Source organism: Streptomyces mabaensis, from assembly GCF_053763515.1.
The window spans coordinates 114199-170837 of sequence record NZ_JBSOPZ010000005.1; the positions used below are offsets into that span (position 1 = coordinate 114199).

Genomic DNA, 56639 nt, shown 5'->3' on the forward strand with positions numbered 1-56639 from the left:
TGGGAGGCGCGGCGGGATGTCCCAGCCGAAGACGTCCGGGCTGTGTGGGGCGGGCCGGGGGGCGGTGATCGCGTCGGCGGCGTCGGCGAGCCACTGCCCGTAGGGGCGGCGGTCGGTGAGCACCGACAGCGTCTCCCGCAGCGACCAGCGGTTCTGGGCCCGGTAGCCGCGGATGCTGCGCAGTGCGGTGAGCGGGCGGCTGGTCAGCAGGTCGCGGTGGTGGGCGGGGTGTCCCCACAGGACGTGGTCGCCGCCCATGCCGGTCAGGTGCAGCCGTGAGCCGCCGGCCAGGAGGCCGTCGTGGCCGACGAGTTGACGCGGCTGGTCGAGGATGGTGGGCAGGGGTTCGTCGACGGGACCGCGCACGTCGAGCAGGCCGCTGTAGAAGAGCGGGATCTCGTCGATGTCGAGCAGGACGTGGTCGAGGCCGTCGATTTCGGCGGCGGCGAGCCGCGCCCACCGCACGTCGTCGTCGCCCGGGTCCCGGCTCGGCATGGTGAGCGCGGGCAGCGGCCCGCCGCTCGCCCGGACGGCGAGCGCGCAGACGGTGGTGGAGTCCAGCCCGCCGGACAGGTCGGCGCTGACGGCGCCGGCCGCGTCCACCCGGATCCGTACCGCCTCGTCGAGCGCGCGCCGGAGCGCCTCGGCGCCCCCGGCGAGCGGTACGTGCGTGCGGGGCGGCTCCCACCAGCGGGCCGTCCGGGTGGGGGTGCGGCCGAAGCGGAGGAGTTCACCGGGGACGACCGCGTGGACGCCGCGCCAGAGCGGGACGTCGCCCAGCGGGTGCGGGACAAAGTCCAGCAGGCGCAGAGCGAGGACGTCCTCGTCGACGGGCGCGTCGAGCATCCGGGCCAGGATGTCGGCGCGGTTGGCGGCGACGGTGAGCCCGTCGGAGGCGGCGTGGAAGAGGCGGCGCAGCCCGGCGGCCGTGCCACGGGCGTGGATCTCGCCGTGGGCCTCGACGACGACGTGGAAGTCACCGGGCAGCCGGGCGGTCAGCCGGTCGAGCGCGTCGATCTCGCGCACCCCGGCGAGGTGCGCCTCGAGTTCGGCGGCGCCGACCGGGGTGTGCCCAAGGAGCGCCACGAAGAGCCCGTGGCTGTTGCGGGCGTGGACAGAGCCGGCCCAGTCGCCCACGATGAACGGGTTTCCGGACGGGTGCGTGAGGGTCCGAGCCGGGCGTGCCTCCAGGCGGGAGGCCACAGCGAGGGCGGCCTCACAGTCCGGAAACAGCGCGAACCAACCCTCGCCGTGGCCTGTCATCGGACTACCAGCCCAGAGGCAGGCGGACCTTGGGCTCGTGCGGCCCGCGCTTCAGGAAGCCGGTGTCCTTGCGGAAGTCGCCGGCCTTGGACAGCGCCGGAACCTCGTAGACCTTCTTGGCCATGGTTCTGATCCCTTTCTCTCGCTGGGTTTCTGGCGAGACGGCCCCGTTCCCGGGTTGCGGTGACCGCCCACGAAGATCCTCGGCCGCGGGCCTCCGGCCGCTCAAGGCGCGGCCGGCGCCCAACACGCTCCGTGGCCCGGCCCGTCGGGGTGGTCCGGGCTCCCCCGGCGGGGTCGCCACCTTGGAGGAGGGGCGCTCCGCTCAGCCGGATCCGGTGGGCCGCGGGCGGTGGATCAGCATGGTCTTCTTGGGTTGTTGCTTACTCTCCGCATGAGCTTCCTTGGCACCAGCCCGGCCGGCGGTCCGGGGCGCCCGCTGTCCGCGCCGCGCGGTGCGCCCGTGCCGGGCGGCCACCCTGGGCATCCGCTCGATGGCGGAGATGATCGCGGCGCGCGGGATGCCCGAGACGTCGGCGAGGTTGACGACCCGCTGGAGCTGGTCGGAGATGTCGTCGAGGTCCATCGGCTGCGTGCCGTGGAGCACGACCGCGGCGCGCCCCCGGCCGAAGTCGATGAGGCCTTCGCTGCGCAGCAGCCGCAGCGCCCGCAGGATGGTGTTCTTGTTGGCTCCGTACTCCCGGCCGAGCTGGTCCGCCGGGGGGAGGTACTCCCCCTGGGCGTACAGACCGGCGGCGATGTCCATCCTGAGTTTCGCCCGGATCCGGGCGTAGAGCGGCTCTGCGCCGGCGCTCGCATGGACGCGGATGTGGGCCGTTCCCGGCACTGATGACATTCCGTGGATCCCCCTTCTGCTCACGTTGTGCTCAGGCTCGCGCGCCATGCCGTCGGCTCGCCGGCACAGGGGATCGGCCCAGCGTCGAGGCAGCGCGACGGGCGGCTCCCGGGGTGGTCGGGGCGGGAGCCGAAGGCTGCCACCGCCGTTCCACTGGTCCGGCATCGACTCACGTCGATTCTTCGGTGATTGGATCTTTCACGTCGGTCGACGGCCGGTGCAGCGGTACCGTAGCCCGTAGCTTGACGGTCTTCAACCAGCTCGGCCAGAATGGGCGTTGCGTGCATTCACCTCAGTGGAAAAACGCATCGATACGCGTACCGGATTCCGCGTCGGATCTCGTACCGGAGTTCGCGCGGGAGCCCCGCACCAGGCCCGAAGGGGTGGACGCCGTGCCGGAGAACGCCGATCACAGCTTCGCCGACAAGCTGAACCGACTCTTCAAGACCGTCCGGCCCGACCCCGCTCACGAGTACAGCAACGAGCAAGTGGCGTCGGCCATCCGGGACACCGGCGTCTCCATCTCGCAGTCCTACATCTGGCAGTTGCGCAAGAGCCGCAAGACCAATCCGACGCTCCGGCATCTCCAGGCGCTGGCCGCCTTCTTCGGTGTGCCCACGGCCTATTTCGTGGACGATGAGGCGGGCGCACGCATCGAAAAGCAGCTCTCGGCGCTCGCCTCCGAGCAGGCGCGGCTGCACGAGGCCTCCCAGGGCAGTGACGTGAAGCTGATGGCCATGCGGGCGGGCCAGTTGTCGCAGGAGCACCGCAAGCAGGTGATGGACCTGCTGGACGTCGTCTACCGCCTGGAGCAGGCCGAACGCGGCGGCGCTCCTGGGGATGATGGCCGAAATCGCCCTGGATCATGACGGTGTGACCCCGTTGGATGACAGGCCAGGACGCGGGATATCCACCAGCGGAGTTGGTCCTTGAACGAACGACGGTTACGCAAGCGATGTCGCTCCATCCTCCGGGAGCTGGGCATCACACCTCCCCTGCACGTACCCGACCTGTGCCGGCTCCTCGGCGAGCACCGCGGGCGGCCGATCCGGCTGATCCCGTACTCCCTGCCCGTCCCCGGCCCTTACGGTCTGTGGATCGCCGGCGCCCACGCGGACTACATCTTCTTCCAGAAGGAAACCAGCCAGGCACACCAGGACCACATCGTCCTGCACGAGGTCGGCCACATCCTCGCGGACCACACGGGCGACCAGTCGGACGACGCCGTGTGGCAGGAGCTGCTGCCCGATCTGTCGGCCGAGGCGATCAACCGGGCGCTGCGGCGCACGTCGTACGTGGAGGAGCGGGAGCGCGAGGCCGAGCTCGTCGCCACCATCATCCTCGAATGGGCCTCGGTCCTCGACCGGGTCACGCCCCGTGCCCCCGGTGACGCCTCGGCGCTCCGGGTTCACACTGCGCTGGCCGACCGGCAGGGGTGGCTCTGACCGTGCTCTCCGTGGTGCTCGCCGTCGTCCTGTACGGTTCGCTGCTCTGGACGGGTAGGCAGGGCCTGCGCGACCCGTCCGACCGCATGCTCCGCGCGGTGTTCCTCTGTCTGCTGTGCGCGGGCCTCTCCTTCCCCTTCGGCGTCCCGGCCGGAGCCCGGCTCATGGACGGCCTGACCGCGGACGGCGCCGCGAAGCTGGCGCAGAACCTCTGTCTGCTGGGCACGGTCCACTTCCTCGGCTGCTTCTTCATCCACGCGGCGTCGGACCCCGCGACCGCCACCGCGCGGGTGCGGCGACAGACGGTGCCGCTCGCCGCGACCGCGGCCGTCGTCACGCTGGCGATGGTGCTGACGCCCGGCGTCGAGCGGAGCCACACGTACGCCACCGCCGACATGCGGGAGCCGGGCGTCGCCGTCTTCTACCTCATGGCCGGCGCCTACCTGACGTACGCCCTGGCCACCGCACTGGTGTGGACCGTGCGGTACGCCCGGCTGGCGCGCCGGCCCTTGGTGACCGGGCTGTGGATGCTGACGGCCGCGCTGGCCGGCATGGTGCTCGCCTCGGCGGTCCGCGAGGCCGCGACGCTCGTACGCCTCCTCGGCGGGGAGGTGCCGCACCCCGTGATCGTCGGGGCGAAGCTCGTCCTCGACCTGGCGATCCCGCTGTTCGTTGCGGGCGTGGTCTGCCCCGGCCTTGTGACGCGGTGGGCGAGCATCCGGCTGTGGTGGCACCACGGCCGCGTGTATCGCGGACTCGCCCCGCTGTGGACGGAGTTGCATGCCGCGTTCCCGGAGGACGCGCTCGAACGCACCCGGCCCGACCGCTGGTGGGACGTGCTGACCCCGCGCAGCGTGCACCGCCGCTACTACCGGCGCGTCATCGAGTGCCGGGACGGCCTGGTCCGGATCAGCCCCCATCTGGCGCTGGTGGCGGACACCGAGGTGCCCCTGGAGCCGGAGGTCGCGGCGCTCCATCTGCGGACGGCGCTGCGGGCGTACGCGGCGGGAGAGGAGGCGCCGTCGCAGGCGGTGCCGGTGGCGCTGCCCGACGGGGACGGGGACGGCGGACTGGAAGACGACGTACGGCAATTGACACGGATGTCCGAGGCCCTGACGGCTTCGCGCGCGTGAGGAACGGAGCACCGATGGAGACGGAAGCGCTGATCTCGGCCGGGCGCGTGGTAATCGGGCCGCACGAGCGGCGGCTGTCCGACGGAGCGGTCCTGGTCCGCGACGGCGTGATCATGGACGTCGGCCCGCGCGAAGAGGTGGAGGCCCGCGCCCCCGTCGGCGTCGCACGCCACGACCACCCGAACGGCACGCTGCTGCCGGGACTCGTCGACGCGCACGTCCACCTCGCGCTGGACGCGGGCCCCGACCCGGTTACCGCGCTGCGGGAGGCCGACGACGCCACGGTGAGCAAGGGAATGGCCGACCGGGCGCGCGCCCTGCTGGACTCCGGAGTCACCACCGTGCGCGACCTGGGTGACCGCAACGGCCTGGTGGTACGGCTGCGCGACAGCATCACGGCCGGCCGGCTGCCCGGCCCCCGGATCCTGGCCGCCGGCACGCCCGTCACGGGCCCCGGCGGCCACTGCTGGTTCCTGGGCGGCGAGGTCTCGGGAGCGGAAGCCATCCGCGACCTGGTGCGTCAGAACGCGGCCCTGGGCGTCGATGTCATCAAGGTGATGGCGACAGGCGGGGGCATCACCAAGGACGGTCCGCCGATCTGGTCCGCGCAGTTCACGGCGGAGGAGCTGCACGTCGTGGTGGCCGAGGCGGCCCAAGCCGGCCTCCCGGTGGCGGCCCACGCGCACGGCACCGACGGCATCCGGGCCGCGGTCGAGGCGGGGGTGACCACGATCGAGCACTGCACCTGGATCGACCAGGACGGCTTCCGGCTGATCGACGACGTGGTCGACGAGATCGCGGCCAAGGGCATCCACGTCTGCCCGGCCGCCAGCCCGGACTGGCGAGGCTTCGCTCAGCGCTTCGGCGCCGAACGCGCCGAGACGATGTTCGGCGGGCTGCGCAGCATGCGGGAGCGGGGGGTCAGCCTGATCACGGGCACGGACGCCGGGGTGAGCCGCGCGGTCTTCGACGACTTCGTCTCCAGCCTGGAGTTCTTCGGCCACCTGGGCTGCACACCACCGGAGATCGTGGACCTGGCCACCCAGCGCACGGCCGAGGCCCTCGGCCTCACCGACACCGGAACCCTCTCCCCGGGACACCGCGCGGACCTGCTGGTCGTCCGGGGCGACCCTCTGCGGGACCTCCAGGCTCTACGCGACGTACGCCTGGTGATGGCGGCGGGCCGGGTGCACCGGTGACGCCTGACCACAGGTCAGCGATGGTTCGGTCGTTGTCACCACGCGTTCAGACCCCGGTGTTGCGGTCCCCTCAAGTGCGATAGCTGATCGTTCCCGAATGAGTAGTTGTGCGGGTCCTTGTGGTCGACGATCTTGGTCGGCAGAGTGTCCGGGGTGCGTGCTGATCTTGTTCCTGACGACCTGCGGGAGCGGGTGGCCCCGCTACTGCCGCCTGCGGACGACAACTGGACCGAATCACGTCGACCCCATTGGGGCCGATCCCGCTGATTGGCGCAGGGAACAGGCAGCCACGGGCCCTACAGCTGAGCCACTTGGCCGCGTCGAACCCCACCCGCCCGATGTGATGGGCCTTCAGAACGAGCGTCAAGAACGTGACGAGGGTGCGGCCACGGCTTGCGCTGCCGTCGCGCCCGATGAATCCCCAGTCAGGCGCGCTTGCCCGACCAGCCCCGCTTCACATGCTGGACACCCGAAAACAGGTCCGACCGGCCCGCCCAGAACCTCAAAATGCAGGGAACGAGCAGGTCAGAGGCCTTTTGCGGCAGGCTCCAGGATCGCCACGCACTCCACGTGGTGGGTCATCGGGAAGAGGTCGAACGCGCGCAGCGTGCGGGGCTTGTAGCCGCCCTCTCGGAAGTACGCCAGGTCCCGGGCCAGCGCCGCCGGGTCGCAGGCCACGTACGCGATCCGGCGCGCGCCCAGGCTCGCCAGGTGCTTCACCGTCTGCTTGCCGGCGCCGGCCCGCGGCGGGTCGAGGACGATCAGGTCGGCCTCGGTGATCTTGGTGCGGGGCAGGACCTGCTCGACCTTGCCGTGCTCGATGCGTACCCGCTCCAGGTCCTGGAGGTTGTGCCGGGCGTCCTCCACGGCGCGCTTGGTGGACTCGATCCCGAGCACCGCGCCCGTGTCCCCGACGCGCTCCGCGATCGCGCCCGCGAACAGGCCCACACCGCAGTACAGGTCGAGCGCCATCTCGCCCTTGCGCGGCATCAGCCCCTGCATCACGGCTTGGACCAGCACGTCGGCGGCCTGCGGGTGCACCTGCCAGAAGCCGCCCATGCCCACGCGGTACGTACGGCCGTCGGCGCGCTCGCGTACGAACGGGCGCCCGTGCACGCGGTGCACGCCCCCGTCGCGCTCCTCCACCCGCAGGACGGAGACCGGCTTGTCCAGCTCGACCAGGGGCAGCCGGCCGCCGGGCTGCGGCGTGAGGATGACCTGCCGGTCGCCCGAACCGGTGGCGGCGATCGCCTCGACCGAGGCGAGCTGCGGCCACTCGCGCTTCTCGACGCCCAGTTCCGAGACGCCCGTCGCGGCGATCATGCAGTGCTCGATGGGCTCGACATCGTGCGAGCGGTGCTTGCGCAGCCCGGCGCGCCCGTCGGCGTCGATCGCGTACTGCACGCGGGTGCGCCAGGCCGGCACCACACCGGCGGGCAGCTTGTCACCCGGCGCCGGCACGACCGTGCCGTCCCAGCCGGCCTCCTCGGGCGTGAGGCCCGCCAGGCGCTTCAGCTGCTCGGCGATCACCTCGCCCTTGAGCCGGCGCTGGGCGCCGGGCTTGGCGTGCTGCCAGTCGCAGCCGCCGCACCTGCCCGGTCCGGCGTACGGACAGGGCGCCTCGACGCGGTCCTTGGACGCTTCCAGGACGGTGACGGCGTCGGCGCGCAGGAACCGGGAGTCCTCCTCGCCCTCGGTCACGCGGGCGAGGACCTTCTCACCGGGCAGGGTGTGCCGTACGAACAGCACGCGGCCCTCTTCGGTACGGGCGATGCAGTGGCCGCCGTGCGCGACGGGGCCGACCTCGACCTCGTACTCCTGCCCCACCAGTGAAGCCTTGGGTTCTGTCTGCATGGTGGGGTGACTCCAGAGGTTTCAGGGGACCGCAAAGCGACGGCCGGACAACGACCCACCAGTCTACGTGGGCGATGTCCGGCCGTTCACCACAAGCAGGTACGCAGGCCTCAGCTCTTGCCGCTCGGCTCCTTGGGCCGCTGGTCCACCGGCCCGCGGCGCACCGACCCGGGAGCGTTCCACTCCTGGCGCTTCTTGGCCCGCTTCTTCGCCAGCTCCGAGGACTCCAGCTGGTACGGCACCGAGGTCACCATCACGCCCGGGGTGAACAGCAGCCGGCCCTTGAGCCGCAGCGCGCTCTGGTTGTGCAGCAGGTGCTCGTACCAGCGGCCGACCACGTACTCCGGGATGTAGACACTGACCGCGTCGCGCGGGTTCTCGCTGCGCAGGCCCTTCACGTACTCCACGACCGGCCGCGTGACCTCGCGGTACGGCGAGTCGAGGATCTTCAGCGGCACATTGATGGCGCGCCGCTCCCACTCGGCCTTGAGGGCCTTGGTCTCGGCCGGATCGACCATGATGCTGAGCGCTTCCAGCGTGTCGGAGCGGGTCAGCTTGGCGAACGCGAGCGCGCGCAGCGTCGGCTTGTGGACCTTGGAGACCAGGACGATGGAGTGGACGCGGGAGGGGCGCACGCTGTCGTCGGACGGGCCCTCGGCGGCGGCGATCTCCTCGGCCACCCGGTCGTAGTGCTTACGGATCGCGGTCATCGTCCCGTAGAAGATCACCATGCCCAGCAGGGCGACCCAGGCACCGTGCGTGAACTTGGTGGCCAGGACGACCACGAGCACCAGGCCGGTGAAGAAGGCGCCGAAGGTGTTGATCGCGCGGGAGCGGATCATGCGGCGGCGTGCGGCCGGGTCCCGCTCGGTCTTCAGGTGCCGGTTCCAGTGCCGGACCATGCCGGTCTGGCTGAGCGTGAAGGACACGAAGACGCCGACGATGTAGAGCTGGATCAGCTTGGTCGAGTCGGCCTCGTACAGCCAGACCAGCAGGATGGCCGCGCCGGCGAGCAGCACGATGCCGTTGGAGAAGGCCAGCCGGTCGCCGCGGGTGTGCAGCTGGCGCGGCAGGTAGCGGTCCTGCGCCAGGATCGAGCCGAGCAGCGGGAAGCCGTTGTACGCGGTGTTGGCGGCCAGGAAGAGGACCAGCGCGGTGGCGGCGGCGAGCAGCACGAAGAAGAACGTTCCCTCGCCGAAGACGGCAGCTGCGACCTGCGAGATCACCGGGTCCTGGACGTATTCGCTGCCAACCGGGACGCCGTTCTGCAGCAGGTCGTGGGCGGGCTTCTCGGCCATCTTCACATCGGTGGCCATGGCCAGGCCGATGATGCCGCAGAACATGGTCGTCGCGAGGGCGCCCATGAGGAGCAGGGTGGTGGCGGCGTTCTTGCTCTTCGGCTTGCGGAACGCGGGGACACCGTTGCTGATCGCCTCCACGCCGGTGAGCGCCGCACAGCCGGAGGAGAAGGCCCGCAGCAGCAGGAAGACCAGCGCGATGCCGGCCAGCCCCTGCTCCTCGGCCTTGATGGTGAAGTCGGCGGTCGGGGCCTTCATGGTGTCGTCGAGGACCAGGCCCCGGAAGGCGCCCCAGGCGACCATGGTGAAGACAGCGACCACGAAGACGTAGGTGGGGATGGCGAAGAGCTTGCCCGACTCCTTCACGCCGCGCAGGTTCATCAGCGTCAGGAGAACGATGATCCCGATGGCGCAGAGGACCTTGTGCTCCACGACGAAGTGGATGGCGGAGCCCAGGTTCTCGACTCCCGACGAGATCGACACGGCGACCGTGAGGACGTAGTCGACGAGCAGCGCACTGGCGACGGTCAGGCCGGACTTGGGCCCGAGGTTGGTGTTGGCGACCTCGTAGTCGCCGCCGCCGCTCGGGTAGGCGTGCACGTTCTGCCGGTACGAAGCCACCACGGTGAACATCAGCACCACGACCGCCGCCGCGATCCACGGGCTGAAGTGGTAGGCCGACACACCCGCGATGGAGAGCACGAGGAGGACTTCCCCGGGCGCGTACGCGACGGAGGAGAGCGGGTCGGACGCGAAGACGGGGAGCGCGACACGCTTGGGAAGGAGGGTTTCTCCCAGGCGGTCGCTGCGCAGCGCCCGGCCGATCAGGATCCGTTTGGGCACGTCGGTCAGTTTGGACACGGAGAGGATCGTATGCGTTCGATATGAACGGCGCCCACCCACCACCCCCGCCCCCGCGGAATCTCGCGCTCGTACCGCACGCTCGTACCGCACCTCCACACCACAGGGGCTGCCGGGCGCGACCGCGCGTGTGTAGCTTGGGCGACGGTCTGAGACCCTGTTAAACCTGACACGACTTGGGCCAGAACTGTTGACAGCCGGAAGGACGGGCGTGCACATCGTCATCATGGGCTGCGGAAGAGTGGGATCCGCTCTCGCGCAGACCCTGGAGCAGCAGGGCCACACGGTCGCTGTCGTCGACCAGGACCCCACCGCCTTCCGCCGGCTGGGCTCGGGCTTCGGCGGCCGCCGCGTCACCGGCGTCGGCTTCGACCAGGACACGCTGCGTGAGGCCGGCATCGAGGACGCCGGGGCGTTCGCCGCCGTGAGCAGCGGCGACAACTCCAACATCATCGCGGCCCGGGTGGCCCGCGAGATGTTCGGCGTCGAGAACGTCGCGGCCCGGATCTACGATCCCCGTCGCGCCGAGGTCTACCAGCGCCTCGGCATCCCGACCGTCGCCACCGTCCGCTGGACGGCCGACCAGATGCTGCGCCGGCTGCTGCCGGCGGGCGCCGAGCCGCTGTGGCGCGACCCGAGCGGCGGCGTCCAGCTCGCCGAGGTGCACACCGCCCCCGCCTGGATCGGCCACAAGGTCAGCAAGATCCAGGACGAGACGGGCGTACGCGTCGCGTTCCTCACCCGGCTGGGCGAGGCGATTCTGCCCACGTCCCAGACGGTGCTGCAGGAGGGCGACCTGGTGCACGTCATGATGCGCACCGACGAGATCGAGAAGGTCGAGGCGGCGTTCGCCGAAGGGCCCGAGGAGGCACACGCATGAGGGTCGCGATCGCCGGGGCCGGTGCGGTGGGCCGTTCCATCGCGGGTGAACTGCTGGAGAACGGGCACGAGGTTCTCCTCATCGACAAGGCGCCGACCGCCATCTCGGTGGAGCGGGTGCCGCAGGCCGAGTGGCTGCTGGCCGACGCCTGTGAGATCACCTCGCTGGACGAGGCCGCGCTGCAGCGCTGCAATGTCGTGATCGCGGCGACCGGCGACGACAAGGTGAACCTGGTCGTCTCGCTGCTCGCCAAGACGGAGTACGGGGTGCCGCGGGTCGTGGCCCGGGTCAACAACCCCAAGAACGAGTGGCTGTTCAACGAGTCCTGGGGCGTCGATGTCGCGGTCTCCACGCCGCGCCTGATGTCGGCCCTGGTCGAGGAGGCGGTGAGCGTCGGTGATCTCGTACGGCTGCTGCGCTTCAGCCACGGCGACGCGAACCTCGTCGAGCTGACCCTGCCGCCGGAGTCGACATTGGCCGGCACTCAGATCGGCGATGTGGCCTGGCCGGAGGACACCTCGCTGGTCACGATCATCCGCGGCAGCCGGGTGCTCACGCCGCACGGCGAGGAGACCCTGGAGCCGGGTGACGAGCTGCTGTTCGTGGCCGCGCAGGCGCGCGAGGAGCAGCTGGAGGACCTGCTGTCGGCGCGCCACGCCGACTCGTCCGGCTGACGGCGGTACGCACACAGGTCGCAGCGCACCACGCGAGCACGCGAAGGGCCCGGGAAACCGAAACGGTTTCCCGGGCCCTTCGGCGTTCGGTGGCCGCCCGGACTCAGCGCCCGGACTCGGCGCCCGGATTCAGACCTCGCCGCGCTGCGCCGCCGCCTTGCGCTCCTTCTCGGCCCGCTCCTGCGCCTCCATCTCCGCGAAGACGTCGATGGGCGGCGGCGCCTTGGCCAGGAAGACCCAGGTGAGGTAGACCGCCAGCAGGAACGGCGGGATCTTCAGCGTCACGAGCACCCAGCCCAGCTGCTCGGTGTCCGCCCACCAGTAGAGCGGGAAGAGGATCGCGCACTTGGCGAGCAGGATCAGGCCCCAGGCCCAGCTGGCCTTGGTGTAGGCCTTCTTGCGGCCCGGGTTCCGGGTGCGCCAGGAGAGGTTCTCCTTGAACACCGGGCCCAGGATCAGCCCGATCAGCGGGACGCCCGCGATCGAGGTGATGATGTACGCGAGGCCCAGGCCGAGCGTGTAGAGCATGCCGGGCAGATAGAAGTCCTTGGCGTTGCCGGTCATCATCGCGAAGACCACACCGAAGGCGACCCCGAAGACGCCGCTGAAGGCGTGCTTGACGGTGTCCCTGCGGATCAGGCGTACGGCGACGAGCACCAGGGAGACTGCCAGGGCCGCGATGGCCGAGAGGTGCAGATCCTTGTTGATCGTGAAGATGGTCACGAACAGCAGGCCGGGGAGAACGGTCTCCACCAGGCCCCGGACCCCGCCGAAGGCCTCGAACAGGGCGGCTTCGGTGACGGCTTTCGCCTCGCCCCCGGCCTCGCTGTCCTGTCCGGTCGTGGTCGGCTTGTCGAGAGACGCCACCGGCTACTCCTGTCCGAGCGGTCGCAGTTCGTACTTGGGATTGAACAGCACCCGGCGTCCGTGGCTCATGGAGATCCGGCCGGACGCGATCATTCGCCGGCCCGGCTCTATCCCCACGATGGCGCGGCGGCCGAGCCAGACCACGTCCAGGGCGGCGGAGCCGTCGAACAGCTCCGCCTCCAGAGCCGGCACACCGGCCCGCGGCCGCAGGGTGACCGTGCGCAAGGTACCAGTCACCTTGACTATCTGGCGGTCATGGCAGTCACAGATCCGCGTACACCCGGCGGCCTCCGCGTCCTCCTGGAGTTCCGCGGAGTGCAGATCCTCCTGCGAGGTGGACAGCCGCTCGATCATCCTGCGGAAGCGGCCTGCCGGCTTCACCGGCTTCTCGGAACGAGGTACAGCACTCATACATGAAGCCTACCGGGGCCGGGTTCAGGAGCGTTCGAAGCGGTATCCCATTCCTGGCTCGGTGATGAAATGCCGCGGGTGCGAGGGGTCGGCCTCGAGCTTGCGGCGCAGCTGCGCCATGTAGACCCGCAGGTAGTTGGTCTCGGTGCCGTACGAGGGCCCCCAGACCTCCTGGAGCAGCTGCTTCTGGCTGACCAGCCGGCCGGGGTTGCGGACCAGTACCTCCAGCAGGTGCCACTCGGTGGGGGTCAGGCGTACGTCGCGGCCCGCGCGGTTGACCTTCTTGGCGGCCAGATCGACGGTGAACCCCTCGGTCTCCACGACCACCTCGTCGTCGGCCGCGCCGACGGGCTCGGCTCGGCGGACCGCTGCCCGCAGCCGGGCCAGCAGCTCGTCCATGCCGAACGGCTTGGTGACATAGTCGTCGGCTCCCGCGTCGAGCGCCTCGACCTTCTCGTCGGAGGTCTGGCGGGCGGAGAGCACCAGGATGGGGACCCGGGTCCAGCCGCGCAGCCCCTTGATCACCTCGACGCCGTCCATGTCGGGCAGGCCCAGGTCGAGGACGATCACGTCGGGGTGGCGGGCGGCGGCGACCTGAAGGGCGGTCGCGCCGTCCGGGGCCGCGTCCACCTCGTACTGGCGCGCCTTCAGGTTGATCACGAGGGCGCGTACGATCTGCGGCTCGTCGTCCACCACGAGCACCCTGGTCATCCGGGGCCTGCTTTCTGTCTGCGGGTCATACAGGGGTTCATGTCATACAGGGGTCATGCGCGAGGCACGTACGGCTCACGAGGTTCACGAGGTCACCCGGGCGGGGAGGCCGGGGGTGCGGACGGGGCCGGGCCCCGCCACGGCCCGGAGCGTGAGGACCATCGTCAGACCTCCGCCGGGGGTGTCCTCGGCGGCCAGCCTGCCGCCCATGGCCTCGACGAAGCCCCGGGCCACGGCGAGTCCGAGCCCGACCCCGGCGCCGCGCGGCGCGTCACCGTAGCGCTGGAAGGGCTCGAAGATCCGCTCCTTGCCGTCGTCCGGGACGCCCGGGCCGCGGTCCACGACCCGTAGCTCGACCCGGTCGCCGAGCATGCTCGCGGCCACAGTGACAACCGTGGCGCCGGGGCTGTACTTGACCGCGTTCTCGACGATGTTGGCGACGGCGCGCTCCAGCAGGCCGCGGTCGACCGCCACCATGGGCAGCGACTCGGGGATGTCCAGCTCGACGCTGTCGTCGGGTACGCCGGCGAGGGCCATCGGGACCACCTCGTCGAGACCGGTCTCGCGGATCACCGGCAGCACGGTGCCGGTCTGCAGCCGGGACATGTCGAGCAGGTTCCCGACCAGGTGGTCGAGGCGGTCCGCGCCGTCCTCGATGCCTTCGAGCAGCTCCGCCTCGTCCTCCTCGGACCAGGCGACGTCGTCGGAGCGCAGCGAGGAGACGGCGGCCTTGATGGCGGCCAGCGGGGTGCGGAGGTCGTGGCTGACCGCGGCCAGCAGGGCGGTGCGGATGCGGTTGCCCTCGGCGAGCCGGCGGGCCTCCTCGGCCTCGCCGACCAGGCGCTGGCGGTCGAGTACGACGGCTGCCTGCGCGGCGAAGGCGCCCAGCACGCGGCGGTCCTCGGCCGGCAGGACGCGGCCGGAGAGAGCCAGGGCCATGTGGTCGCCGATCGGCATGTCCACATCCGCGTCCTCCGGGCGGCTGACGGGCCTGGGCCCCACGCTGCCCGCGCGGGTCCACGGATCCACGTCACCAGCGCGTTCCAGCAGGGCCACCGACTCCATGGCGAAGGTCTCGCGGACCCGCTCCAGCAGCGCGTCGAGGGCGGTCTCACCGCGCAGCACGCTGCCGGCGAGGAAGGAGAGTATCTCGGACTCCGCGCGCAGCCGGGCGGCCTGTTGGGTACGCCGGGCGGCCAGGTCCACCACGGAGGCCACCGCGACGGCGACCGACACGAAGATCACGATGGCGACGATGTTGCGCGGGTCGGCGATCGTGAGGCGGTGCAGCGGCGGGGTGAAGAAGTAGTTCAGCAGCAGCGAACCGAAGGCCGCGGAGGCCAGGGCCGGCAGCAGCCCGCCGAGCAGGGCGGCGGCAACCGTCAGCGACAGGAACAGCAGCATGTCGTTGGCGAGGCCGAGGTCGGCGTCCACGTGGGTCAGCAGCAGCGCGAGCAGGGCCGGGCCGGCCACCCCGGCCAGCCAGCCCGAGACGATCCGGGAGCGGCCGAGCCGCGCGCCACGCGCCACCGGGAGTCCGCGGCCCCTGGCGACCTCGTCGTGGGTGACGATGTGGACGTCCAGATCCGGACCGGAGTCGCGGGCGACGGTCGCGCCGACGCCGGGGCCGAACATGTACTGCCAGGTCTTGCGGCGGCTGGAGCCGAGGACGATCTGGGTGGCGTTGACGCCGCGGGCGAAGGCGAGCAGGGCGCTGGGCACGTCGTCGCCGATGACATGGTGGAACGTGCCGCCGAGGTCCTCGACCAGGGTCCGCTGGACGGCCAGCTCCTTGGGCGAGGCCGAGGTGAGTCCGTCGCTGCGGGCGATGTAGACGGCCAGGATCTCGCTGCCCGAGCCCTTGGCCGCCATACGGGAGGCCCGGCGGATGAGCGTACGCCCCTCGGGACCGCCGGTCAGGCCCACGACGATGCGCTCGCGGGCCTGCCAGGTCGAGCGGATGTTGTGCTCGCCGCGGTACTGCTGGAGGTACTCGTCGACCCGGTCGGCGACCCAGAGCAGGGCGAGCTCGCGCAGGGCGGTGAGGTTGCCGGGGCGGAAGTAGTTGGACAGGGCCGCGTCGACCTTGTCCGCCGTGTAGATGTTGCCGTGGGCCATCCGGCGACGCAGCGCCTGTGGCGACATGTCGACAAGTTCGATCTGGTCGGCCCGGCGGACCACCTCGTCGGGGACGGTCTCGCGCTGACGTACGCCGGTGATCGACTCGACCACGTCGCCCAGCGATTCCAGGTGCTGGATGTTGACGGTGGAGACGACGTCGATACCGGCCCGCAGCAGTTCCTCGACGTCCTGCCAGCGCTTGACGTTGCGGGAGCCGGGCACGTTGGTGTGCGCGAGTTCGTCCACGAGGGCGACGGCGGGCCAGCGCTCCAGGACCGCGTCCACGTCCATTTCCGTGAACGTGGTTCCGCGGTATTCGAGCGTCCGGCGCCCGAGCTGTTCGAGGCCGTGCAGCATGACCTCGGTGCGCGGCCTGTCGTGGTGCTCGACGAAGGCGACGACACAGTCCGTACCCCGCTCCACCCTGCGGTGTGCCTCGGAGAGCATCGCGTACGTCTTGCCGACGCCCGGTGCGGCGCCCAGATATATCCGCAGTGTGCCGCGTCCCATGGCCTCATTGTCTTCCCGCTACAGCTGCGTGCGCTGTACCGACCCTACGGCCCATGATCCGGGCGAATCGGACGGGGCCGACGGTCTCACGCGGGTATTGACACGATTCTGATGCGGGGGCCGGCGCTGCGGCCCCCCTGGACACGTCGCCGACCTGCGAATAGGCCGGTGGCCCGCACCCCGGGAGGGGTGCGGGCCACCGGCCTTTCGACGATGTCCGGTCAGCGCACCTCGGTGATCTCGGGGCCGCGCTGGAGCTGCCCCATGCCACCGGAGAAGCGGGAGCCCTCCTGGTCCTCCTGCTGGACGCCCTCGGGCACCATCTGCGCGTCGTTGGGCAGCTTGAGGACGATCGGGTCGCGCGGAGCCATCGGGCCCTCGCCGCGTACGACGACCGTGTCCCGGAAGATCTGCTCCAGCAGCCCGGCGGCCTCCGGCTGCACCGCACCCTGCCCGGAGATCACTCCGCGCAGGAACCAGCGCGGTCCGTCGACACCGATGAAACGCACCAGCTGGACGCCATTGGTCCCGTTCGGCAGCTGGACGGGCACCTGGGCACGCAACTCCCAGCCCAGCGGCCCCTCGACCTCGTCGATGACGCCGCCCTGCTGGGTGATGCCGGACGCGATCTCCTCGCGTACCTCACCCCAGATGCCTTCCTTCTTGGGTGCCGCGAAGGCCTGCAGCTGTACGGCGCTGTCGCGCAGGACGACCGTCGCCGCGACGATCGCGTCGCCCGCGACCTCGACCCGGAGTTCCATGCCCTCGACTCCGGGCACGAACAGCCCGCCGAGATCCACCCGGCCCTCGCCGGGCTCGGAGACCTCGGAGACGTCCCACGGACCGTCCGGCCGGGGGGCCGGGGGCAGGTTCACCCTGCGCGGCTCGCTCTCAGCAAGCTCCTCGTCGTCCAGTTCGTCACCGGAGACGCCGTCGACGACCTGCTCGGCCTCGCCCGCTGCGTCCTCAGCGGAACCGCTCTTCTTGCGACGTCCGAACACGTCACTGTCCTTCCCGGTCGGATACGACCGACGCGTATCTATTCCCACCCTGTTGCCCGTTGGCTGTGTCCACGGCGGCATGACCGCCGGTGGACCCGAAGCCCCCCTCGGCCCGCGCCGATCCGGGAAGCTCCGCGACCTCGTGGAAGCGCACCTTCTCGACCTGCTGGACGACCAGTTGGGCAATCCGGTCGAAACGCTCGAACCGCACGGTCTCACGCGGGTCGAGATTGACCACGATCACCTTGATCTCTCCACGGTACCCGGCATCCACCGTCCCCGGGGCATTCACGAGGGCGACGCCGCAGCGCGCGGCGAGCCCGGACCGCGGGTGAACGAAGGCCGCGTAGCCGTCCGGCAGGGCGATGGAGACGCCGGTGGGCAGTACGGCCCGCTCGCCGGGGGCGAGCTCGGCGGCCTCGGTGGTCACCAGGTCCGCTCCCGCGTCGCCCGGATGCCCGTACGAGGGGACGGGGACCTCGGGGTCGACACGGCGGATCAGTACGTCGACGGGCTGCCTGGAGTCACGCATCAGGGGTTCACCTCGAAGGCACGGGCGCGCCGGACCTGGTCCGGGTCGGCCATGGCCGCCTGGATCTCCTCGGGCCGGCCGTTGTCGATGAAGTGGTCGACCTTGACCTCGATGAACAGGGCGTCGGCACGTACCGCGACGGCCCCCTCGGGGCCGCCTATCCGGCCGACGGCGGAGGAGTAGATCTTGCGGCCGGCCACCGCGGTGACCTCGGCCTCCAGGTGCAGCACGGTGTCCACGGGCACGGGCCGTACGAAGTCGGTCTCCAGCCGGCCGGTCACCGCGATCACGCGCAGCAGCCAGTTCAGCGAGCCGAGCGTCTCGTCGAGCGCCGTCGCCAGCACTCCGCCGTGCGCCAGGCCCGGCGCGCCCTGGTGGGCGGGCTTCACCGTGAACTCGGCGGTGACGCTCACACCGTCGCCGGCGCGCGCAGCCAGGTGCAGTCCGTGCGGCTGGGCGTCGCCGCAGCCGAAGCAGTGCGCGTAGTGCGCGCCGAGGAGCTCACCGGGGGCCGGTGCATCCGGGTGCCGTACGGGAGCCGTGGCATCGGCGGGGGGCGTCAGCGCTGTAGTTCGTCCACTCACAGGCGCAGACCTTACCCGCGCGGGTGGGGGCGGGTCGCGCCGTGCCAAGCTTGGTTCCATGCAGCCTGCCGCCCCGCCCTATGACGAACGTCTGACCGCCCCCCGTTCGTGGTGGCTCATCGCCGCCCTCGTAGGTCTCTCCTGCGCGCTGATGCTGGTACCGCTCGGTGGGCTGCCGCTGCTCGGCGGGCTGATCGGCGGTACGGCTCTCGCCGCGGCCGCGGTGAGCGGTTACGGCTCCGCGCGGATCCGGGTGCTGCCCGACTCGCTCGTCGCGGGAGACGCCCGGATCCCGGTCTCGGCGCTCGGGGAGCCGCAGGTGCTGGACGCGGAGGAAGCGCGCGCCTGGCGCACGCACCGGGCCGATCCGCGCGCGTTCATGCTGCTGCGCGGCTATGTCCCGACCGCGGTCCGGATCGAGGTGACGGACCCCGAGGACCCGACGCCGTACGTCTATCTGTCCACCCGCGAGCCGGAGGCACTGGCCGCGGCGCTCACGGCCGTCGGAGCGGGCCGGCGCGCGGACGCCGAATAGACTCCGAACCACGCGGGGCCCGGCCAAGACCCGCCGGACAGCCCCTCCCCCACCCCTTACCCCTCCTCGATCTCCTTGCGGAGATCCGGCGGGAGTTCCGCGGGCAGCGTCTCGGGCTGTTCCAGCGGGGGCAGGTCGGGCAGCGCGTCCCACGGGACCTGGCGGCTGCGCAGGTCCTTGCGGACCTTCTCGGCGAGCTTCCTGGTGTCGCGCCGGTTCATCACGGCGCCCACGGTCGCTCCGATCATGAACGGCATCAGGTTCGGAAGATTGCGCATCGTGCGCTTCATGATCTGCTGGCGCAGCTCGCGTTTCACCCGGCCGCCGAGCGCCGCGTTCAGCGTCGTCGGCTTGGTCACGTCGATGCCCCGCTCCTCCGTCCAGGCGGTGAGGTAGGCGACGCCGCGCTGCTTGAGGGTGCCGGGCGCGCGCTGCCCGTACACCTCGTGGAGCTCGGCGATGAGCTTCAGCTCGATCGCCGCGACTCCGGTGACCTCGGCCGCCAGCTCGGCGGGCATCGCGGGCGGTACGGGCAGCATGGCCGCCGCACCGATTCCCGCTCCGATGGTGGACGTGCCGTTCGCGGCGCCCGCGATGAGCTTGTCCGCGATCTCCTCGGGCCCGAGGCCCGGGAACTGTCTGCGCAGGGTACGCAGATCCCGGACGGGGACCCGCGGGGCGATCTCGATGATCCGGTCGGCGAGGTGGGCGAGGCCCGCCCTGGCCTGCGCTCCTCCCCTGCGGACGCCGTGCCGCACGGCTCCCAGCCGACGAGCCCCGGACTTCCGCCGGGGCTCCTCGTCGTCCCCCGTGACCGACGGCAGCCCGGCGGAGGGCGCGGCCGGGACGCCAAGGCCCTCAGCCGGGCCTGTGCCGCCCTCGTGGGCCTCCGGTGCGCCCTGCCTCCGGAAGCGACGCCTCCGGGGCAGTTTCGAGCCTGCCACGGCCGGCCTGCCTAATCGCAGTCGCGGCAGATGGGCTGACCGTTCTTCTCGCGGGCCAGCTGGCTCCTGTGGTGCACCAGGAAGCAGCTCATGCAGGTGAACTCGTCGGCCTGGCGAGGCAGCACCCGAACGGAGAGCTCCTCGTTGGAAAGGTCCGCTCCGGGCAGCTCAAGGCCCTCGGCCTGCTCGAACTCGTCGACGTCGACAGCCGAGGTCGACTTGTCGTTCCGGCGGGCCTTCAGTTCCTCAAGGCTGTCCGAATCGACGTCGTCGTCGGTCTTGCGTGGGGTGTCGTAGTCCGTTGCCATGTCGCGCTCTCCCCCTCTGGGTGTTTGCGGTGTCTCAGCGCACGTAACGCATGAGAGGCCGGACTTGTGCCCGACCCGAGGCGGAGATTTTGCCTCACATCAAGGTCTGTTACTCAATCGACACCCATCCGCACCCCTGAAGAGGTGATCGGCATGGATGGCGATCGGACCGTACACGGTCCGGATGGTGCACTGTACGGGCGTCACCCCGTGTACTTCCCGTGATCAGGGGGCCGGGAAACCCGGACGTTCCCGGCTTTCCGACCGATCTCCCGCTCACGGAGAGTGGATGGCCTGAAATGCACCTCTGTGATCGATCACACAGGAAATCTCCGGGAACAGGTCCCGAAAATTCCGCGCAAAGCGAACACCAGGCAGCATCTCAGATGGGAAGGGTGACCCGCATGACGAGCCCGCCACCCTCCCGCGGCTCCGCGATGATACGGCCCCCGTGGGCACGCGCCACCGAGCGCGCGATCGACAGGCCGAGTCCGACCCCCTTGTCACTGCCCGTGCGCTCGGTACGCAGGCGCCTGAACGGCTCGAAGAGGTTGTCGATCTCGTACGCGGGAACCACTGGTCCGGTGTTCGAGACCACCAGCACCGCTTGGCCGTGCTGCGCCTCGGTGGTCACGTCGACCCAGCCGCCCTCGGGGATGTTGTAGCGGACCGCGTTCTGCACCAGGTTCAGCGCGATCCGCTCCAGCAGGACGCCGTTGCCCTGCACGATGGCGCGCGCACGTTCCCCGCGGATCTCCACGTCCTTCGCGTCCGCCTCCGCCCGGGTCTGGTCGAGGGCGTGCGAGGCGACCTCGGCGAGGTCGACCGGTTTCCGCTCGATGATCTGGTTGTCGCTGCGGGCGAGCAGCAGCAGGCCCTCGACCAGCTGCTCACTGCGCTCGTTCGTGGCCAGCAGGGTCTTGCCGAGCTGGTGCAGCTCGACGGGCGCTCCGGGGTCGGAGAGGTGCACCTCCAGCAGGGTGCGGTTGATCGCGAGCGGCGTGCGCAGCTCGTGGGAGGCGTTCCCGACGAAGCGCTGCTGGGCGGTGAAGGCGCGCTCCAGCCGGTCGAGCATCTCGTCGAAGGTGTCCGCCAGCTCCTTGAGCTCGTCGTCCGGCCCGTCCAGCTCAATCCGCCGGGTCAGGTCGGTCCCGGCCACCCGGCGGGCGGTACGGGTGATCTTGCCGAGCGGCGAGAGGACACGGCCGGCCATCGCGTAGCCGAAGGCGAAGGCGATGACGCTGAGGCCGAGCAGCGCGAGCAGCGAGCGGCTGAGGAGATCGTCGAGGGCCCGCTGACGCTGAAGGTCGATGCAGGCCTGCATCGCGTTGTTGAACTCCTCTTTGCTGCCTCCGGCGATCCCGGGGCACATCGTGCTCGAAACCTGGACCTCCCGACCACCAATGATCTTGAACGGCGGTTCACTGCCCACGTGCAGCGCCTGCGCCGCCAGCAGGTAGATGATCGAGAGCAGCAGAATGCCGGCGATCAGGAACATGCCGCCGTACAACAGCGTGAGCCGTATCCGGATCGTTGGTCTCAGCCAGGGGAAGGTGTTTTCCGGCTGCCTGGGGTCCCAGGTCGGTTTCGGGGGCGCCGCGGGCGGCGCGGGAGTCGTCGCCATCCCGGTCAGATCCGGTATCCGGAGCCGGGGACCGTGACGATGACCGGAGGCTCGCCGAGCTTGCGGCGCAGCGTCATCACGGTCACGCGTACGACGTTGGTGAACGGGTCGGTGTTCTCGTCCCAGGCCTTCTCCAGCAGCTGCTCCGCCGACACCACCGTCCCCTCGCTGCGCATCAGCACCTCCAGCACCGCGAACTCCTTGGGCGCCAGCTGCACCTCCTTGCCGTCCCGGAAGACCTCCCGGCGGTTGGGGTCCAGCTTGATACCGGCCCGCTCCAGTACGGGCGGCAGAGCGACGGTCGTCCGGCGGCCGAGCGCGCGCACCCGGGCGGTGAGCTCGCTGAACGCGAAGGGCTTGGGCAGATAGTCGTCCGCGCCGATCTCCAGGCCCTCCACCCGGTCGCTGACATCGCCGGAGGCGGTGAGCATCAGGACGCGGGTCGGCATGCCGAGTTCCACGATCTTGCGGCACACGTCGTCGCCGTGGACCAGCGGGAGGTCGCGGTCGAGCACCACGACGTCGTAGTCGTTGACGCCGATCCGCTCCAGGGCGGCGGCGCCGTCGTACACGACGTCGACGGCCATGGCCTCCCGGCGCAGTCCGGTGGCCACCGCATCGGCGAGCAGCTGCTCGTCCTCGACGACGAGTACGCGCACGGCGCTGTCCTTCCTCTGAGCCCGTCGGGGCAGGAGTGATTGGTTCGCTCACTGAGCGCTTCCATCCTGCCCCTTTCGGCCGTAAACCGGCTGTAAGACGGCCCTCCGTGGACCGGCAGCGGAGGAATCGAGGATTCCTGGCTCTGATGAGGTTTCTCCGGCGCGGGCGCAGGGGAGGACGACTGCACACCCGAGATCACCCCCTGTGCGTGCCGTGCCACGACCTGTTCCAGGGTGATCCACCCGCCGTCGGCACACCCCCGTGCCACCGACCCACGACGAGGGGGCGCACCATGGACGCATTCACCGCAGGACTTCTGCAGCGCATAAGGACCACGGAATCGGACCTCACGCGGGCTCGCGAAACGGGCGACGACTTCCTCGCGGAGGTCGAGCAGGCAGAGCTGGACGATCTGCATCGCCTCGCCGCCGAGCACGGAGTGAAAGTCGCGGCCGCGTAGCGCGGCCGGCCGGTCGTAGACATGTGAGGGGGCCCCGGCACCGCGGGACGGTGCCGGGGCCCCCTCACACACTCCGGGGCCTAGTCGTGCCAGGCGCCGAACTCCTCCAGCAGCGCCTGCAGCGGTTCGAAGACGCCCGGTGACGCCGCCACCGTCAGGTCGCCGGACGGCCGGTCGCCCGGGCGGCCGCCGGTCCGGGCGCCCGCCTCGCGGGCGATCAGCTCGCCGGCCGCCAGGTCCCAGGGGGCGAGGCCCCGCTCGTAGTAGCCGTCGAGCCGGCCGGCCGCGACGTCGCACAGGTCGACCGCCGCCGAACCGCCGCGCCGGATGTCGCGCAGCCGCGGAATCAGGCGCTGCGCCACGTCCGCCTGATGGGTGCGGACCGCGGTCACGTAGTTGAAGCCGGTGGACACCAGCGCCTGGTCCAGCGGCGGGGCGGGGCGGCACCGCAGCGCCCGCCCGTCGGCGTACGCGCCGCCGCCGCGCACCGCGTGGTACGTCTCGCCGCGCATCGGCACCGCGACGACGCCCACCAGGGTCTCGCCGTCGCGCTCGGCGGCGATGGAGACGGCCCAGGTCGGCAGCCCGTACAGGTAGTTGACCGTGCCGTCGAGCGGATCGACGACCCAGCGGATCCCGCTGCTGCCGACGACGTTCGCGCCCTCCTCGCCGAGGAGGCCGTCGTCGGGGCGGCGCTCCGTGAGAAGACCGGTGATCAGCTTCTCGGCCGCGATGTCCATCTCGGTGACGACATCGATGGGGCTGGACTTGGTGGCGGCCACGCCCAGGTCGGCGGGGCGGCCGTCGCGCAGCAGTTCCCCGGCGCGGCGGGCGGCCTCCAGGGCGAGGTCCAGCAGTTCGGACAGCAGCGGGTCGGTCACGGTGCTCCTCGGACGTTGGGCGTGGACGCCGGGTGGGCGTCCAGGGTCGGGCAGGCCCTACGCGTACGGGCTGTCGGCGCCCGCCGCGGCGGGCCTGGCCGCCCGGGCCGGGCAGCAGCCGACCGGGCAGAGGTCGTGGCTCGGGCCGAGCGCCCCCAGCGCGCAGCGCTCCGGCGTGCGCCCCCGCTCGCTCGCCGCGCGCTCCAGCAGCAGGTCCCGTACCGCCCCGGCGAAGCGCGGGTCCGCGCCGACGGTCGCCGAGCGGGCGACGGGCAGGCCCAGCTCGGCGGCCTTCGCGGTGGCTTCGGTGTCCAGGTCGTACAGGACCTCCATGTGGTCCGAGACGAAGCCGATGGGGACCATCACGACCGCGGGTGCCCCGGCGCCGTGCAGCGCTTCGAGGTGGTCGCAGATGTCGGGCTCCAGCCACGGGATGTGCGCGGCGCCACTGCGCGACTGGTAGACGAGCTGCCAGGGGTGCTCGATGCCGGTCTCGGTACGGACCTCCTCGGCGATCACCCGTGCGACGTCCAGGTGCTGCGCGACATACGCGCCGCCCTCCCCGCCCCCGGTGTGCGCCTCCGCCGGACCGGAGGAGTCGGCGGCCGCGTCGGGGATGGAGTGGGTGGTGAAGGCGAGGTGGGCGCCGGCCCGTACGTCCTCGGGCAGCGCAGCCAGCGAGGCGAGCACGCCGTCGATCATCGGGCGTACGAAGCCGGGATGGTTGAAGTAGTGCCGGAGCTTGTCGACGCGGGGCAGTTCCAGGCCTTCGCCCTCCAGCGTGGCGAGCGCGACCGCGAGGTTCTCGCGGTACTGCCGGCAGCCGGAGTACGACGCGTACGCGCTGGTGGCCAGTACGGCGATGCGTCGGCGGCCGTCCGCGACCATCTCGCGCAGCGTGTCGGTCAGGTAGGGCGCCCAGTTGCGGTTGCCCCAGTAGACCGGCAGGTCCAGGCCGTGTTCGGCGAAGTCCTTGCGGAGGGCGTCCAGCAGCTGCCGGTTCTGGTCGTTGATCGGGCTGACCCCGTCGAAGAGGTAGTAGTGCCGGCCGACCTCCTGGAGCCGCTCACGCGGGATGCCCCGGCCGCGGGTGACGTTCTCCAGGAACGGGACCACGTCGTCCGGGCCTTCGGGGCCGCCGAAGGACAGCAGCAGGAGGGCGTCGTAAGGGGCTGCAGCGAGCTGATCGGGCATACCTCCGATCCTGCCACCCGCGTCTGACGGGCGATAACCCGCCACGGCCCCCGGCCGATCGCGGTATTCGCCGGTGGCCGCCGGACGTAAGCTGTATCGGCCACACACATCCCTTACCGGAGCGCCTCTTGCCCAGTCCCTACCGCGCGATCTTCGCCGCCCCCGGCGCCAAGGCGTTCTCGGCCGCCGGCTTCATCGGCCGGATGCCCCTGTCCATGATGGGCATCGGCATCGTGACGATGATCTCGCAGCTCACCGGACGGTACGGGCTCGCCGGCGCCCTCTCGGCCACGGTGGCCCTCTCCGCCGCCGCCCTCGGCCCCCAGATATCCCGGCTGGTGGACCGGCACGGCCAGCGCCGCGTGCTGCGCCCCGCCACGTTGGTCTCCGTCGCGGCCGTGGCCGGCCTGCTGGTCTGTGCGCAGCAGAAGCTGCCGGAGTGGACCCTGTTCGTCTTCTCGGCCGGTGTCGGCTGTGTGCCGAGCGTGGGATCGATGGTCCGGGCCCGCTGGGCGGAGATCTACCGGGGCTCGCCCCGCGAGCTGCACACGGCCTACGCCTTCGAGTCCGTCATCGACGAGGCGTGCTTCATCTTCGGCCCGATCGCCGCCATCGGACTCTCCACGGTGTGGTTCCCCGAGGCCGGCCCGCTGGTGGCCGGCCTGTTCCTGCTCGCCGGCGTCTTCCTGCTGACCGCCCAGCGGTCAACCGAACCGGTGCCGCAGCCCAGGGAGCACCACACCAAGGGCTCGGCGCTGCGCTCTCCGGGCCTGCAGGTACTCGTGGCCACCTTTGTGGCCACGGGCACGATCTTCGGGTCGGTCGACGTGGTGACCGTAGCCTTCGCAGAGGAGCAGGGCCACAAGGCGGCGGCGAGCGTGGTGCTGGCCGTGTACGCGCTCGGCTCGTGTCTCGCGGGCGTGGTCTTCGGGCTGCTGCACCTGAAGGGGTCGACCGAGCGCAGGTGGCTGCTGGGCGTCTGTGCGATGGCCGTGAGTATGATCCCCCTCCAACTGGCCGGGAGCCTGCCGTTCCTGGCCGTGGCGCTCTTTGTCGCGGGCCTTGCCGTCGCACCGACGATGGTGACCACCATGGGCCTGATCGAGCAGCATGTACCACGCGCGAATCTGACCGAGGGCATGACCTGGGTGGGCACCGGGCTCGCGGTCGGGATCGCGCTCGGCTCGTCGGCCGCCGGCTGGGTGATCGACGCCGCCGGGGCGCGGGCCGGGTACCTGGTGTCGGCGGCAGCGGGAGTGCTCGCGGCCGCGGTGGCGTTCCTCGGGTACCGCCGGCTCAACAGGCCGCTGAAATCGGAGGGGACCGATGAACGGGACGAGCGGGACGAGCGGGACGAAGAGCGCGTGGCGTAACTGGGCGGGAAACGTGACCGCCCGGCCGGTGCGCGAGGTCTCCCCCGCCTCGGTCGAGGAGCTCGCCGAAGCCGTCCGCGGCGCGGCCGAGGACGGCCTGCAGGTGAAGGCGGTCGGCAGCGGCCACTCCTTCACCGCGACCGCCGCGACGAACGGCCTGCTGGTACGCCCCGATCTGCTCACCGGTATCCGGAACATCGACCGCACGGCCGGCACGGTGACGGTCGAGGCGGGCACCCCGCTGAAGCGGCTGAACGTGGCGCTGGCCCGGGAGGGCCTGTCGCTCACGAACATGGGCGACATCATGGAGCAGACGGTCGCCGGCGCGACCAGCACCGGAACCCACGGCACCGGCCGTGACTCGGCCTCGATAGCCGCCCAGATCACGGCGCTGGAGCTGGTGACGGCCGACGGATCGGTGCTGATCTGTTCGGAGAAGGAGAATCCGGACGTCTTCGCGGCCGCCCGGATCGGGCTGGGCGCCCTGGGCATCGTCACCGCGATCACCTTCGCCGTGGAGCCGGTCTTCCTGCTGACGGCCCGCGAGGAGCCGATGACCTTCGACCGGGTCACCGACGAATTCGACGGACACGTCGCGGAGAACGAGCACTTCGAGTTCTACTGGTTCCCGCACACCGGCAACTGCAACACCAAGCGCAACAACCGCAGCGCGGGCCCGGCCGCCCCGCCCTCGCCGGTCGCCGGCTGGATCGAGGACGAGTTCCTCTCCAACGGCCTCTTCCAGGTGGTCTGTTCGCTGGGCCGCGCGGTGCCCGCGACGATCCCCGCCGTCGCCAAGGTGTCCAGCCGCGCCCTGTCCGCCCGTACGTACACCGACATCCCGTACAAGGTCTTCACCAGCCCGCGCCGGGTGCGCTTCATGGAAATGGAGTACGCCGTTCCGCGCGAGGCCGCGATCGGGGCGCTGCGCGAGGTGAAGGCGATGGTGGAGCGCTCGGGCCTGCGGATCAGCTTCCCGGTGGAGGTCCGGACCGCCCCGGCGGACGACATCGCGCTGTCGACGGCGGCCGGCCGGGAGACCGCGTACATCGCCGTGCACATGTACCGGGGCACCCCGTACCAGGCGTACTTCACCGCGGTCGAGCGGATCATGACAGCGCACCAGGGCCGGCCGCACTGGGGCAAGCTGCACACGCGCGACGCGGAGTACCTCGCCGGCGTGTACCCGCGGTTCGGTGAATTCACCGCGCTCCGGGACCGGCTGGACCCCGAGCGGCGGTTCGGCAACGCCTATCTGCGGCGGGTGCTCGGCGCCTGACTTCTCGTCAGCATCGCCGGGGAGCGGGCCTGCGGAAAAGTCGGGCGGCGTGCCGGTCCACCCAGGTGGCCCGAATGGAGTACTGTGGCGAGCCCTGGGTCCGGTCTTCCTCACGGATGTCCGACCTCAGGGAGGGGGCCGAACGTGGCACTCGATCCGGCGGCGCCGCGGCACCGCACGGGCGCCTGCTGCACAGAGTGACCGATCGTCACTTTCCGTGGCAAACAGGTAACCGTGCCATAACGGCGATCCAGGGCCCACGCCCGACACGCCGGGCAACTCGGCAAGGTTGTGGCAGGCTGCACCCGGGCAGGCCACACTCGACTAGCGGAAGCAGCGACGCACGTGACGTCGGCAGGCACCACCCGGGAGGTCCCCATGCCCGAACTGCGTGTCGTGGCCGTCTCCAATGACGGCACACGACTGGTGCTCAAGGCTGCGGACAGCACGGAGTACACGCTTCCGATCGACGAACGGCTGCGCGCGGCCGTACGCAACGATCGCGCCCGCCTCGGTCAGATCGAGATCGAGGTGGAAAGCCACCTCCGCCCCCGCGACATCCAGGCGCGCATACGGGCAGGTGCCTCGGCGGAGGAAGTCGCCCAGCTCGCCGGCATCCCGGTCGACCGCGTACGGCGCTTCGAGGGCCCCGTGCTGGCGGAGCGCGCCTTCATGGCCGAGCGGGCCCGGAAGACTCCCGTACGCCGTCCCGGTGAGAACACCGGTCCGCAGCTCGGCGAGGCGGTGCAGGAGCGGTTGCTGCTGCGCGGCGCCGACAAGGACACCGTGCAGTGGGACTCGTGGCGCCGCGACGACGGCACCTGGGAAGTCCTGCTGGTGTACCGGGTCGCGGGCGAACCGCACTCGGCGAGCTGGACGTACGACCCGCCCCGGCGGCTCGTCCAGGCCGTCGACGACGAGGCGCGTTCGCTGATCGGCGAGTCCGACGACATCGCGGTCGCGCCCGAGCCCAGCTTCCCGTTCGTGCCGCGGATCGCCCGGCTGCCCAGGGACCGGCCGCTGGACCGCGCGCTCGACCGCCAGTTGGAGCGGCCCTCCATCCCCTCCCCCGCCGCGCCGCCGGAGCCGGAGGAGGAGCGGGACTCGCTGACCAGCCTGCTGGAGGCGGTACCGAGCTTCCGCGGCGACCTGGTCGTCCCGGAGCGCCCGGTGCCATCGGATCCGCACCAGGAAGAGCCCGAGCCTGAGGCGGAGGAGCCACCCGCGCCGGCCGCTTCGGCGGGGGCCGGCGCGGCGTACGCGGACGTGCTCATGCCGCGGTCGGTCGCCGGGCACCGGGACCGGCTCACCGGGACGACGGACCGCCAGGCCGAGGCGGACGGGGTCCGGCCGGGTCGGCGGGCTGCCGTGCCGAGCTGGGACGAGATCGTCTTCGGCACGCGGCGCAAGAAGCAGGAGTAGCGGTGTAGCGGTGTAGCGGTACGCGACGCGGGCCCGTACGTGTGACGTACGGGCCCGCGTCGCGGCGGTACGGGCGTTACAGCGGGTCGGGGCCGGTGGCCACCGGCCGGGAATCGTCCGCGGACCACTCGGACCAGGAACCGGCGTACAGCGCGGCGCGGATGCCCGCGATCTCCAGCGCCAGCACCTCGTGCGCACCCGAGACGCCGGAACCGCAGTAGACCCCGACCTCCACCGCCTCCGCCGCCTCTCCCGCCCCCTGGGCCCCCAGCTTCGAGAAGCGTGCGGCGAGTTCCGCGACGGGCAGGAAGCGGCCGTCCTCGCGGACGTTCTCGCTGGTCGGCGCCGACACCGCGCCGGGAATGTGCCCGCCCACCCGGTCGATCGGCTCCACATCGCCCCGGTAGCGCTCGGCCGCACGCGCGTCCAGCAGCAGGCCGGAGCGGGCCAGCGCCGCCGCCCCGTCCGCGTCGAGGAGGGGCAGGGACCCGGGTACCGGAGTGAAGTCGCCCTCGGCGGGAGCGGGGGTACGGGCGGACAGCGCGCCCCCGTCGGCCGTCCAGGCGGCCAGGCCGCCGTCCAGGACCCGCACCGAGGGATGACCGGTCCAGCGCAGCAGCCACCAGGCGCGCGCGGCCGCCCAGCCCTGCCCGCCGTCGTACACCACGACCGGAGTGTCCGGGGACACTCCGGCCCGGCGCATCACCGCGCCGAAAACGGGCAGTTCAGGAAGGGGGTGCCGGCCACCGGATCCGGCCGGCCCCGCGAGCTCCTTGTCGAGATCCACATAGACGGCACCGGGGATGTGCCCGTCCTCGTACTCGGGCCGGAGGTTCGGCCCGGCCAGCTGCCAGCGCACGTCCAGCAGCACCGGCGGCCGCGGGCCGGCCAGCTCGGTCGCGAGATCGGATACGGAGATGATGGCGTTCATGGAAGACATCCTCGCGCAGAGCCTGCCTCCGACGTGACGGCCGGGGAAGGACAGACCCCGCAAATCGGCCAACCTCCCGCGGGAACACGCACAATCCGGCGCGGCCGGGGCACACAGCGCGACAGGTGGTGCGAGCATCTCGAGGGGAGCGCGTACGTCCCACCGCGCGCCCGGTCCTGTGCACGGCCACCCGATGGTCCGAGGAGAGAGTGACGATGACGGAGGCAGTGACTCGGCGCACGCCAGGCACGCCCTGCTGGGTCAGCCTGATGGTGCACGACCTTGCCGCGACCCAGGAGTTCTACGGGGCACTGTTCGGCTGGGAGTTCCGGCCGGGGCCGCAGCAGCTCGGCCCGTACGTGCGGGCGCTGCTCGACGGCAAGGAGGTCGCCGGGATCGGCGAGCTGCCGCCCGAGCGTCATCTCCCGGTCGCGTGGACGACGTACCTCGCGACGGACGACGCCGATTCGACTGCGGAAACGATCCGGAGCTGCGGCGGAACCGTCGCGGTCGGTCCGCTGCAGGCGGGCGAGGCGGGGCGGCTCGCCATCGGATCCGACCCCAGCGGTGCCGTCTTCGGCATCTGGCAGGCCGGCTCGCACGTCGGCACGATGGTGGCCGGGGCACCCGGTACACCGGTGTGGAACGAGCTGCTGACGGCGGAGACGCTCACGGTCGGGAAGTTCTACCAGGCCGTGTTCGGCTACGAGACCGATGCGGTCGTCTCGGCAGACTTCGACTATCTGACCCTGCTCCTGGAAGGCCGGCCGGTGGCCTCCGTGCACGGCGTCGGGCGGGCCCTGCCGAGGAATCGGGGGGCGCACTGGATGACGTACTTCGAGGTGGCCGACACCGACGAGGCCGTCGGCCGGGTGAGCGAGCTGGGCGGGCATGTGCTCCAGCCGCCGCGGGAAGGGGCGAGCGGGCGGCTGGCGTTGGTCGCCGATCCGGAGGGCGCGGTGTTCACGATCGTCCGGACGGCTCGCTGACACCCGCTCCGCCGACGTGCGGTTCGTCCGGCGCCGGCTCGACCGGCAGCACGTCCGGGGAGAGGGCCGCCGCGCGGGCGGCCGAGGCTGTCATCCGGCGCCGGTGGTGACGGCGGCACAGCACCTCGTAACCGATCTCGTCGGCCGACTGGTTGACGTCACCGACGACAACCTGGGCCCCCTCGACGACCATCCGGCCGTTTATCGTACGGGCGTTGTGGGTGGCCCGCGCGCCGCACCAGCACAGGGCCTCGACCTGGAGGACCTCGACCCGGTCGGCGAGCTCGACCAGGCGCTGCGAGCCGGGGAAGAGCTTGGAGCGGAAGTCGGTGGTGATGCCGAAGGCGAAGACGTCGAGTTCGAGATCGTCGACGACCCGGGCGAGCTGGTCGATCTGCTCCGGGGCGAGGAATTGCGCCTCGTCCGCGATCACGTAGTCGGCCCGGCCGCCCTGGGAGAGGTGTGCGACGAGGTAGGCGTAGAAGTCGAATCCCTCACCCGCCTCGACGGCCTCGGTGACCAGGCCGAGCCGGGAGGACAACTTGCCCTCGCCCGCACGGTCGTCGCGGGTGAAGATCATGCCTTGCAGCCCGCGCGCCGACCGGTTGTGCTCGATCTGCAGAGCGAGGGTCGACTTCCCACAATCCATGGTTCCGGAGAAGAACACCAGCTCGGGCATGGGAAAGTGACAGCCTTTCAGGCGGTACGGGATGAGGGGGCGGGCGTACGCGGGCGGGGTCTACGAACGGACTTCGAGCAGCGGGACCAGCTGCTCCGCGGCGGTCATCGAGCCGTGCATCCCGACCATCAGGGACTCGTGCGGCTCGTTCCGCGAGGCGGTGATGACCACGTCCGCGTGGGCCGCGGCGACCACGTCCCCGATCCTGCCGTACACCCGCTCGTCGCATGCGCCGGGCGGGCCGAACCAGCCCGCCGCTATCGCCTCGTCCCGGCTCGCCACCCAGAACCGCTCGCCCAGCACCTCGCGCCAGACCGTCAGTACGTCGCTCCGGGCGCCCGGCACGGCGTACACATGGCGGGCCCGGCCCTCGCCGCCCAGCAGGGCCACGCCGGCCCGTAGCTCCCAGTCCTCGTCGAAGTCGATGCGCGACTCCTCGTCGAACGGGATGTCGATCATGCCGTGATCGGCGGTGACATAGAGGGCCGAGCGGGGCGGGAGCTGTTCGGCGAGACGCTGGACGAGCCGGTCGACGTACATCACCTGTCCGCGCCAGGAGTCCGAGTCGATCCCGAAGCGGTGTCCCTTGCCGTCCACGTCGCTGTAGTAGGTGTAGACCAATGAACGGTCACCCAGGGCCAGTTGCTCGGCGGCCAGGTCCATCCGCTCCTCGCCGGAGAGCCGGCCGTGGAACGTGCCGCCGCTCAGGGCGATCTTGGTGAGCGGGGTGTGCTGGAAGGTCGGCGAGGACACCTGGGCGGTGTGCACCCCGGCCGCGTCGGCCAGCTGGAAGACCGTCGGGTACGGCTGCCAGGCGTGCGGGTCGGTCCACGGCTTCCAGCGGAGCTGGTTCATCAGCTCACCGGTGGCCGGGTTGCGCGCGGTGTAGCCGGGCAGGCCGTGCGCGGCGGGCGGCAGGCCCGTGCCGACGGAGGCGAGCGAGGTCGCGGTGGTGGCGGGGAAGCCCGCGGTGATCGGCTGCCCGGTGCCGCCGCGCGAGCTCGCGAGCAGTGAGGTCAGGTACGGGGCCTCGTCCGGGTGGGCCTTGATCTGCTCCCAGCCGAGGCCGTCGATCAGGAAGACGCAGTTCCGGTCGGCCGGGGTGAGTTCGGTGAGAGTCGCATCCAGGCCCGGCACGTCCTGGCCGGCGGCGAGGGTGGGCAGCAGATCGGCGAGCGATCCCGCGCCGTACTCCGGGACGGGGGCAGTGTCGAGGGCGAGCGGGGCGGCGTCCTCGTCGTACTGCCAGGCGGGCTGGACCATCAGCGGCCGGTCGCCGCGGTCGCTTCGGAGAGCGCCTGGGCGAAGGCGAGCGTCTGGCGCACGGTGTCCGGACCGTCACCGGCCTCGCTGACGCGCAGGCTCAGGTCGTCGGCGGTGGAGTTGCCCGTGTAGCCGTGGTCCGCCTCGCAGTTGGGGTCGCCGCAGGCGGCGGGCTCCAGGTCGAGCCGGGAGACGGCGCCCCAGCCGATGGTGAGGACGACCTCGCGGGGCAGAGTGCCCGGGGTGTACGACTCCGGGTTGGCGACGACGCGGCTCAGGACGACCGAGGAGATCTTCGCCAGCTTGACCGACTCGGTGGAGGTCGTGGCGTACGGCGTCGGGGAGGTCGTGTCGGCGGCCTGCTCGTCGGTGTGGCTGACGATGAAGCGGTTCCCGGTGAGGACCAGGACGGTGACGTGGCGGCGCACCTCGTTGGAGTCGAAGGTGGTCTCCTGGTGCACCAGGTAGGACGAGATGGGTTCGCTGCCGACGGCGGCCTCCACCGCCTCGGCCACGAGGGCCGGGTAGTAGCCGCTGCGCTCGATCGCCGCGCGCAGCCCCTGGGTCGTCGTACCGGTCTTCGCCATGGGGTCCATCCTACGGGGGCCCGGTGACTGCGGAGGCCGCCCTGTGGACCCCGGCTCCGGGCAGCGCTCAGTAGCTGGGCAGTGTGCGGGGGCCGAGGTCGGTTCTGGCCGGCGGCCGGGCGATCCGTACGGTCGCGCCGAGCACGGACAGGCCCTGGGTGGCGACGATCACCGGTTCGAGGGCAACGCCGATCACCTCGGGGTGGTCGTCCACCAGCCGGGACACCCGTAGCAGCAGCTCCTCCAGGGCCGCGGTGTCGACGGGTGCCGAGCCGCGCCAGCCGAAGAGGAGCGGGGCGGTGCGGATGGACCTGATCAGCTCGGCGGCGTCCCTGTCGGTGGCCGGGACCAGCCGGTGCGCGATGTCGCCGAGCAGCTCGGAGGCGGCGCCGGCCAGCCCGAAGGAGAGCACCGGGCCGGCTGCCGGGTCGATCACCGACCGTACGACCGTGTCCACGCCGCGCGGGACCATGGCCTGCACGACGGGCTGCAGCTCCACGGGTTTGCCGAGCGCTTCGGTCAACTCGGCGTAGGAACGGCGCAGTTCCGCCTCGGTGGTCAGGTCCAGGCGTACGCCGCCGAGGTCGGGGCGGTGCCGCAGGTGGGGTGCGGTGGTCTTGAGCGCGACGGGGTAGCCGAGGCGGGCGGCGGCCTCGACGGCGGCGTCCGGGCCGGGCGCGGGGAGGGCGGACAGGACGGAGATCCCGTACCGCGCCAGCAGCTCGTGGGCATCGGCGTCGGGGAGCGTGATGCCTCGCTCTCCCACCACGGGTTCGAGCAGCGCTTCGAGCTGCGCGGCGGCGCCGGCCTCGTCGATGGTGTCGTTGAGGGCCTCGGGCACCCGTCCGGGCTCGGCGGCCTGCCGCCGCCACTGGGCGTACCGCACGGCCTCGGCCAACGCCCGGACCGCCCGTTCGGCGGCGGGGTAGGCGGGAATCCGAGCCCCGGGCCGCGCTCGCTCTGCCCCGCGACCAGCCCCCCCGGCGGACGGCGCCGCCGCCCCGCGGACGGCGGCGCGGGCCCCGGCGTCACCGGAACCGGCAACGCCAAGCGTGCCGCCCGCGTGCGGCACGCCGCGCGCACCGGGCGCGGCCCCCGCGTCCTCGGCCGCCCCGGCCGAGGCTCCGGCGCGGGCGTCCGGGCCCGACGCCGGCGCACCCGCGCGGGCCGGGGCCGGGGACGCCGTGCTGGTCGCCGCCGCCAGGGCGTCCGCGAGGCCGCCCAGCTCCACGTGGACCACCGCGACCGGCTTGGCCGGGGCGTCCGCCGCCGCCTCGCGCAGCGCCGCGGCCAGCACCTCGCCGTCACCCGACTCCGTCGCGCCGTTGTCCCCCACCCAGGGGATCGCCGTCACGACCACCGCGTCGCAGCCGTCGTCCGCGAGTGCCTCGGCCAGCGCGGCGCGGAAGTCCGCCGGGGTCGCTGCCGTGGTCAGGTCCCGGGGCGGCTGCGGGCGCAGCCCCTCGGTCAGGCAGGCGTCGTACGTCAGCAGACCGAGCGACTCGGAGTTGCCGAAGATCGCCACCCGCGGTCCGGCGGGCAGCGGCTGGTCCGCGAGCATCAGGCCGACGTCCACCAGTTCCGTGACCGTGTCGACCCGGATCACGCCGGCCTGACGCAGCAGCGCCGAGACCGTCGCGTCGGGGATGCGCGTGACCGGCACCGCGTGTCCGGGCGGTGCGCTGCCGCTGTGCCGGCCGCCCTTGACGACGACGACCGGTTTGACCTGCGAGGTGCGGCGGGCGAGGCGGGTGAACTTCCGCGGGTTGCCGAGCGTTTCGAGGTAGAGCAGAGCCACATCGGTGGCCGGGTCCTCGTACCAGTACTGCAGGAAGTCGTTGCCGGAGACGTCGGCGCGGTTGCCCGCCGAGATGAACGAGGACAGCCCCGCGCCCCGCCGCAGCAGCCCCGACAGCAGGGCGATGCCGATCGCACCGGACTGGGTGAACAGGCCGATGCGCCCCGGCGTGGGCGGTTCGGGGGCCAGCGAGGCGTTCAGCAGGACGTCGTCCGCGGTGTTGATGATGCCGAAGGCGTTGGGGCCGATGATGCGCATGCCGTACGACCGCGCCTGGCGGACCAGTTCACGCTGCCGCTCCCGGCCCTCCGCGCCGCTCTCCGCGTACCCGGCGGACAGGACGACGAGCCCCTGTACGCCGTGCTCGCCGCAGTCGGCCACCGCTTCGGGCACCCGGTCGGCGGGGACGGCCACGACCGCGAGGTCGACGGGCTCGCCGATCTCGCCGACGGAGCGGTACGCGGGGACGCCGCCGAGCGTCGTGCCGCCGGCCTCCAGCGCGCGGTTCACGGCGTACGTACGCCCGGTGAACCCGGAGCCGAGGAGGTTGCGCAGCACGGACCGGCCGACACCGCCGGGCGCGCGGCCGGCGCCGATGACGGCGACGGCACCGGGCGCGAGCAGGCGCTGCACGGAGCGGGCCTCGGCGCGCTGCTCGCGGGCGCGCTGGACGGCCAGCGACCGGTCGGTGGGTTCGAGGTCGAAGGTGAGATGGACGGAGCCGTCCTCGAAGCTGCGCTTCTGCGTGTACCCCGCATCCGTGAACACCTTGATCATCTTGGTGTTGGCGGGCAGCACCTCGGCGGCGAACCGCCGGATGCCGCGCTCGCGCGCGACGGCACCGATGTGTTCGAGCAGCGCTGAGGCCACCCCGCGCCCCTGGTGGGCGTCCTGGACGAGGAATGCGACCTCGGCCTCGTCCGCGGGGGCGGAGGCGGGCCGGCCGTCCTCGTTGATCCGGTCGAAGCGCACGGTGGCGATGAACTCGCCGCCGACGGTGGCCGCGAGGCCGACCCGGTCCACGTAGTCGTGATGGGTGAAGCGGTGGACGTCACGGTCGGAGAGCCGGGGGTAGGGAGCGAAGAAGCGGTAGTACTTCGACTGGTCCGACACCTGTTCGTAGAAGCTGACCAGGCGTTCGGCGTCCTCGGTGGTGATGGGCCTGATCCGCGCGGTGCCGCCGTCGCGCAGCACTACGTCGGCTTCCCAGTGGGCCGGGTAGGCGTGGTGCTCGTCATGGGCCGGCGGGGGCTGCATGGGGAAAGAGTACGGGTCGCGGCGGCGCCCGGGGCGGGGCAGTCTGAGGAAGTCCGAACGGCAGGCCGGATGCGGTCCGGAAGGGCCGGACCCGAGCACCCCGCACCCCATGAGAGACTGGTCTAGACAACCTTAAGCACCTGAAGGGCATCACCATGGTTGAGCGCCGCGTCAACGTCGGCTGGGCCGAAGGCCTGCACGCCCGGCCCGCCTCGATCTTCGTCCGCGCCGCGACGGCCTCCGGCGTCCCCGTGACGATCGCCAAGGCCGACGGAAGCCCGGTCAACGCCGGCTCCATGCTCGCGGTGCTCGGCCTCGGCGCCCACGGCGGCGAGGAAATCGTGCTCGCGTCCGACGCGGACGGCGCGGACGCCGCCCTCGACCGGCTCGCAAAGCTGGTCGCCGAGGGGCTCGAGGAGCTTCCGGAAACCGTCTGAGCCGGAACGGCTCATCACGGCGATGCGATGCGGTGAAAACGGCTCGGCCGTTTTCACCGCATCTTTTTCGCCCGAATCGAATGCGCACCTACAGAATTCGGGCAGCTGAAAACAACCCCGGCCAATAGCTCCTCTTTGTATACGGCGGAACTGTTAATGGGGAGCGCTCGCGGTGTTTACGGCATGTTGCGAAGTCCTCACCCTTTCGGTGCGCCGCAGCCGGTGCGCCGATGCCGCCCGCTCCGCGTGCTGCGCCGTCAGTGCCCGCGCCCGCTCCGCGTCACCGCGCGCCACCGCGTCGACGATCGCCCCGTGTTCCGCCCACGACTCCAGCGGCCGGGCGGGCGCCTCGACCGCGTACATCCAGGCGATCTTGTGCCGCAGCTGGGTGAGCAGCGCCGTGAGGCCGGGACTGCCCGAGGCCTGGGCGAGCGTCTCGTGGAACCAGCCGCCCAGCGAGCGCAGATCCTCGCCCTGCCCGCGGCGGGCCCGCTCCTGCCCCAGCCTCACCAGGCCGCGCAGCACCTTGAGATGCGCCTCGGTGCGCCGCCGTGCGGCCCGTGCGGCGCCCAGCGGCTCCAGCAGCATCCGGATCTCCAGCAGGTCGGCCGCCTCCTGCTCGGTGGGCTCGGCCACGCAGGCGCCCGCGTGCCGGCGGGTGACGACGAAGCCCTCGGACTCCAGGGTGCGCAGGGCTTCGCGGACGGGGACGCGCGAGACGCCGTAGCGGCGCGCGAGCACCTCCTCGGTGAGTCGGCTGCCGCGTTCGAAGACACCGGAGACGATGTCGTCGCGGATTGCCGTGCATACCGAGTGCGCGGGAATGCGCATGACCGGACCTCCGCCTTAATCCCCGCGAAACGCGGTCGGACGACGCCTGTTCTGCGACTCTATTGCAGCGCGCGGGAATTTCCGACGGCGGGCGGGAAATCAGGTATATCTTCTGGCCAAAGTTCCTGGCGGAGAACGGCCGGGGAACGCCGAAGACCCCGACGCGGGGGCGGGGCCTTCGGAAGCTGTCGGTGGAGGAACCTCAGAGGCTGACGCCGTGCGAGCGCAGGTAGCCGACCGGGTCGATGTCCGAGCCGTACTCGGCGCTCGTCCGGGCCTCGAAGTGGAGGTGCGGGCCGGACGAGTTGCCCGTCGAGCCGGAGAGGCCGATCTGCTGCCCCGGGGTGACGGACTCGCCGACGGACACCGAGAGGGAGGACAGGTGGCCGTACTGGGTGTAGGTGCCGTCGTTCATCTTGATCACGACGTTGTTGCCGTACGCGCCGCCCCAGCCGGCCTCGACGACGGTGCCCATGCCCACGGCCCGCACGGTGGTGCCGGAGGCCGCGTGGAAGTCGACACCGGTGTGGCTGCCGGAGGACCAGGCGGCGCCGCCCGCCTGGTAGGAGGTGGAGACGTACGAGCCGGCGATCGGGGAGACATAGCTGTTCAGGCGCTTGCGCTCGGCCTCACGGGCGGCGCGCTCCTTGGCCTCGCGCTCCGCCTTGGCCTTCGCCTCGGCCTTGCGCTTGGCCTCCTCGGCCCGCTTCTTCGCCTCGGCCTCGGCCTTCGCCTTGGCGGCGGCCGCCTCGGCGGCCTGCTGCTGGGCCTGCGCCTGGGCGTCGATCTGGTCGGCCAGGGTGTCGGCGACGACGATGGCGTTGAGGCCGGTGTCCTCGACCGTCGCGGCCGCCGGCTCGGCGGCGGCGAAGGCCGGCGAGCTCAGGGTGCCGACGACGCCCGCGGTGGCGAGGGTGGCGATGCCTGCGATGTTCGCGCTCTTGCGCGTCATACGGCTCGGACGACGGTGCTTCCCGGTGGCACGGGTGAACGCCATGAAGAGGCTGATCCTTTCCTTCCTTCTCGCCTACCGGGTTAGCTGACGGGTTCGGAGCAGGAAGGTCTCCTACGGGCTTCCTCTGGCGAGGAGGCCCGATTCACCCCAGGGACTGCGTGGGTCCCCGGCTCCCCAGGCTCGCGCCTGACGGGGACTCGGCGATGGCTGCCCGGTGCCGCGGGTGCGACGCTCACATCTGACGAACAGCCGGACAGACGCTAAGCGGCTCATCTGTCAATCACCAAACAGACACGGTTTTTTGTAGCGCACGCCACAGGCCAGACACCCAACCTCCGCAACAATCCGGACATATGGGAGGACCCCGGTGGCTCGCCGGCCACCGGGGTCCCTCTTGTCCGTCTTACTGCCGCTTACGGCCGATCAGCCGGTGACAACAGTCACTTCGCCGATGCCGAGCGCCTTCACCGGCTCCTCGATCTGCGACGCGTCACCCACCAGGACGGTCACCAGCCGGTCGACCGGGAACGCGCTGACGGCCGCCGCGGTGGCTTCCACCGTGCCCGTTTCGGCCAGCCGTACGTACAACTGCGCCTGGTAGTCGTCCGGCAGATGCTGCTCCACCTGGTCGGCGAGCGTGCCGGCGACGGCCGCGGCCGTCTCGAACTTCAGCGGGGCGACACCCACCAAGTTCTGTACGGCGACGTCGCGTTCGGCGTCGGTGAGGCCCTCGGCGGCGAGCGTGCGCAGCACCGTCCAGAGGTCCTCCAGCGCCGGGCCGGTGTGCGGGGTGTCGACCGAGCCGCTGATGGCGAGCATGGCCGCGCCCGTGCCGTCGGGTGCGGACCGCAGCACCTGGCCGAACGCCCGGACGCCGTACGTGTAGCCCTTCTCCTCCCGCAGGACGCGGTCCAGCCGGGAGGTGAGCGTGCCGCCGAGGCAGTACGTGCCCAGCACCTGGGCCGCCCAGACCCGGTCGTGCCGGTCGGGGCCGATACGGCCGAGCAACAGCTGGGTCTGCACGGCGCCGGGGCGGTCCACGATCACCACGCGGCCGGTGTCGTCGGCGGTCACCGGCGGCACCGGGCGCGGCTGCGCGGAGCCCCCGGTCCAGGCGCCCAGGGTCTCGGCGAGGACGGCGTCCAGGTCGGTACCGGTGTAGTCGCCGACGACCACCGCGGTGGTCGTGGCGGGGCGAACGTAGGCCTCGTAGAAGCCCCTTACGGCCGCGGAGTCGATCCGCGCGACCGTCTCCTCGCTGCCCTGCCTCGGGCGCGACATCCGGACGTCTGCGGGGAACAGCTCCGCGGAGAGCTGCTTGGCCGCGCGGCGGGACGGGTTGGCCAGCTCGTGCGGGATCTCGTCGAGCCGGTTGCGCACCAGGCGGTCCACCTCGCTGTCGGCGAACGCGGGGGCCCGCAGCGCCTCCGCGAGCAGCCCGAGGGCCTTCGGCAGCCGGGAGGCGGGCACTTCGAGGGAGACCCGGACGCCCGGATGGTCGGCGTGCGCGTCCAGCGTGGCGCCGCACCGCTCCAGTTCCGCGGCGAACTCCTCGGCGGTGTGCTTGTCGGTGCCCTCGGACAGGGCGCGGGCCATGATCGTGGCCACACCGTCGAGGCCGTCCGGCTCGGCGTCCAGCGGCGCGTCGAGGATGATCTCGACCGCGACGACCTGCTGGCCGGGGCGGTGGCAGCGGAGCACGGTCAGGCCGTTGTCCAGGGTGGCGCGCTCGGGGGCCGGGAAGGCCCACGGCTTGGCTTCGCCCGCCTGGGGCTGCGGGTGGAACTCCATGCTGGTGATCTCTGCGTCGCTCACTGCTGCGCCCCTTCGGTGCCGTTCTCGTTCGTGCCCTCGGCGTCGTCCGCGTCCTCCGCGTCTTCCGCGGCCACGGGTTCGTACACGAGGACCGCCCGGTTGTCGGGGCGCAGCCGGGCCGCGGCCACGGCCTGCACCTCTTCGGCGGTGATGTCGAGAACCCGCTGTACGGCGGTCAGGGCGAGCTGCGGGTCGCCGAACAGCACGGCGTACCGGCAGAGTTCATCGGCGCGGCCGGCGACCGTGGAGAGCCGGTCCAGCCACTCGCGCTCCAGCTGGGCCTGGGCGCGCTCCATCTCCTCCGCCGTGGGACCCTCGGCGGCGAAGCGGGCGAGCTCGTCGTCGACCGCGGCCTCGATCGTCGGTACCTCGACGCCGCCGGACGTCTTCACGTCCAGCCAGCCGAGGGAGGGTGCGCCGGCCAGCCGTAGCAGGCCGAAGCCGGCGGCCACGGCCGTCTGGTCGCGGCGGACCAGCCGGTTGTGCAGCCGGGAGGACTCGCCGCCACCGAGAACGGTGAGCGCCAGGTCGGCGGCGTCGCACTCGCGGCTGCCGTCCTGCGGGAGGCGGTAGGCGGCCATCAGCGCGCGGGCCGGCACCTCCTCCACGATCTCCTCGCGCAGCTGCTCGCCGATGACGTCCGGCAGCGAGCCGTCCCGCGGCGCCTGCTTGCCGTCGTGGGAGGGGATCGAGCCGAAGTACTTCTCGATCCAGGCCAGCGTCGCCGCGGAGTCGATGTCACCGACGACGGACAGCACCGCGTTGTTCGGCGCGTAGTAGGTACGGAAGAAGTTCCGCGCGTCCTCCAGGGAGGCGGCGTCCAGGTCGGCCATCGAGCCGATCGGCGTGTGGTGGTACGGGTGGCCCTCGGGGTACGCGAGGGCGGTCAGCTTCTCGAACGCCGTGCCGTACGGGACGTTGTCGTAGCGCTGGCGGCGCTCGTTCTTGACGACGTCGCGCTGGTTCTCCATGGACTCGTCGTCGAGCGCGGTGAGCAGCGAGCCCATCCGGTCGGCCTCGAGCCACAGGGCCAGTTCCAGCTGGTGCGCGGGCATGGTCTCGAAGTAGTTGGTGCGCTCGAAGCTGGTGGTGCCGTTGAGCGAGCCGCCCGCACCCTGGACCAGTTCGAAGTGGCCGTTGCCCGGGACGTTCTTCGAGCCCTGGAACATCAGGTGCTCGAAGAGGTGGGCGAGGCCGGTGCGGCCCTTGACCTCGTGCCGTGAGCCGACGTCGTACCAGAGGCAGACCGCGGCGACCGGGGTCAGGTGGTCCTCGGAGAGCACCACACGCAGCCCGTTGGCCAGGCGGTGCTCGGTCGCTGTCAGGCCGCCGGAACCGGCCTGCGCTGTGGCCGTGTGACCCATGGGCATGTACGTCCCTTCGATCGCGTGATGACTGCGTCACCAGAAACAGTCCTGCCACTGTATGCAAGCGTGCCGACACCTGGCGAAGTTCCCGTTCCGGAGCACCCTTACCGGGGATCACTCCTGCGATGGAACACCCGCTGAACAGGGAACGGGGAGGGTCGAGGTCGGCGTTGTCAGTCGAGCGGTCCACAATGGTCGCGACAGATCCAGACCATGTTGGTGAAGGAGCCGCAGCAGCGATGGCCCGCCGCAGCACGAAGACCCCGCCACCGGAGGATTTCGAGGAGAGGATCCTCGACATCGACGTTGTCGACGAAATGCAGGGCTCCTTCCTCGAGTACGCGTACTCGGTGATCTACTCGCGGGCCCTTCCGGACGCCCGCGACGGCATGAAGCCCGTCCACCGTCGCATCGTCTACCAGATGAACGAGATGGGCCTGCGCCCCGACCGCGGCTATGTGAAGTGCGCCCGCGTCGTGGGTGAGGTGATGGGCAAGCTGCACCCGCACGGTGACGCCTCCATCTACGACGCGCTCGTGCGCATGGCGCAGCCGTTCTCGATGCGGCTGCCGCTGGTCGACGGGCACGGAAACTTCGGCTCGCTCGGCAACGACGACCCGCCGGCCGCCATGCGGTACACCGAGTGCCGGATGGCCGACGCGACCTCGCTGATGACCGAGTCGATCGACGAGGACACGGTCGACTTCTCGCCGAACTACGACGGTCAGGAGCGGGAGCCGGTCGCGCTGCCGGCGGCGTACCCGAACCTCCTGGTCAACGGCGCCTCCGGGATCGCGGTCGGCATGGCGACCAACATGCCGCCGCACAACCTGGGTGAGGTGATCGCGGCCGCCCGGCATCTGATCAAGCACCCGGGCGCCGACCTGGAGACCCTGATGCGGTTCGTGCCCGGGCCCGACCTGCCGACCGGCGGGCGGATCGTGGGGCTCGCGGGAATCAAGGACGCGTACGAGAGCGGCCGGGGCACCTTCAAGATCCGCGCCACGGCGACGGTGGAGAACGTCACCGCGCGCCGCAAGGGCCTCGTCGTCACCGAACTGCCCTTCGCGGTCGGACCGGAGAAGGTGATCGCCAAGATCAAGGACCTGGTCGGTTCGAAAAAGCTGCAGGGCATCGCGGACGTCAAGGACCTCACCGACCGGGCGCACGGACTGCGCCTGGTGATCGAGATCAAGAACGGCTTCCACCCGGAGGCCGTGCTGGAGCAGCTCTACAAGCTGACGCCGATGGAGGAGTCCTTCGGTATCAACAACGTGGCTCTGGTCGACGGGCAGCCGCTGACGCTGGGCCTCAAGGAGCTGCTGGAGGTCTACCTCGACCACCGCTTCGAGGTCGTCCGGCGGCGCAGCGAGTTCCGCCGGACCAAGCGGCGGGACCGGCTGCACCTGGTCGAGGGCCTGCTGGTGGCGCTGCTCGACATCGACGAGGTCATCCGCCTCATCCGGTCCAGCGACAACTCGGCTCAGGCCAAGGAGCGGCTGATCGAGCACTTCTCGCTGAGCGAGATCCAGACCCAGTACATCCTGGACACCCCGCTGCGCCGGCTGACCAGGTTCGACCGGATCGAGCTGGAGTCGGAGCGCGACCGGCTGACCGGCGAGATCGACGAGCTGACCGGGATCCTGGAGTCGGACGCCGAGCTGCGCAAGCTGGTCTCCGCCGAACTGACCGCGGTGGCCAAGAAGTTCGGCACCGACCGGCGGACGGTCCTGCTGGAGTCCGCGGGCGCACCTGTCGCGGCGGTGCCGCTGGAGGTGGCGGACGACCCGTGCCGGGTGCTGCTCTCCTCGAGCGGGCTGCTGGCGCGGACGGTCACGGGCGAGCCGGCCGAAGCCGGCGACAAGCGGACCAAGCACGATGTGATCGTCTCGTCCGTCCTGGCCACGGCCCGCGCGGACGTCGGTGTGGTCACCTCGGCCGGCCGGCTGCTGCGGCTGCCGGTGATCGACCTTCCGCAACTGCCGGGCACGGCGTCGGCGCCGAATCTGGCGGGCGGCGCTCCGGTTTCGGAGTTCCTGACGCTGGAGACCGGCGAGAAGGTCGTCTGCCTGACCACCCTCGACGAGGCCTCACCGGGGCTGGCGATCGGCACCGAGCAGGGGGTCGTCAAGCGCGTCGTCCCGGACTACCCGGCCAACAAGGACGAGCTGGAGGTCATCGGACTGCGGGACGGTGACCGGATCGTCGGAGCGGTGGAGCTGCGTACGGGCGAGGAGGACCTGGTCTTCATCACCGACGACGCCCAGCTGCTGCGGTATCCGGCGGGACAGGTCAGGCCGCAGGGCCGGCCGGCCGGCGGGATGGCGGGGATCAAGCTGACGGCGGGCGCGAAGGTGATCCACTTCTCGGCGGTCGACCCGGCCGCCGAAGCGGTGGTGTTCACGGTGGCCGCAACCCACGGCACGCTCGACGACTCCGTACGGACGGCGAAGCTCACCCCCTTCGACCAGTACCCGCGCAAGGGCCGGGCGACGGGCGGAGTGCGCTGCCAGCGCTTCCTGAAGGGCGAGGACGTGCTGGTCCTCGCCTGGGCGGGAGAGGCGCCGGCCCGGGCGGCCACGGCGAACGGCACGCCGGCCGAGCTACCGGCCCCGGACCCGCGCCGCGACGGCTCGGGCACGCCGCTGACGGTGGCGGTGGCGTCGCTGGCGGGCCCGGTGTAACCGGGCACCGGTCACGGCTGCGGGCCGGTACCGGTCACGACTGCTGTACGAACCGCAGGACGCCCCACATGTTCCGCTCGTCGGCGGCGTCCTGCGGAGGCCGGGTCTCCCGGCATGCCTCCAGGGCCCTGCGCAGTGCGTCGGCGTCGACGCCTGATCCGATCAGCACCAGCTGGGTGAGGGGCTGCTCGTCCCTGGGCCACGGCTCCGGGGTGAAGCGCAGAAACCGGCCGACCGCGTGCAGCCCGAAGCGGTTGCGGGGGTCGGCCGCACCGAAGTCGACGAAGCCCTTGATGCGGTAGAGACCGTCGGGGCGGGTGTCGAGGAAGTCCATGAGCCGGCGCGGGTTCATCGGCTGCGACGAGACGAAGTCGACACTTTCGTACGCCGCGTGCAGATGCCCCGAATCTCCGTCGTGATGGTGGTCGGGGTCGTCGTCGTGCTGTTCCAGGTCCTCGAAGGAGAGCTGGCCCACCACTTCCGCCCTGGGCTTGCACTCGAAGAGCAGCTCGGGGTCGATCCGTCCGTACGACGCCTGGATCACCGGCGTACCGGGGCTCAGCCGTCCGATCACCTCGTGCATGCGCGTCCGTGCCGCTTCCGGCGCCCGGTCCGTCTTGTTGAGCACGACGAGATCGGCGATCCCCAGGTGCCGGTCGATCTCGGGGTGCCGCTCCCGGGTCGCGTCGAACTCGGCGGCATCGACGACCTCGACCAGGCCGCCGTACATCACCCGGGGGTTGTCACTGGCGAGGATCATGCGGACCAGTTCCTGCGGCTCGGCGAGGCCGCTCGCCTCGATGACGATGACGTCGAGCCGGGCCGAGGGGCTGGTCAGCTTCTCCAGATAGACGTCGAGTTCGCTCCCGTCGACGGCGCAGCACATACAGCCGTTGCCGAGGGAGACGGTCGAGCCGGCCTGGCCCGCCAGCGTCATGGCGTCGATCTCGATCGCCCCGAAGTCGTTGACGACGGCGCCGATCCGGTTGCCGCCGCGCCGGCTGAGCAGGTGGTTGAGGAGGGTGGTCTTCCCGGACCCCAGGAACCCGGCGAGCACGATGACGGGAATGGGGGTCCTGGTCACGCCTGTGCCTCCTCGGATACGGAACGGCTGTCGATACTGCCACGCATCAGGCCTGGCATTTCGGATGGGGAGGCCGGGCCCTTAACGTTCATAGACATGAGCGCCGCACCGACCGGACCAGGACAGGCGGGGAGCACCGGACACCCCAGACGCCGACGCTTCGGCTGGCCGCAGCGCGTCTTCTCCCAGGTACTGCTGATGCAGCTGGCCATCGCCGCGGGGGTCGCCGTGCTGGCCACCGGCCTGTTCCTCGCGCCGCTCAGCGCGCAGCTCGACGACCAGGCGATGCGGCGCGCGCTGGCCATCGCGCAGACCACCGCCGCGCAGCCGGGACTCGCCGGGCAGGTACTGGGTTCCCGGCCGGCCCCGGATAATCCGGTGCAGGCCGAGGCCGAGCGGATCAGGGTCGCCACCGGCGCCGAGTACGTCGTGGTCGTCGACCGGCGAGGCGTGCGCTGGTCGCACCCCAATCCCCGGGAGATAGGCCGGCTCGTCTCCACCGACCCCAGCGAGCCGCTGGCGGGCCGCGAGGTCATGGAGATCGACAGCGGTACGCTCGGCCGCTCCGCACGCGGCAAGGTCCCGCTGCGGGACGCGTCGGACCGGATCGTGGGTGCGGTCTCGGTCGGCATCGAGTACGACAGCGTCCGCGACCGGCTGCTGGCCGCGATCCCGGGCCTGTTCGCGTACGCGGGAGGGGCTCTCGCGGTGGGCGCCCTGGCCGCCTATCTGATCTCCCGCAGAATTCAGCGGCAGACCCATGACCTGGCTTTTTCCGATATCTCCGCCCTGCTGGCCGAGCGCGAGGCGATGCTGCACTCCATCCGGGAGGGCGTCGTCGCGCTGGACGCGGCCGGCCGGGTGCGGCTGATGAACGACGAGGCCCAGCGGCTGCTGGGGCTCGGCTCCGAAGCCATCGGGCGGCCGCTCGACGAGGTGCTCGGCGCCGGCCGGACCACCGATGTGCTGACCGGCCGGATCACCGGCAAGGACCTGCTGACCGTCCGTGGCCGGCGGGTCCTGGTGGCCAACCGGAAGCCGACCGACGACGGCGGGGCCGTCGCCACGCTGCGCGACCGCACGGAGCTGGAGCAGCTCGGCCGCGAGCTGGACTCCACCCGCGGCCTGATCGACGCACTGCGCGCTCAGGACCATGAGCACGCCAACCGGATGCACACCCTGCTCGGCCTGCTCGAGCTGGAGATGCACGAGGAGGCGGTGGAGTTCGTGACGGAGGTCGTGGATGTTCACCGCGCCACGGCGGAGCAGGTCACCGAGAAGATCCACGACCCGCTGCTGGCCGCGCTGCTGGTCGGCAAGGCGACGGTCGCGGCGGAGCGGGGCGTCTCCCTGACCCTCGCGGACGCCACCCGCCTTCCCGACCGGCTGGTGGATCCGCGGGGGCTGGTCACCATCGTCGGCAATCTCGTCGACAACGCCCTGGACGCCTCGGCCGGCTCCGCCGGCCCCCGGGTGGAGGTCGAGCTCCGGGCGGAGGGGCGTACGGCCGTACTGCGGGTGTGCGACAGCGGGCCCGGCGTTCCCGAGGAACAGCGGGAGTTGATCTTCACCGAGGGCTGGTCCACCAAGGAGGTTCCGGCGCACGGCAAGCGGGGCCTCGGCCTCGCCCTGGTACGCAGGCTGGCCGAACGGCAGGGCGGCAGTGCACGGGTGTCCCCGGGCGTGGACGGCGGCGCGGAGTTCTCCGTCGTACTGCCCGAGGCGCTGACCGACGCCGGGCTGGCTGCGGCGGCCGGCGGTGCACCATGAACGGTGTGAGCCGTGAGATCGAGGTACTGGTCGTGGACGACGACAAGCGGGTTGCCCAGATCAACGCCGCGTATGTCGAGAAGGTTCCCGGCTTCCGGGTCGCCGGCCGGGCGCACTCCGCGGCCGAGGCACTCGCCGTCATCGAGGGAGTTCACGTCGATCTCGTCCTGCTGGACCACTACCTCCCGGACGAGAACGGCCTCGCGCTCGCACGGAGGCTGCGTCAGCTCGGCCACCACACCGACGTGATCATGGTCACCGCGGCCCGCGATGTCGCCACCGTCCAGTCGGCCATGCGGCACGGCGCGCTCCAGTACCTGGTGAAGCCGTTCACCTTCGCCGGCCTGCGGGCCAAACTCGAGGCGTACTCCGCGCTGCGCCGCACCCTCGACGGGGGCGGCGGCGAGGCCGAACAGGACCAGGTGGACCGTATCTTCGGGGCCCTCGCGACTGCCCAGGCCGACCCCGCCACGCTGCCGAAGGGGCACTCCCCCGCCACCGCGGAGGTGGTGCGCCAGGTGCTGCTGACCGCCGAAGGCCCGCTCTCGACCCAGCAGATCGCGCAGCGGGCAGGGTTGAGCCGGCAGACGGCCCAGCGCTACCTCAAACTGCTGGAGCGTACGGGCAGGGTCCGGCTCGGCCTCAAGTACGGCGAGACAGGCCGCCCCGAGCACCGCTACACCTGGGCGGCCGGCCTCTAGGGGCTCCAGTACAGCCTCTGGGACGGGGTCTAGACCGCTCCGGCCCCGGTCAGCGAACGGACCTCCGTCTCCGCGTGCTTGGCCGCGTCCGGCGGCTCGTGCGAGGTGACCGTACCGATCCAGCCGGCCAGGAAACCCAGCGGGATGGAGATCAGACCGGGGTTCTGCAGCGGGAAGACATGGAAGTCGACGCCGGGGAACAGCGCGTCCGGACTGCCCGACACCACGGGCGAGAACAACACCAGCAGCACCGCCGGGACGAGCCCCCCGTACACCGACCAGACCGCGCCACGCGTGGTGAAGCCCCGCCAGAACAGCGAGTACAGCAGCACCGGCAAATTCGCCGAAGCGGCGACGGCGAAAGCGAGCCCGACCAGGAACGCCACGTTGAGGTCCTGGGCGAGCAGTCCGAGCCCGATGGCGGCCGCCCCGATCCCCACCGCCGCCATCCTCGCCACCGCGACCTCGCTGTACTGCTGCCTGGCGCGGCGGCGCCGCAGCGAGGCGTACAGGTCGTGCGCGACGGAGGCCGAGGAGGCGAGGGTGATGCCCGCGACGACGGCCAGGATCGTGGCGAAGGCGATCGCCGCGACCACGGCGAAGAGAACCGTTCCGCCAGTGGTACCCGCGCCCCCGCCCATATCCAGCGCGAGCAGCGGAACCGCCGTGTTCCCCGCGGCGTTGGAGGCCCGTACCTCGTCCGGGCCGACCACCGCGGCCGCGCCGAACCCGAGCACGATCGTCATCAGGTAGAAGCTGCCGATGAGTCCGATGGCCCAGACGACCGAGCGGCGGGCGGCGCGCGCGGTCGGCACGGTGTAGAAGCGCGACAGGATGTGCGGCAGCCCGGCCGTGCCCAGGACGAGCGCGAGTCCGAGGCTGATGAAGTCCAGCCGCGCGGTCCAGTCCCCGCCGTACTTGAGGCCGGGGGCCAGGAAGTCCTTGCCGTGGCCACTGCGATCGGCGGCGGACATGAGCAGCTGGTTGAAGTCGCCGTGGAAACGCACCAGTACGAGCACGGTGAGCGCGATCGCGCCGCCCATCAGCAGCACGGCTTTGACGATCTGGATCCATGTGGTGGCGCGCATTCCGCCGAACGACACGTAGATCACCATCAGCGCGCCCACACCGACCACGGTCCAGGCGCGGGCGGCCTCGCTGGTCCCGCCCAGCAACAGCGCCACCAGGCTGCCCGCACCGACCATCTGGGCGACCAGGTAGAGCACGGAGACGGTGACGGACGAGGTGCCCGAGGCGATCCGCACCGGGCGCTCGGCCATCCGCGCGACCACCACGTCGGCGAGCGTGAACCGCCCGCAGTTGCGGACCAGTTCGGCGACGAGCATGAGGACCACGAGCCAGGCGACCAGGAAGCCGACGGAGTACAGCAGGCCGTCGTAGCCGAACAGGGCGATCAGACCGGAGATACCGAGGAAGGAGGCTGCCGACATGTAGTCGCCGGCGATGGCGAAACCGTTCTCCATGGGAGAGAACAGCCGTCCTCCCGCGTAGAACTCCTCGGCGGAACCATGCCGGTTGCGGCTCACCCACGTCGTGATCGCCAGCGTCACGGCGATGAAGGCGCTGAACAGCAGCAGCGCGAGGGTCTGGTGGTCGCTGCTCAATCTGCTCAACGTCCCTTCCCCCGCGTCAGTTCCTGGGCCCGGTTCTGCTCGAAGACGACCCAGCGGAGATCGAGCGCTGCCCGGTCGCGGCGCAGCCGTGCATGCCGCGCGTACGCCCACGTCAGCAGGAAGGTGGAGAGGAACTGGCCGAGTCCGGCGAGCATGGCGACGTTCACGGCCCCGGCGACGGGGCGGGCCATCAGCGCCGGTGCCGTGGTCGCGGCGACGACGTAGGCCACGTACCAGGTGAAGAAGGCGAGGACTGCGGGCACCACGAATCTGCGGTAGCGGCTGCGCACCTCCTGGAAGGCGGCGCTGCGCTGAACCTCCAGATAGATGTCGGCCGGGCTGTGGCCCCGGTCGGGGCCGGCAGGCGCGGGGGGCGCTGCGGGCGCGGGGGCGCCCGCAGCGTCCAGTTCACCCCAGCCGGAGGCAAGCGCGTCGTACCAGGGGTCGTCCAGCCGGATCGTTCCGGCATCACGCCCTTCGTGCTTCTCCACCACACTCTCCTTGCCCGCCGCCGCACTGGCCGCGTGCCCAAGGATGTGCAGAACGGGAAGATCCCGGACTCTTCTCTCCCTGCTCTTCACCCCATCAGGTGATGAAACGGGGAACCCCGCCCGGAGCGTGCCGTCCGGTCAGGCGTCGATGCGCGAGCGGTCCAGCGTCGCGGCCGAGCTGGTGATGAACTCCTTGCGGGGAGCGACCTCGTTGCCCATGAGCAGGTCGAAGACCTGTTCCGCCGCGTCCAGGTCGCCGATGTTGATGCGCCGGAGGGTGCGGTGCCGGGGGTCCATCGTGGTCTCCGCCAGCTGGTCGGCGTCCATCTCGCCGAGGCCCTTGTAGCGCTGGATCGAGTCCTTGAAACGCACGCCCTTGCGCTGGAACTCCAGCAGCGTGGTGCGCAGCTCGTTGTCCGAGTACGTGTAGACGTACTTGTCCTGGCCCTTCTTGGGCTGGACCAGCTCGATCCGGTGCAGCGGCGGCACGGCGGCGAACACCCGGCCCGCCTCGACCATGGGGCGCATGTAGCGCTGGAAGAGCGTGAGCAGCAGGCAGCGGATGTGCGCGCCGTCGACGTCGGCGTCGACCAGGAGCACGATCTTGCCGTAGCGCGCGGCGTCGATGTCGAAAGTCCGGCCCGAGCCCGCTCCTATGACCTGGATGATCGCGCCACACTCGGTGTTCTTCAGCATGTCCGAGATGGAGGACTTCTGGACGTTGAGGATCTTGCCCCGGATCGGCAGCAGCGCCTGGAATTCGGAGTTCCGCGCAAGCTTGGCGGTACCCAGCGCGGAGTCTCCCTCGACGATGAAGAGCTCGCTGCGGTCCACGTCGTCACTGCGGCAGTCGGCGAGCTTCGCGGGCAGCGAGGAGGACTCCAGCGCGGTCTTACGGCGCTGCGCCTCCTTGTGCTGGCGGGCCGCGATCCGGGTACGGGCGGCCGCGACGATCTTCTCCATGACCGCGCGGGCCTGCTGCTTGTCGTCCCGCTTGGTGGAGGTCAGGAACGCCTTCAGCTCCTTGGCGACGACATTGGCGACGATACGCGTGGCCGCCGACGTGCCCAGGACCTCCTTGGTCTGGCCCTCGAACTGCGGCTCGGCCAGTCGCACGGTCACGACCGCAGTGAGCCCCTCCATGGCGTCGTCCTTGACCACGTCGTCCTCGGCGACGCGCAGCAGCTTGGCGGAGCGCAGCACCTCGTTGACGGTCCTGGTGATGGACCGCTCGAATCCGGAGACGTGGGTGCCGCCCTTGGGGGTGGCGATGATGTTGACGAAGGACTTGACCTGCGCGTCGTACCCGGTGCCCCAGCGCAGCGCGATGTCGACGCCGAGCTCGCGGGTGACCTCGGTGGGGGTCATGTGGCCGCGGTCGTCGAGGACCGGGACGGTCTCCTTGAAGATGCCGTGGCCGGTCAGCCGGAGCACGTCGCAGACGGCCTTGTCCTGTGCGAGGTACTCACAGAATTCGCTGATGCCGCCGTCGAAGCGGAAGATCTCCTCGGTCTTGCCGGCCCCGTCGATGCCGCGCTCGTCGCGGACGACGATGGTGAGCCCGGGCACCAGGAACGCGGTCTGCCGGGCCCGCTGGTACAGCGTGTCCAGGGACAGCTTGGCGTCCTTGAGGAAGATCTGCCGGTCGGCCCAGTAGCGCACGCGCGTGCCGGTCCGGGTCTTGGGCACGCGCTTGCCCTTTCGCAGCCCGCTCACCGGGTCGAAGGGCGCGTCGGGGCCCTGTTCGGTGAAGATGCCGGGAACCCCGCGGCGGAAGCTGATCGAGTGCGTGGCGCTGTTGCGGTCGACCTCGACGTCCAGCCGGGCGGAGAGCGCGTTGACCACGGAGGCGCCGACGCCGTGCAGACCGCCGGAGGCGGCGTACGAGCCGCCGCCGAACTTTCCGCCGGCGTGCAGCTTGGTCATCACGACCTCGATGCCGGACAGGCCGGTCTTCGGCTCGACGTCGACCGGGATGCCCCGGCCGTTGTCCTTGACCTCGACGGAGCCGTCCTCGTGCAGGACGACCTCGATGTGGTCACAATAGCCACCGAGGGCTTCGTCGACGGAGTTGTCGATGATCTCCCAGAGGCAGTGCAGCAGGCCGCGGCTGTCGGTGGACCCGATGTACATGCCGGGGCGCTTGCGCACCGCCTCGAGGCCTTCGAGAACGAGAAGGTGCCGCGCGGTGTAGTTGGAGCCGTCACGGTCTGCTCCGGTCAACAGCGCAGTGGAAGGCACGGACGTGTCGGCGGTCACGCAGTTCGCTCCTCGCTGAATTTCTTTTCTGGCCCGGTCGGGCCCAGGGGTGGCTGGGTCGCCCGTCAGAGGGTACCGAGGCCTGGTAGAGCCGATGTAACGCCACCCTCGTGAACCCTCAGAGTAGTCCAGGGTCGTATGAATGTTCGATCTCTCGATGGAGTGAAGCAAACATCACGTTCCCTTCCAGGCATGAACCATTTAGGCTCCGGGCACGTCCTCATGAACAACCGGCAAGCCGGCCGGGAGGAAGACCGAGACAAGCAATGCGAAACCGTAGAGCCAAGCGATACGGTCCATTCGCCGCCAACCGGCAGCAGTCAGCCACTTCGGAAGGAAGTTTCGAGGAAAAGCCGCGAGCGGGAACGTTTTCGGCCTGGTTGGATGTTGACCCTGGTACGACAGCTCGTCGAGCTAGAGAAGAGGCGACGTGACTACTGTTCTGACCCCCGCGAGCCCCCTGACGGCCGCTGACCGATGCGACCGTTGCGGAGCCCAGGCATACCTGCGTGTCGTCCTGATGAGCGGCGGTGAACTGCTCTTCTGCGCCCACCACGGACGCAAGTTCGAGCCGGAACTCAAGAAGATCGCCGCTGAAATACAGGACGAGACTGAGCGGCTGACCGCCGCCCCGGCCTCCGCCGACGACGAGGAACACTGAGACCTCGCACCTACGACGAGCCAGTACCGGTCCCGGACCGGGCTACGGGCGGCGCTCCCCGCGTGCCGGGGAGGCCGCCCGTTCTGGTGCGTCGTGCGCCGCGGACCGGCGCTGACGGAGGCGTACGCCATGATCTGGCGTACGCCGGAACGCTCTGCGATCAGCCCTGTGCGGCCACAGCCGCCGCCAGCGGCGCGATCCGCGTGTAGACGCCCGGGCTGTCCGCCCGCCCGCAGCCACGCCCCCAGGAGACCAGGCCGATCAGCCGGCCTCGTACGACCAGCGGTCCCCCGCTGTCCCCCTGGCAGGCGTCCGTCCGTCCGTGCGGATCGCCGGCACACACCATCGACGCTGCGACAAACCTGCCGTAGGCGTCGCCCGGGTATGCGGTCTCGCACACCGTGTCCGGCAGCACACTCACCGAGGCCGCGCGGAGCGAGAAGGCGTAATTCCCGACCCCTGACGTGTCCCCCCAGCCGTACACAGCCGCCCCCGGCCCGGGTGCGTACGCGGAGTCGCCCGGTCCGGCCATCGGCAGTACACCACTGGCGGGCACGGGCACCGAAAGTGTCAGAACGGCAAGATCACCGGCGTTCGAGACGGTGTCGTACCCCGGATTGATCCAGGTACCGCTCACCGGGATCTCACTGCCGCCGGAACCGAGCAGCTCCACCCTGCCGGCGATGACCTTGAGGTCCCGGACCGAGCCGAGGGGTACGCCGAGCGCCTCCCGGCTCAGGCAGTGGGCCGCGGTCAGCACTTTCGTGGGAGCCACCACCACGCCTCCGCAGAACTGTCCGGCCCGGATACCCCCGAACCGGTCACGGCTGGAGAGGGCGACCGCCCACGGGCTCTCGCTGAGGCTCACGGGCCGGCCGCCGATGACGACACCGTCGGCAGCCGCCGGGACGGCTGAGACCAGCGGTGACACGACTGTCCCCGCCAGTATGGCCAGTGCACCTGTCAGGGCTCGGGCAAAGGGACGACGCATGCGGCCTCCTGACTCTGTGTGTGCATTGCTCACCCAGAGTCGTCCGCTCCGCCCGCGGGCGCACCTGCGAACGCCGAGGGCCCGGAGTCTCGTGGCGGAGACTCCGGGCCCTCGGCGGAACCGCGGGGGCGACCTAGTCGAGGTAGTCGCGCAGCACCTGGGAGCGGGACGGGTGGCGCAGCTTCGACATGGTCTTGGACTCGATCTGGCGGATGCGCTCGCGCGTCACGCCGTAGACCTTGCCGATCTCGTCCAGCGTCTTCGGCTGGCCGTCGGTGAGGCCGAAGCGCATCGACACGACGCCCGCCTCGCGCTCGGACAGGGTGTCCAGGACCGAGTGCAGCTGCTCCTGGAGGAGCGTGAAGCTGACCGCGTCGGCCGGCACGACCGCCTCGGAGTCCTCGATCAGGTCACCGAACTCGCTGTCGCCGTCCTCGCCGAGCGGAGTGTGCAGCGAGATCGGCTCGCGGCCGTACTTCTGGACCTCGATGACCTTCTCCGGGGTCATGTCGAGCTCCTTGGCCAGCTCCTCCGGGGTGGGCTCACGGCCCAGGTCCTGGAGCATCTGGCGCTGGACGCGCGCGAGCTTGTTGATGACCTCGACCATGTGCACCGGGATGCGGATGGTGCGGGCCTGGTCGGCCATGGCGCGGGTGATCGCCTGCCGGATCCACCAGGTCGCGTAGGTGGAGAACTTGTAGCCCTTGGTGTAGTCGAACTTCTCGACCGCGCGGATCAGGCCCAGATTGCCCTCCTGGATCAGGTCCAGGAAGAGCATGCCGCGGCCGGTGTAGCGCTTGGCCAGCGAGACGACCAGGCGGAGGTTGGCCTCGAGCAGGTGGTTCTTGGCGCGGCGGCCGTCCTCGGCGATGATCTCCAGCTCGCGCTTGAGCTTCGGCGCGAGCTTGTCGGAGTTCGCCAGCTTGTCCTCGGCGAAGAGACCGGCCTCGATGCGCTTGGCGAGCTCCACCTCCTGCTCGGCGTTGAGGAGGGGCACCTTGCCGATCTGCTTGAGGTAGTCCTTGACCGGGTCGGCCGTGGCACCGGCGACGGCCACCTGCTGGGCCGGAGCGTCGTCCTCGTCGTCGTCGGAGAGGACGAAGCCCTTGTTCTCGCCGCCCTCTTCCTCCTCCTCGGCGCCAGGCTTGCCGGTGCCGGGGGTCTCCTCGACGGGCTCCTCGTCGAGAATCTCGTCGTCCTTCTTGGCGGCGGCCTTCTTCGCCACCGTCTTCTTGGCCGCCGTCTTCTTCGCCGGGGCGGCCTTCTTCGCCGCGACCTTCTTGGCGGCGGCCTTCTTCGCGGGCGCGGCAGCGGCCTCGTCCGCCACGGCGTCCACCGTCTCGTCCACCGGGGCCGGGGTGTCGGCCACCGTCTGGGCCGCGGCCGGCTTCGCCGGGACGGTCTTCGTGGCGGTGCGCTTGGCGGGGCTCTTCGCTGCGACGCTCTTTCGGGTGCGCTTGGGCGACTCCGCGGCACTGACCATCAGCGTCACACCCTCTTCCTCGAGGATCTGGTTGAGGCTGCGCAGAACATTCTTCCACTGGGTTGGCGGAATCTGGTCAGCCTCGAAGGCCCGACGCACGTCATCGCCGGCGATCTGCCCCTCAGCCTTTCCCCGCTCGATGAGCGCCATGACAGACTCGGACTCGGCGATCTCCGGCGGGAGCGTACGGGATGTGCTGGCCGACACGAACAACCTCTCGGAACGATGGAAACGGCTTCCGGCCCCGTCCTCTGCTGGACCGGAGCCGACGACCGACGGCTGGGAATGGGCCGACGGCGCGGGGTGGAGCAGCGGAGCTGCACAGCGCCCTGAGCGGCTGCTGTATTCCCTCCTCGAGCATCACCTCTTAGGTCATCGCGCTACTACGCAGAGCGTTACGCCCAATCTGCGTGGCCCGAGTCACACCCCGTAAGCCATCAAAGCGGCACATACGAGGATAAAGCCCCCACAATGGTGTCGGGAGGGAGGGACCGGGAGGAGGAAAAAAAAGGTGGCTGGGGGGTGGTGGGTGGGTTTCGTTTGGGGGGGGGAGCAAAGGGACCACCGAACAACCCCATAGCCAAACAAAATCACCACCACCCAACCACCCCCCCCCCCCCCCTCCCCCCCCCCCCCCCCCCCCCCCCCCCCGACACACGGTTCGTCTGCGTTTGGTCCGCGCTCGTCTGCGCGGTACGGCCGCCAGGCGCACGACCTGGCCGTGCCCAGCGGTCAGTGCTCGCGCGGTGCGGGCACCACGCGCTCCACCTCCGGATGGACGGTGAGCAGCTGGCGCATCGCGGATTCGGCCCCCTGGGAGTCTCCCGAGGCGAGGGCGTCCGCGATCCGGGCGTGGTGGGCGACCGAGGTCTCGCTGGGCCGGTCGCAGGCCGTGATGGGGCTGCCGGAGACCTGGAGGGCGGCGGAGACGATCCCGGAAAGGTGCTCGAGCATACGGTTGCCGGCGACCTGGATCAGCAGCGAGTGGAACTCGGCGTCGGCCCGGGCGAAGGTGACCGAGTCGGCTTGCGCCAGGGCGTGGCCCATGATTTCGACCATGTCGGCGAGCCGCTGCTGGACGTCCTGCCGGCC

General features: G+C 71.1%; 51 protein-coding genes and 1 riboswitch (2 of these 52 only partly in view). Of the genes, 17 read left to right on the forward strand and 34 right to left on the reverse strand.

Features of this window, described 5'->3' with window-relative positions:
* The 3 genes from ACWV17_RS06270 to ACWV17_RS06280 all read right to left on the reverse strand — a co-directional run.
* On the reverse strand, positions 1-1263 hold the 5' portion of the coding sequence (locus ACWV17_RS06270) for an asparagine synthase-related protein (protein WP_455358823.1). It extends 531 nt beyond the left edge of the window; only the first 1263 of its 1794 coding nucleotides appear in the window; the start codon lies at positions 1261-1263; the stop codon falls past the left edge of the window.
* A gap of 4 nt (positions 1264-1267) precedes the next feature.
* Positions 1268-1387, reverse strand: coding sequence for a keywimysin-related RiPP (locus tag ACWV17_RS06275; protein ID WP_107069644.1), 120 nt, complete (start codon positions 1385-1387; stop codon positions 1268-1270).
* 201 nt (positions 1388-1588) lie between these two features.
* Positions 1589-2119, reverse strand: coding sequence for a GntR family transcriptional regulator (locus ACWV17_RS06280; RefSeq protein ID WP_455358824.1), 531 nt, complete (start codon positions 2117-2119; stop codon positions 1589-1591).
* Between the two features lie 242 nt (positions 2120-2361).
* Between ACWV17_RS06280 and ACWV17_RS06285 the strand changes: the two genes are divergently transcribed.
* Genes ACWV17_RS06285 through ACWV17_RS06300 form a run of 4 tightly spaced genes read left to right on the forward strand, consistent with a single transcriptional unit; the run spans position 2362 to position 5896 of the window.
* Positions 2362-2988: a helix-turn-helix domain-containing protein gene (locus tag ACWV17_RS06285; protein WP_455358825.1), complete on the forward strand. Its 627-nt coding sequence runs from the start codon at positions 2362-2364 to the stop codon at positions 2986-2988.
* 60 nt (positions 2989-3048) lie between these two features.
* Entirely contained in the window at positions 3049-3564 is a 516-nt protein-coding gene (locus ACWV17_RS06290) for a hypothetical protein (RefSeq protein WP_455358826.1), read from the forward strand.
* Positions 3555-4697, forward strand: a complete 1143-nt coding sequence (locus ACWV17_RS06295; RefSeq protein WP_455358827.1) for an MAB_1171c family putative transporter — start codon at positions 3555-3557, stop codon at positions 4695-4697. The genes ACWV17_RS06290 and ACWV17_RS06295 overlap by 10 nt, the downstream gene beginning before the upstream one ends.
* A gap of 14 nt (positions 4698-4711) precedes the next feature.
* Complete coding sequence (locus ACWV17_RS06300) at positions 4712-5896, forward strand: amidohydrolase family protein (RefSeq protein WP_455351916.1); 1185 nt, start codon at positions 4712-4714, stop codon at positions 5894-5896.
* A 525-nt stretch (positions 5897-6421) separates the two neighbouring features.
* Here the strand turns inward: ACWV17_RS06300 and ACWV17_RS06305 are convergent.
* On the reverse strand, positions 6422-7750 hold the full coding sequence (locus tag ACWV17_RS06305) for a class I SAM-dependent RNA methyltransferase (protein ID WP_455358828.1): 1329 nt from the start codon (positions 7748-7750) through the stop codon (positions 6422-6424).
* A gap of 110 nt (positions 7751-7860) precedes the next feature.
* Complete coding sequence (locus ACWV17_RS06310) at positions 7861-9909, reverse strand: APC family permease (protein ID WP_455356499.1); 2049 nt, start codon at positions 9907-9909, stop codon at positions 7861-7863.
* Between the two features lie 211 nt (positions 9910-10120).
* Between ACWV17_RS06310 and ACWV17_RS06315 the strand changes: the two genes are divergently transcribed.
* Positions 10121-10789 carry a potassium channel family protein gene (locus ACWV17_RS06315; protein WP_455356500.1) on the forward strand — a complete coding sequence of 223 codons (669 nt, stop codon included), beginning with the start codon at positions 10121-10123 and terminating at the stop codon, positions 10787-10789.
* Positions 10786-11463, forward strand: a complete 678-nt coding sequence (locus ACWV17_RS06320; RefSeq protein WP_455356501.1) for a potassium channel family protein — start codon at positions 10786-10788, stop codon at positions 11461-11463. Before ACWV17_RS06315 ends, ACWV17_RS06320 begins: the two co-directional genes overlap by 4 nt.
* 129 nt (positions 11464-11592) lie before the next feature.
* Here the strand turns inward: ACWV17_RS06320 and ACWV17_RS06325 are convergent, their stop codons facing one another.
* From ACWV17_RS06325 to ACWV17_RS06355, 7 genes are all read right to left on the reverse strand, one after another.
* Positions 11593-12330, reverse strand: coding sequence for a DUF3159 domain-containing protein (locus ACWV17_RS06325; RefSeq protein WP_455356502.1), 738 nt, complete (start codon positions 12328-12330; stop codon positions 11593-11595).
* A gap of 3 nt (positions 12331-12333) precedes the next feature.
* Positions 12334-12741, reverse strand: a complete 408-nt coding sequence (locus tag ACWV17_RS06330) for an OB-fold nucleic acid binding domain-containing protein (RefSeq protein WP_455356503.1) — start codon at positions 12739-12741, stop codon at positions 12334-12336.
* Positions 12742-12765: 24 nt separating this feature from the next.
* Entirely contained in the window at positions 12766-13452 is a 687-nt protein-coding gene (locus ACWV17_RS06335) for a response regulator (protein ID WP_455356504.1), read from the reverse strand.
* 84 nt (positions 13453-13536) lie between these two features.
* The gene (locus tag ACWV17_RS06340; RefSeq protein WP_455358829.1) at positions 13537-16083 is read right to left on the reverse strand and encodes an ATP-binding protein; all 2547 of its coding nucleotides are present in this window, start codon (positions 16081-16083) and stop codon (positions 13537-13539) included.
* 221 nt (positions 16084-16304) lie between these two features.
* Entirely contained in the window at positions 16305-17084 is a 780-nt protein-coding gene (locus ACWV17_RS06345) for a DUF3710 domain-containing protein (RefSeq protein ID WP_455356506.1), read from the reverse strand.
* Between the two features lies 1 nt (position 17085).
* Positions 17086-17616 (reverse strand): dUTP diphosphatase, encoded by a 531-nt coding sequence (gene dut / locus ACWV17_RS06350; RefSeq protein WP_455356507.1) that lies wholly within the window; start codon positions 17614-17616, stop codon positions 17086-17088.
* Complete coding sequence (locus ACWV17_RS06355; RefSeq protein ID WP_455356508.1) at positions 17616-18200, reverse strand: PaaI family thioesterase; 585 nt, start codon at positions 18198-18200, stop codon at positions 17616-17618. The genes dut and ACWV17_RS06355 overlap by 1 nt, the downstream gene beginning before the upstream one ends.
* A gap of 58 nt (positions 18201-18258) precedes the next feature.
* On the opposite strand from ACWV17_RS06355, the gene ACWV17_RS06360 reads away from it, so the two are divergent.
* A complete protein-coding gene (locus ACWV17_RS06360) occupies positions 18259-18735 on the forward strand; it encodes a DUF3093 domain-containing protein (RefSeq protein ID WP_455358830.1) in 477 nt (158 codons plus the stop codon).
* A gap of 56 nt (positions 18736-18791) precedes the next feature.
* On the opposite strand, the gene ACWV17_RS06365 is transcribed toward ACWV17_RS06360, so the two are convergent.
* The 4 genes from ACWV17_RS06365 to ACWV17_RS06380 all read right to left on the reverse strand — a co-directional run bounded on the left by ACWV17_RS06365 (position 18792) and on the right by ACWV17_RS06380 (position 22270).
* A complete protein-coding gene (locus ACWV17_RS06365; RefSeq protein WP_455358831.1) occupies positions 18792-19679 on the reverse strand; it encodes a hypothetical protein in 888 nt (295 codons plus the stop codon).
* Between the two features lie 11 nt (positions 19680-19690).
* Complete coding sequence (locus tag ACWV17_RS06370) at positions 19691-19987, reverse strand: DUF4193 domain-containing protein (protein WP_114662768.1); 297 nt, start codon at positions 19985-19987, stop codon at positions 19691-19693.
* Positions 19988-20369: 382 nt separating this feature from the next.
* Positions 20370-21611: a sensor histidine kinase gene (locus tag ACWV17_RS06375; RefSeq protein ID WP_455356511.1), complete on the reverse strand. Its 1242-nt coding sequence runs from the start codon at positions 21609-21611 to the stop codon at positions 20370-20372.
* 5 nt (positions 21612-21616) lie between these two features.
* Positions 21617-22270, reverse strand: a complete 654-nt coding sequence (locus ACWV17_RS06380; protein WP_455356512.1) for a response regulator transcription factor — start codon at positions 22268-22270, stop codon at positions 21617-21619.
* 293 nt (positions 22271-22563) lie between these two features.
* Here ACWV17_RS06380 and ACWV17_RS06385 point away from each other — a divergent pair, with 293 nt between their 5' ends.
* On the forward strand, positions 22564-22731 hold the full coding sequence (locus ACWV17_RS06385) for a hypothetical protein (protein ID WP_254371363.1): 168 nt from the start codon (positions 22564-22566) through the stop codon (positions 22729-22731).
* Between the two features lie 80 nt (positions 22732-22811).
* On the opposite strand, the gene ACWV17_RS06390 is transcribed toward ACWV17_RS06385, so the two are convergent.
* Entirely contained in the window at positions 22812-23612 is an 801-nt protein-coding gene (locus ACWV17_RS06390) for an inositol monophosphatase family protein (protein WP_455356513.1), read from the reverse strand.
* A 57-nt stretch (positions 23613-23669) separates the two neighbouring features.
* Positions 23670-24806 carry a ferrochelatase gene (locus tag ACWV17_RS06395; RefSeq protein ID WP_455358832.1) on the reverse strand — a complete coding sequence of 379 codons (1137 nt, stop codon included), beginning with the start codon at positions 24804-24806 and terminating at the stop codon, positions 23670-23672.
* Between the two features lie 128 nt (positions 24807-24934).
* Here ACWV17_RS06395 and ACWV17_RS06400 point away from each other — a divergent pair, with 128 nt between their 5' ends.
* The 3 genes from ACWV17_RS06400 to sepH all read left to right on the forward strand — a co-directional run bounded on the left by ACWV17_RS06400 (position 24935) and on the right by sepH (position 28880).
* Entirely contained in the window at positions 24935-26179 is a 1245-nt protein-coding gene (locus ACWV17_RS06400) for an MFS transporter (protein ID WP_455358833.1), read from the forward strand.
* A complete protein-coding gene (locus tag ACWV17_RS06405; RefSeq protein ID WP_455358834.1) occupies positions 26133-27458 on the forward strand; it encodes a D-arabinono-1,4-lactone oxidase in 1326 nt (441 codons plus the stop codon). Before ACWV17_RS06400 ends, ACWV17_RS06405 begins: the two co-directional genes overlap by 47 nt.
* A 378-nt stretch (positions 27459-27836) precedes the next feature.
* Positions 27837-28880, forward strand: a complete 1044-nt coding sequence (sepH, locus tag ACWV17_RS06410; protein ID WP_455356517.1) for a septation protein SepH — start codon at positions 27837-27839, stop codon at positions 28878-28880.
* 76 nt (positions 28881-28956) lie between these two features.
* Here the strand turns inward: sepH and ACWV17_RS06415 are convergent, their stop codons facing one another.
* Positions 28957-29811 (reverse strand): sulfurtransferase, encoded by an 855-nt coding sequence (locus ACWV17_RS06415; protein ID WP_455358835.1) that lies wholly within the window; start codon positions 29809-29811, stop codon positions 28957-28959.
* 215 nt (positions 29812-30026) lie between these two features.
* On the opposite strand from ACWV17_RS06415, the gene ACWV17_RS06420 reads away from it, so the two are divergent.
* Positions 30027-30800, forward strand: coding sequence for a VOC family protein (locus ACWV17_RS06420; RefSeq protein WP_455356519.1), 774 nt, complete (start codon positions 30027-30029; stop codon positions 30798-30800).
* Here the strand turns inward: ACWV17_RS06420 and ACWV17_RS06425 are convergent.
* From ACWV17_RS06425 to ACWV17_RS06440, 4 genes are read right to left on the reverse strand one after another with little or no spacing between them, the layout of a single operon-like run.
* Positions 30775-31479 (reverse strand): thymidine kinase, encoded by a 705-nt coding sequence (locus ACWV17_RS06425; RefSeq protein ID WP_455356520.1) that lies wholly within the window; start codon positions 31477-31479, stop codon positions 30775-30777. The genes ACWV17_RS06420 and ACWV17_RS06425 overlap by 26 nt on opposite strands.
* Positions 31480-31539: 60 nt before the next feature.
* Positions 31540-32742 carry an alkaline phosphatase family protein gene (locus ACWV17_RS06430; RefSeq protein ID WP_455358836.1) on the reverse strand — a complete coding sequence of 401 codons (1203 nt, stop codon included), beginning with the start codon at positions 32740-32742 and terminating at the stop codon, positions 31540-31542.
* Positions 32742-33338, reverse strand: coding sequence for a DUF5998 family protein (locus tag ACWV17_RS06435; protein ID WP_254371373.1), 597 nt, complete (start codon positions 33336-33338; stop codon positions 32742-32744). The genes ACWV17_RS06430 and ACWV17_RS06435 overlap by 1 nt, the downstream gene beginning before the upstream one ends.
* Positions 33339-33396: 58 nt before the next feature.
* The gene (locus tag ACWV17_RS06440; protein ID WP_455358837.1) at positions 33397-36384 is read right to left on the reverse strand and encodes a bifunctional acetate--CoA ligase family protein/GNAT family N-acetyltransferase; all 2988 of its coding nucleotides are present in this window, start codon (positions 36382-36384) and stop codon (positions 33397-33399) included.
* Between the two features lie 155 nt (positions 36385-36539).
* Between ACWV17_RS06440 and ACWV17_RS06445 the strand changes: the two genes are divergently transcribed.
* On the forward strand, positions 36540-36821 hold the full coding sequence (locus ACWV17_RS06445) for an HPr family phosphocarrier protein (protein WP_455356523.1): 282 nt from the start codon (positions 36540-36542) through the stop codon (positions 36819-36821).
* A gap of 153 nt (positions 36822-36974) precedes the next feature.
* Here the strand turns inward: ACWV17_RS06445 and ACWV17_RS06450 are convergent, their stop codons facing one another.
* From ACWV17_RS06450 to ACWV17_RS06465, 4 genes are all read right to left on the reverse strand, one after another.
* Complete coding sequence (locus ACWV17_RS06450; RefSeq protein WP_455356524.1) at positions 36975-37652, reverse strand: GntR family transcriptional regulator; 678 nt, start codon at positions 37650-37652, stop codon at positions 36975-36977.
* Between the two features lie 202 nt (positions 37653-37854).
* Positions 37855-38649, reverse strand: a complete 795-nt coding sequence (locus ACWV17_RS06455; RefSeq protein WP_455356525.1) for a M23 family metallopeptidase — start codon at positions 38647-38649, stop codon at positions 37855-37857.
* Positions 38650-38662: 13 nt separating this feature from the next.
* Positions 38663-38820, reverse strand: a riboswitch (cyclic di-AMP (ydaO/yuaA leader).
* Positions 38821-39030: 210 nt separating this feature from the next.
* Positions 39031-40398 (reverse strand): M16 family metallopeptidase, encoded by a 1368-nt coding sequence (locus ACWV17_RS06460; RefSeq protein WP_455358912.1) that lies wholly within the window; start codon positions 40396-40398, stop codon positions 39031-39033.
* A 20-nt stretch (positions 40399-40418) separates the two neighbouring features.
* Positions 40419-41786: a M16 family metallopeptidase gene (locus ACWV17_RS06465; RefSeq protein WP_455358913.1), complete on the reverse strand. Its 1368-nt coding sequence runs from the start codon at positions 41784-41786 to the stop codon at positions 40419-40421.
* Positions 41787-42028: 242 nt separating this feature from the next.
* On the opposite strand from ACWV17_RS06465, the gene ACWV17_RS06470 reads away from it, so the two are divergent.
* Complete coding sequence (locus tag ACWV17_RS06470; protein ID WP_455358838.1) at positions 42029-44473, forward strand: DNA gyrase/topoisomerase IV subunit A; 2445 nt, start codon at positions 42029-42031, stop codon at positions 44471-44473.
* A gap of 34 nt (positions 44474-44507) precedes the next feature.
* On the opposite strand, the gene ACWV17_RS06475 is transcribed toward ACWV17_RS06470, so the two are convergent.
* Positions 44508-45557 (reverse strand): CobW family GTP-binding protein, encoded by a 1050-nt coding sequence (locus ACWV17_RS06475; RefSeq protein WP_455358839.1) that lies wholly within the window; start codon positions 45555-45557, stop codon positions 44508-44510.
* Between the two features lie 96 nt (positions 45558-45653).
* Between ACWV17_RS06475 and ACWV17_RS06480 the strand changes: the two genes are divergently transcribed.
* Positions 45654-47327: an ATP-binding protein gene (locus ACWV17_RS06480; protein ID WP_455358840.1), complete on the forward strand. Its 1674-nt coding sequence runs from the start codon at positions 45654-45656 to the stop codon at positions 47325-47327.
* Positions 47324-48028: a DUF7342 family protein gene (locus tag ACWV17_RS06485; protein WP_455358841.1), complete on the forward strand. Its 705-nt coding sequence runs from the start codon at positions 47324-47326 to the stop codon at positions 48026-48028. Before ACWV17_RS06480 ends, ACWV17_RS06485 begins: the two co-directional genes overlap by 4 nt.
* Positions 48029-48057: 29 nt before the next feature.
* Here ACWV17_RS06485 and ACWV17_RS06490 read toward each other — a convergent pair whose 3' ends face one another.
* The 3 genes from ACWV17_RS06490 to ACWV17_RS06500 all read right to left on the reverse strand — a co-directional run bounded on the left by ACWV17_RS06490 (position 48058) and on the right by ACWV17_RS06500 (position 52412).
* Complete coding sequence (locus ACWV17_RS06490) at positions 48058-49653, reverse strand: solute symporter family protein (RefSeq protein ID WP_455358842.1); 1596 nt, start codon at positions 49651-49653, stop codon at positions 48058-48060.
* 5 nt (positions 49654-49658) lie between these two features.
* The gene (locus ACWV17_RS06495; RefSeq protein WP_455356530.1) at positions 49659-50153 is read right to left on the reverse strand and encodes a DUF485 domain-containing protein; all 495 of its coding nucleotides are present in this window, start codon (positions 50151-50153) and stop codon (positions 49659-49661) included.
* Between the two features lie 138 nt (positions 50154-50291).
* Positions 50292-52412 carry a DNA gyrase/topoisomerase IV subunit B gene (locus ACWV17_RS06500; protein WP_455356531.1) on the reverse strand — a complete coding sequence of 707 codons (2121 nt, stop codon included), beginning with the start codon at positions 52410-52412 and terminating at the stop codon, positions 50292-50294.
* A 430-nt stretch (positions 52413-52842) separates the two neighbouring features.
* On the opposite strand from ACWV17_RS06500, the gene ACWV17_RS06505 reads away from it, so the two are divergent.
* Entirely contained in the window at positions 52843-53073 is a 231-nt protein-coding gene (locus tag ACWV17_RS06505; protein WP_455356532.1) for a DUF7455 domain-containing protein, read from the forward strand.
* A gap of 160 nt (positions 53074-53233) precedes the next feature.
* Here the strand turns inward: ACWV17_RS06505 and ACWV17_RS06510 are convergent, their stop codons facing one another.
* From ACWV17_RS06510 to ACWV17_RS06520, 3 genes are all read right to left on the reverse strand, one after another.
* Complete coding sequence (locus tag ACWV17_RS06510) at positions 53234-54064, reverse strand: S1 family peptidase (protein ID WP_455358843.1); 831 nt, start codon at positions 54062-54064, stop codon at positions 53234-53236.
* 133 nt (positions 54065-54197) lie between these two features.
* Entirely contained in the window at positions 54198-55754 is a 1557-nt protein-coding gene (locus ACWV17_RS06515) for an RNA polymerase sigma factor (RefSeq protein ID WP_455358844.1), read from the reverse strand.
* Between the two features lie 525 nt (positions 55755-56279).
* Positions 56280-56639: the end of a FadR/GntR family transcriptional regulator gene (locus ACWV17_RS06520; protein WP_455358845.1), read on the reverse strand. 582 nt of this gene lie beyond the right edge of the window; 360 of the gene's 942 nt are visible here — the last part of the coding sequence; its start codon lies beyond the right edge, outside the window — the gene reads right to left on this strand; the stop codon is at positions 56280-56282.

Excerpts from the sequence above, each read along its gene's own strand:
- ACWV17_RS06275 (WP_107069644.1), bottom strand. The coding sequence starts at position 1,387 with ATGGCCAAGAAGGTCTACGAGGTTCCGGCGCTGTCCAAGGCCGGCGAC.
- ACWV17_RS06280 (WP_455358824.1), bottom strand. The coding sequence starts at position 2,119 with ATGTCATCAGTGCCGGGAACGGCCCACATCCGCGTCCATGCGAGCGCC.
- ACWV17_RS06300 (WP_455351916.1), top strand. The coding sequence starts at position 4,712 with ATGGAGACGGAAGCGCTGATCTCGGCCGGGCGCGTGGTAATCGGGCCG.
- ACWV17_RS06305 (WP_455358828.1), bottom strand. The coding sequence starts at position 7,750 with ATGCAGACAGAACCCAAGGCTTCACTGGTGGGGCAGGAGTACGAGGTC.
- ACWV17_RS06320 (WP_455356501.1), top strand. The coding sequence starts at position 10,786 with ATGAGGGTCGCGATCGCCGGGGCCGGTGCGGTGGGCCGTTCCATCGCG.
- ACWV17_RS06330 (WP_455356503.1), bottom strand. The coding sequence starts at position 12,741 with ATGAGTGCTGTACCTCGTTCCGAGAAGCCGGTGAAGCCGGCAGGCCGC.
- ACWV17_RS06335 (WP_455356504.1), bottom strand. The coding sequence starts at position 13,452 with ATGACCAGGGTGCTCGTGGTGGACGACGAGCCGCAGATCGTACGCGCC.
- ACWV17_RS06340 (WP_455358829.1), bottom strand. The coding sequence starts at position 16,083 with ATGGGACGCGGCACACTGCGGATATATCTGGGCGCCGCACCGGGCGTC.
- dut (WP_455356507.1), bottom strand. The coding sequence starts at position 17,616 with ATGCGTGACTCCAGGCAGCCCGTCGACGTACTGATCCGCCGTGTCGAC.
- ACWV17_RS06360 (WP_455358830.1), top strand. The coding sequence starts at position 18,259 with ATGCAGCCTGCCGCCCCGCCCTATGACGAACGTCTGACCGCCCCCCGT.
- ACWV17_RS06370 (WP_114662768.1), bottom strand. The coding sequence starts at position 19,987 with ATGGCAACGGACTACGACACCCCACGCAAGACCGACGACGACGTCGAT.
- ACWV17_RS06375 (WP_455356511.1), bottom strand. The coding sequence starts at position 21,611 with ATGGCGACGACTCCCGCGCCGCCCGCGGCGCCCCCGAAACCGACCTGG.
- ACWV17_RS06385 (WP_254371363.1), top strand. The coding sequence starts at position 22,564 with ATGGACGCATTCACCGCAGGACTTCTGCAGCGCATAAGGACCACGGAA.
- ACWV17_RS06395 (WP_455358832.1), bottom strand. The coding sequence starts at position 24,806 with ATGCCCGATCAGCTCGCTGCAGCCCCTTACGACGCCCTCCTGCTGCTG.
- ACWV17_RS06405 (WP_455358834.1), top strand. The coding sequence starts at position 26,133 with ATGAACGGGACGAGCGGGACGAGCGGGACGAAGAGCGCGTGGCGTAAC.
- sepH (WP_455356517.1), top strand. The coding sequence starts at position 27,837 with ATGCCCGAACTGCGTGTCGTGGCCGTCTCCAATGACGGCACACGACTG.
- ACWV17_RS06415 (WP_455358835.1), bottom strand. The coding sequence starts at position 29,811 with ATGAACGCCATCATCTCCGTATCCGATCTCGCGACCGAGCTGGCCGGC.
- ACWV17_RS06420 (WP_455356519.1), top strand. The coding sequence starts at position 30,027 with ATGACGGAGGCAGTGACTCGGCGCACGCCAGGCACGCCCTGCTGGGTC.
- ACWV17_RS06425 (WP_455356520.1), bottom strand. The coding sequence starts at position 31,479 with ATGCCCGAGCTGGTGTTCTTCTCCGGAACCATGGATTGTGGGAAGTCG.
- ACWV17_RS06430 (WP_455358836.1), bottom strand. The coding sequence starts at position 32,742 with ATGGTCCAGCCCGCCTGGCAGTACGACGAGGACGCCGCCCCGCTCGCC.
- ACWV17_RS06435 (WP_254371373.1), bottom strand. The coding sequence starts at position 33,338 with ATGGACCCCATGGCGAAGACCGGTACGACGACCCAGGGGCTGCGCGCG.
- ACWV17_RS06440 (WP_455358837.1), bottom strand. The coding sequence starts at position 36,384 with ATGCAGCCCCCGCCGGCCCATGACGAGCACCACGCCTACCCGGCCCAC.
- ACWV17_RS06445 (WP_455356523.1), top strand. The coding sequence starts at position 36,540 with ATGGTTGAGCGCCGCGTCAACGTCGGCTGGGCCGAAGGCCTGCACGCC.
- ACWV17_RS06450 (WP_455356524.1), bottom strand. The coding sequence starts at position 37,652 with ATGCGCATTCCCGCGCACTCGGTATGCACGGCAATCCGCGACGACATC.
- ACWV17_RS06455 (WP_455356525.1), bottom strand. The coding sequence starts at position 38,649 with ATGGCGTTCACCCGTGCCACCGGGAAGCACCGTCGTCCGAGCCGTATG.
- ACWV17_RS06460 (WP_455358912.1), bottom strand. The coding sequence starts at position 40,398 with ATGGAGTTCCACCCGCAGCCCCAGGCGGGCGAAGCCAAGCCGTGGGCC.
- ACWV17_RS06465 (WP_455358913.1), bottom strand. The coding sequence starts at position 41,786 with ATGGGTCACACGGCCACAGCGCAGGCCGGTTCCGGCGGCCTGACAGCG.
- ACWV17_RS06470 (WP_455358838.1), top strand. The coding sequence starts at position 42,029 with ATGGCCCGCCGCAGCACGAAGACCCCGCCACCGGAGGATTTCGAGGAG.
- ACWV17_RS06480 (WP_455358840.1), top strand. The coding sequence starts at position 45,654 with ATGAGCGCCGCACCGACCGGACCAGGACAGGCGGGGAGCACCGGACAC.
- ACWV17_RS06485 (WP_455358841.1), top strand. The coding sequence starts at position 47,324 with ATGAACGGTGTGAGCCGTGAGATCGAGGTACTGGTCGTGGACGACGAC.
- ACWV17_RS06510 (WP_455358843.1), bottom strand. The coding sequence starts at position 54,064 with ATGCGTCGTCCCTTTGCCCGAGCCCTGACAGGTGCACTGGCCATACTG.